Genomic DNA, 57,671 nt, shown 5'->3' on the forward strand with positions numbered 1-57,671 from the left:
GTGCAGCAGGCGTCCTGCCACAGGTGCTAGAAATGGGCCGGGCTCATGCGGGATTCAGGCGACTTGTGCGCTCTTCACAAGCCGATCCGGGCCCCGAATGATAGATTGGGCGCCAAACTCACGATTCCACCTCCGGGAGGCGCCAGATGGACAGCATGGACCGCATCGTCACCATCATTCTGGGCGGAGGGCGCGGCACGCGTCTGATGCCGCTGACCCGCATGCGCAGCAAGCCCGCCGTGCCCTTCGGGGGCAAGTACCGCCTGGTGGACATTCCCATTTCCAACTGCATTCACGCGGGGCTGTACAAGGTCTTCGTGCTGACCCAGTTCAACAGTTTCTCGCTGAACCGGCACGTGAACCTGAGCTACTACATCAAGGATTTTCGTAACAGCTTCGTGGAAATCTTCGCGGCCGAGCAGACCCCCGAGAACATGAACTGGTTCCAGGGCACGGCCGACGCCGTGCGCCAGGTGATGAAACACCTGCGCAACTACGACCCGGACTATGTGCTGATCCTCTCCGGCGACCAGCTGTATACCATGGACCTGCGCGACCTGGTGGAAACCCACATGCGCGACGGTGACCGCGGGATCACGGTGGCCACCACGATGGTCAACCGGGAAACGGCCAGTGCACTGGGGCTGATGCGCGTGGGCGAGAACAACCGGATCACCGAGTTCGTCGAGAAGCCCACCGATCCCGGCGTGCTTGACAGCCTGCAGCAGCCCGACGGGCGCTTCATCGCCAGCATGGGCATCTATGTCTTCGACCGCAAGGTGCTGGACCAGCTGATTGACGGCTACCCCGAGCACACCGACTTCGGCAAGGAGATCATCCCCCACGCCATGCGCTCGGTGACCACCAAGGCCTACGTGCACGACGGCTACTGGGAAGACATTGGAACCATCGGCAGTTTCTACGAGGCCAACCTGCTGCTGACCCGGCCCCAGGCCGAAGTCAAGCTCTTCAACATGGACAAGCCGATCTATACTCACGCGCGCTTCCTGCCCCCCAGCCATCTGGGCAGCGTCACTCTCACCGACAGCCTGCTCTGCGACGGGTGTTACATCGAAGGCGGCGAGATCCGCAACAGCGTGATCGGCATCCGCACGGTCATTGGCGAGAATGTGCTCATCGAGCGCAGCGTGCTGATGGGAGCGGAGAAGTATCACAAGGTGGGCGAGGGAGACGGCCACTGCACGGTGGACGACGGCAGCGTGATCCGCAACGCCATCATCGACCGCGACGTGCGCATCGGTCGACGGGTCCGGCTGGAGAACCGGGACAACCTGCAGGAATACGATGACGGGCTGGTGGAAATCCGCGATGGCGTGATCGTGGTTCCCAAGGGCACCGAGATTCCTGAAGGGTACGTGCTCTAGGGCACGCCGAAGCTGCTCAGGCGTCCAGGCAATTGCGGATCAGCGGATCCAGATTCTGCAGGCTGAACGGTTTGTTGAGGATGATCGCGTCCTCGAGATACCCGGGCGCCACTTCCTCGAGAGTCCGGTTGTAGCCCGTCATCAGAATCGCCGGCAATCCCGGATAGCGGTTGCGCAGGTGCAGGTACAGCTGGAAACCGTTCATGCGCGGCATGTAGATGTCCGAGATCACCAGACTCACCTTGTTCTGCTTCAGCAGCCTCAGCGCTTCTTCGCCGTTCTCCGCCTGCAACACGGTGTAATGGATCAGCCGCAGGTACTGGGCGATCACCGAGCGGAACTCATCGTCATCGTCCACCAGCAGAATCGTGTCGTTGATGTTGCGCAGGCGTTGTTCCAGCTCCTTGCCACGCAGACTGGTGGGAACCACGGAACTCTGCTCAAGCATCGGGCGCGTCGCGGGGGACTTGCCCGTATCCTGGCGCGCCAGACGCAACAGTGCGTACAGGTTCTGCCCCAGCTTGCGAATGCTCTGTTCGTCCTCGGGATAGGAGTACACGGTTCCCACGTAATCCGGTTGCTTGCGCTTCCAGCTTTCCGAAAGATCCGCGGGCACGATGAAGTTGATTCCGCAATGGGGAAAGAGGCGGGACAGGTTGGCCAGAGGCCCCAGAGCGCGGGTGACACCGCGTGGATCAATCAGCACCATGTCCGGGGGGGCGCTCATGAACTCGCCCGAGAGAGCATTGAAGTCGTTGACCACGCGCAGATGGAACTTGTCTCCCTCCAGTGCGGCACAGACGCTTTCGACGCGCTGACGATCGTTGAGAAACAGGATCATTGAAAATGCCTGAGTCTCGTTGCCGTCAGTCTCGCGTTCGACCGGCTGGTCCCGCAGACGCAGCAGTTCGCGAATCATGGCCACCACTGAAGCACCCGAATCCAGACAGCCCATCACTCCAAAGGTTTCCAGATCATCTTTCTGAGCCGTCAGCTCGGCGCTGCCGGCTTGTGAATTGCCGCGTGCCACAGCCACCAACTTTGCCAAGGGTTTTCCGTTGTCCCGGCAGAGCCTGAGCACGTCGTAGAGCTCGGGGCCCATGTTCTTGGTATCCAGGACCAGAATCAGGGGAGCCCCTTCCCAGATTTCGGGCAGCGCGTCCAGCGGCTGGCGGACCGTATGGATTGTTCGGTAGCCCTCCCTGCGCAATTCCTTGTCCAGATCTTCGGCCCAGCGATCGTTGCGGGAGATCACCAGCACCTTTTCTTCTGCGGCCATGCGTATTCCAGTATTGCGATCAACAGTGTGGTCAGCTCGTCCTTGATGCCGTGCCGTCCTTCGGTTATCGTCCGGGAATGGGATCGCTTTGATGCCCCGCGGACCTGACGAACACTCCGGATTCCTACATTCGCCGCGTGTCCCGGATCGATTTCCAGGAGCAAGGAAGATCGTTCCAGCAGTGTGGCCCAGCCTGAAGGAGTATTCCATGCACGCCATCGTCGAATGCGTTCCCAACTTTTCTGACGGCCGGAATCCGGACGTCATGCGTCAGATCTGCGCCGAGATCGAGTCCGTGGCCGGGGTGACCCTGCTGGACGTGGATCCCGGCGCTGCCACCAACCGCACGGTGGTCACCCTTGTCGGTCCTCCGGATCAGGTCTGCGAGGCGGCATTCAGGGCAATCCGCAAGGCTCAGCAGCTGATTGACATGCGCCAGCACCATGGAGAGCACCCGCGCATGGGGGCCACGGATGTCTGCCCCCTGGTGCCGGTTTCCGGCTGCACACTCGAAGACTGTGCCCGCTGGGCCAGCGCACTGGGAAAGCGGGTCGGCGAGGAGCTGGGAATTCCGGTCTACCTCTATGAGCACGCGGCCACCCGCCCCGAGCGACGCAACCTGGCCACCGTGCGCTCCGGCGAGTATGAAGCCCTGGGGCAGAAGCTGCTGGATCCGGAATGGCAGCCCGACTTCGGCCCGGCGCGTTTCGACGAGTCCCAGCAGCGCAGCGGGGCTACCGTGATCGGCGCCCGGGAGTTCCTGATCGCCTGGAACATCAATTTCAACACCACCGACAAGATGCTGGCGCACGAGGTGGCCCTGACCGTGCGCGAGAGCGGGCGTTTTGCCCGCAATGCCGACGGCACCCTCATGCGCGATGCCAATGGCGCCAAGATCCACCAGCCCGGGCTGCTCAAGTCGGTGAAAGCCGTGGGTTGGTACATCGACGAGTACCAGCGCGCCCAGTTGTCCATGAACCTGACCAGTTACCGTGATACGCCCCTGCACCGGGCTTTCGAAGTGGTGGAGCAGGAAGCCGCCAGGCTTGGATTGCGTATCACGGGCAGCGAACTGGTGGGACTGGTGCCGCTGGAATCGCTGCTCGAGGCAGGACGTCATTTTCTCAGGAAGCAGGGGCGCCTCGCGGCCGCCAGTGAGGCGGAGCTGATCCGGGTGGCCGAGATCAGTCTGGGCCTTTCCGAACTGTCACCCTTCAACGCCGACGAGAAGATCGTGGAGTACAGAGTGCGCGGGCGTGCCGGAAGGTTGGTTGGCATGACTGTGTGCGACTTCGGCGACCTGCTGGGCTCCGAGGCACCGGCACCCGGTGGAGGCAGCGTGGCGGCACTCTGCGGTGCGCTGGCTTCCGGCCTGGCCTCCATGGTGGCCGCGCTGACCTTCGGCAAGAAGGACTATCGGATGCACGACGAGGCCATGGACCGGATTGCCGACAAATGCCAGCAGCTGCGTGGTTTCTTCACCCGGATGATCGACGAGGACACCGAAGCCTTCAACCGGGTGATGGCGGCCATCCGGATGCCGCGCGCCAGTGAGGAAGAAAAGGAGGCCCGTGAACGAGCGATCGTGGCCGCCAACCGCGAAGCGACCCTGGTGCCCTTCCGGGTGGTGGAAGCATGCCCCGAGCTGGTGCGTCTGATCGCGGAAGTGGCCGAGAAGGGCAACCGCAATTCTCTCTCCGACGCGGGCGTGGCCGCACTGGCCGTGGGCACCTGCTGCGACGGAGCCGCGATGAACGTGCGGATCAATCTGGCCAGTTGCGAGGATCGCCTCTGGGCCTGCGATCTGGACGACCGCACGACCAACCTGCAACTGCAGGTGCGGTCGCAGCGGGAGCAGATTCTCGAGCGGATCAGGACCGAACTGTCCGTCAAGCCCTGAAGGCCCGCTCCGGACACCATGGGGCCCGGTTCTGCGGGACCGACCACCCCGCACAAACCGTGGACAACTGCCGATGCCCCGAGATCGTGAGACACTGCGGCGGGTGTTCCTCGAGGAATTGCCCGCCTGCAGCCTGGTTCGGGCCGCCTGGTTCGGAGGCAGTGATGCCACGGATCGGACGGACCGCTGGTCCGATGTGGACCTGTACGTGCTGGTGCAGCCCGGCCGGACAGAAGACTACTGTGAGCGGCAGGAGTGCTGGCTGGAACGGGTGGCGCCCGTGCTGCGTCGCTACCGCCTGCCCGAGCCCACGGCTCATGGTGCTCGTCAGGAGTTCATCCAGTTCGAGGGATTGCCCGAAGAACACATGCTGGATGTCTGTGTGCTCGAGTCCTTCGACCCCGGCGCCTGGATCGGGGTCGCCCGGCACGGCACGCCGCAGGTGATCCACGACCCGGAGAGTCTTCTGCTGGAGCCGGCCGTGGACCGTGATGCACTGACCGAGCGGCTGCAGGCCCGTCGGGCGACTCTCGGGACCACCTTCCCGCTGTTCCTGCATCTGGCGCCCAAGGCCGCACGCCGTGGCCTGCCCATCGAGGCCCAGGCGTGTTACCACTCCTTCGTGTTGCGTCCGCTGGTCGAGTTGCTCCGCCTGCGCTACTGCCCGCAGCGGCACGATTATGGCTTGCGCTATCTGGAGCAGGATCTGCCGGCGGAGGCATATGCCGAGTTGCTGGCTCTGGCCTGGCCAACCGGCATCGAAGCGCTGCCCCGGGACTGCGAGCTGGCCTCGGAACTGTTCTGGCGGACGATGGCGCAGCTTGAACGGGATGGCATTCGCTTTCCGGCACCTCCAGCTTGAGATGCGTCAAGCGAATGTTGCCGACTTCTGCCGATCATGACGGGCACGCAAACAGGAGCCCGCATGCATCGATCAGCTCTCACCGTGCTCTGCCTGCTTGCCTGGACCATGCTGGCCAGCGCACGCGCTCTCACCCCGTCCACAGCCGCTTGCCCGGCGCTCCCGGAGCTGCGGGACTCCACGCCGGGGCGGGCCCTCTGTCTTGCTGAGCAGACGACCCCTGAGCTGGCGCATCGGCCCGATCATGATGGACCCGCGGCTGGCATCCTCAGCTGCGACCCCTGTTCGGAGACCGGCGGGACACGAATCCGGTTCCGGGTCGTGCAGGCCGGCCAGGTGACTCTCACGCTGTACTCCGACGACGGCCGTCTGTTGCGAACCCTTGTGAATCGCCCGCTTGCGGAAGGACTGCACGAAGAACTGCTGGGCAGCCAGACCCTGGCCCCCGGCAAGTACTTGCTGGAACTCGCCTGCCGCCACCGCCACCAGCGTTGCCGTCTGCTCCTGGTGAAATGACGCCACCGACGCCCCGTTCGGCGTCTCCCGGCTCCCCCGCACGCAAAACCTGACCCGCCATGCGCCGATACTCCCGGAGCGGAATGGTCGTGCATTCCATCGTTCCGCATTGGCCCGCATCGGCCCGTGTTGGAATCGAACGTCCATGCTGTTGAAGCTGCTCGAACTATTGCTGGGTCCCGAACCGGGATTCACCCTGGAACAACGCCTGCTGAATGGAGCTCTCTTCTGTTCAGCGGGTGCCGCTACCCTGCTCTGTCTGTCCGACATGATGTTGAGATTGGGGCCGGAAGTCTGGTTGTTCTCGCTGTCGTCCAGTCTGACCATTGGAGGCTTGTACCTGCTGGGGCGGATGGGGTTCACGGGGCAGTGGTTGACCTGGGCCTTGTTCAGCAGTCTGGGCGCGGCGGCCATCTACGCCTGGATCGCCGTAGGTGGGCATCAGGGCGCCGCACCCCTGATCCTGGTCTGCATGGCCGCGGTGGTTCCCGCACTGTTTCAGGGCAGCCACCGGATCGCGGCCTGGATGTTCGTGCTGCTGGAAATCCTCGCTCTGTTCGAGTGGCAGCGCCGATTCCCCGATTGGGTTCGCAGCATCCGCAACCACGAACTCCATATCCATGACGTCGAAGTGAGTCTGCTGCTGGTTGGCGCGGGCATTTCGGGCATGGTGAGTCTGGTGGTGTACAACTATCGCCAGCAACGCGTGCGCACCCAGGAGCTGAACGATGCGCTGCGAATCAGCTCACAGGCACTGGAAGAGCGCAATCAGACGCTCAGCCGGGCCCTGGAGGAGATCCGGGCCCTGCGCGGAATCATTCCGATCTGCTCCCACTGCAAGAAGGTTCGCAACGATGATGGGCTCTATGAAGCGGTCGAGAAGTACATCTCACGTCACAGCGATGCGGATTTTTCGCACACGATCTGTCCCGATTGCATCAGTGAGTACTACTCCGAGTACGATGACGACTCGCCCGCTGACAGCCATTGAGCAGGATCCCCCGGTTCTTGAGACGCAGCACCCCGCTCACCGAACCGGTTCGGCAAGGGCACTCAGTGCATCACGCAATCCACTGGAACGCTCCAGGCGCGTGGCCGCCGCATCCAGCAGAGTCCTGCGCGAGGCCAGGACCTGCAGACTCTCCCGGGCCCGGCTGAGCGCCGTGTAGACCAGCTCGCGACAGAGCACGCGCCGTGACTGATCGGGCAGCAGTACCAGCACGCGTGCATACTCCGAGCCCTGGCTCTTGTGAATGGTGATCGCCCAGGCTGGCTTCCAGGGAGGCAGCAGGGCCGCCGGAAGCAGCCGCAGCGAGTGACCTTCCCGGAAGGCCGCCAGCAGTTGGCCGTCCTGCAGCACAAACACACCGCCATCCCCGTTGAACAGTCCGCGCTCCGCGGCGTTTCCCACCACCATCAAGGGCATGCCCGGCGCGCCTGCGCCCAGTGCCAGATCGGCACGCTCGCCAAAGAAGTGCTGTGCCGCGAACCGGTTCACCGCGTCCACGCCCAGCGGCCCCAGATTGAGGGCGCAGAGGATCTGGCGACTTTCCCACAGTGCCAGCAACTGCTCGGCATCCGCGGGAAGCGACCCGGGCGCGGGCAGAAAGCTGGACAGCAGGCCGGGCAGCTCCCGGGCTCCGGGCAGGTCGCGTCGGCTGAGTCCCGACTCATTCTCGTGATCCAGAATCTGCAACAGAGTCTCGCCATCGCCCTGGCGCAGTGCCGTGCTGGCACGCCCGATGGGACTCTCCGCCGCGAATCGGTGACTGTGATCCAGATGCATCCGGTGATCGCGCGTGGGCAGTGCGGGCCCACCTGTGGCACGGGGAAGAGAATGCTCCATTCCGCACCAGCTCTCCAGAAGGTCGGCCAGTTCCGGTGACAGCGAGTCGTCCTCGGGACAGAGATCGGCCAGCACGCTGCCCGCTTCCACGGAGGAGAGCTGGTCCCGGTCGCCCAGCAGGATCAGACGTGCTCCGGCGGGCAGGGCTTCCAGCAGGCGGGCCATCAGCGACAGGTCCACCATGGAGGCCTCATCCACCACCAGCAGATCCAGCTCCAGCGGACGCTCGCGCGTGTACGCGGCCCGTTCGGAGTCGGGGCGCAGCCCCAGCAATCGATGCAGCGTCAGGGGCGCCGCCAGGGGAGCACCGTCCAGGGTGGGGCTGGCCGCCAGAGCCTGCTGCATGCGAGCCGCAGCCTTGCCCGTGGGCGCTGCCAGCACGATGCGTGGCTGACTGCCGGCTCCGGGGGGCGCCAGGCTGGGCCAGAATCGTCTCAGCAGCTCAAGGATCCTGGACATGGTGGTTGTCTTGCCCGTGCCCGGACCGCCGGTGAGCAGCAGCAGACGGCTGTGCAGGGCCAGTGCCGCTGCGGCCCGCTGCCTGCCGGGCACCGGAAAGGCGGCCGCAAGCGCATGTCGCACCTCGTCCGGATCGAGTTCGGGAGGTGCTCCCTGACAGAGGGCAAGCAGGTCGTGTGCCAGCTGACGTTCCTGGACGAACTGGCGCAGCAGGTACAGCCGGTCGGCGTGATCCAGCACCAGAGGGGCCGTGTGTGGAGGCTGCGCACAGAGCCCGCTCTCCAGCAGCAGAGTGCGCCAGTCCGATTGAGCCAGTGTCGCGCACTGCTCGGGGTGCAGATCACTCGCCTGGCGCGTGAGGCCATCCAGGGGCAGGCAGACCTGGCGTTCTCCGGCTGCCCGGCTCAGCAGGGCAAGGGCCAGAGCCAGTACGGGCAACTGTGCCTCAGGCAGGGTGGGCCGGACCCGCTGGAGCAGGACGAGCGCGAAGGCGCGGTCCACCTCCTCGAAACCGTTCTCACCAGTGGATCCCTGCAGCAGGGTGTCGGCCGGATGGCCGGGGCGCAACCAACTCATTGCCGGCCTCCGTGAAGGGTGTCCAGTTCCCGGTCCAGGTCTTCCAGCAGGGCCACGGGCAGCGCCTCGCTCCAGATGCCGTGCTCGCGATCGTCCTGGGCGATTCCCCGCACGAAGAGGTAGTACGCACTGCCCAGGTGCTGACCGGGCGAATAGTCGGGCAGCCGATGGCGCAGCAGGCGGTGCAGGGCCACTCCGTAGAGCAGACTCTGCAGGTAGTAGGAACTGTGTGCCATCGCGCGGTCCAGCCCGGGTCGCCCATAGTCGTCCAGGGCCGGACCCAGACGGTTGGACTTCCAGTCCAGCAGGTGCCAGCGCCCTGCGGCCGTGAAGACCAGGTCGATGAAGCCTTTGAGATGCCCACTGAGGGGCCGGAAGCGCAGGTCGCGCCGCCAGCCCGCGCCTTCGGGGCCCGGCGGCCAGGAATGTGATGCAAGCAGGGCGCGCAGGCGTCCACTGTCGAGCCGCTTGACGGGCAGCAGGAATTCCAGCTCGTGCGCGCAGTCCTCGGGGGCCAGTCCGGCCAGCTGGAATGGGTCCTGCACCGTGCCCAGGGGAGCCCGGGCCGCCGCGACGATGCGCTCGGACAGCAGCGGGGCCAGGCTCGCATCCAGGCCCTGGGATCGCAAGGCCTCGGCGCTGTATGACAGCAGACCTGCGTCGGCAGTCTCGTCCTTGCCTGTCCGCTGGAGAAGAGGCAGGCCGTGCTCGAAGGCCGCGTGCAGGGCCGTGCCCAGTGCGGCAGCCTGTCCGGGCGCCACCTGGAGCGACTCTCCGGGAGCGGGATTCCCGCTGGGGCCCGCCCCGGAGTCCTGGGGCGGGAGTGCGGCGGGCTCTTCGGTCACGCTCTGGTCGTGATCCGGATCCTCGACCACTTCCGGTGCCTCGGGCGGCGTGTCGCCCGTGTCATGGCTCAGGCTGCTGAAGCTGCCGATCCAGGTGCGCTGTTCACGTCCGTCGGGCAGGGGCAGTGCCATCAGGGGGGGCTGATCCACGGGGCTGGCGGGAGCCTGATCCGCAAGCTGCGGAAAGTCGCTCTGGACCTGGATCACATGGCGCTGGTCCTCGGGCAGACCATCGCGCACCATTTCCAGGGCTTGCAGCCACTGGGCGCGAGTCGCGGAGATCTGCCGTGCTTCAAGTTCGGCCACCGCGGATGGCTGGCTGTCGGATCCCAGCACGAGTGCGCCCAGACCATTGACGCGCCTGCCTCTGGACTTCTGGTCGGGGCCCAGAGCGGCAGGCGGTCCGCAGATCAGGCGCACCTGGTGCCGGGCCCGGGTCAGGGCCACGTAACACAGTCGCACCCGCTCGGCCAGGTGCTCCTCGAAGGCCGCTTCCCGGTGCAGGTCCTGCTGGGCACTGCCCAGGTCCAGGCGGCGCGCGCCCGCCTCATCATGGTACTCGACCCCGTACTCCGCAGCCTGCAGCGAGTCGGCCCAGAGGAATGGGGCGAACACCAGCGGATACTCCAGTCCCTTGCTGGCATGGATCGTGACCACCTGCACGAGCGACTCATCGCTTTCGAGCCTCAGCTGGGCCTGTTCACCGCTGCGCTCCGAGGAGCGCAGGAGCTCCTCCCAGGCGGGCAGCAGGTCCGCAGGACTCAGGCCCTGCTCGTGTTCCAGCTGCAGCAGCAGTTCCTGGAGATGGCGCAGGTTGGTCAGTGCACGGGCACCGTCCAGTCGCGCCAGCAAGGCGCCCGGAACCCCCAGTCCATCCAGGCAGGCCCCCAGTGCGGGGGCGATTCCGGAGCGCCGCCACAACTCGGCACAGCGCTGGAACAACGCCGCCACCGGGGCCAGACGTTGCGGTTCTCGCGCACAGGCTTCCAGTGTCGTTCCATCTGTGTCACAAAGTCCGCCGGCGAGGGCGCTGAGCAGCAGGGAGGGGTCGCCGGGAGTGCGCAGCGCCAGCAGGATCGGGCGCAGCCCGCGTGCTTCGGAACTGTCGAACACGGACTCCAGGCTGATCCGCTGGGCCGGAATGCCCGCCTGATTGAGCGAGGCGTGGATCTGGCGGGCCTGGCTGTGGCTGCTGACCAGCAGGGCGATGTCGCCCCCCACGGGTGTGCGCCACTGGCCGGGGCTGGCTTCCAGTTCCAGTTCACCCGCCAGCAGGCGGCTCACCTGACGCGTGCATTCCTCCACCACCCAGTGCGACCGGCGGGACTTCGAGGCGGCCCAGATCTCCTCGGGCTGCAGTTGCAGGCAGAGTGCGGGCGCCGGGCACCCATCGGCCCGGCGGATGCGTGCCGCGGACCGGTGACCTACGTGTGAATAGAGGATGCCTTCCGAGCGGAACAGGCCTGCGGGCCTGGAGAAGAGCCGGTTGAAGGCCGCGAGCAGGGGGGCATCGGAACGATGGCATGTCTCCAGACGTGCGCTCCTGGCCCGGGCTTCGTTCTCGCGGCGGGCTCGCAGATAGGCGTACACATCGCCTCCGCGGAAGGCGTAGATCGCCTGTTTGGGATCGCCCACCAGCACCAGCGGACTGCCCGCCGGAAAGATCTTCGAGAGGATGTCCCACTGAACCGGGTCCGTGTCCTGGAACTCGTCCACCAATGCGGCCCGGTAGCGCTCGCGCAGGGTGGCGGCCAGGGTATCACCACCGGGGCCAAGGAGGGCTTCGCGCAGAATGGTCAACAGATCCTGGAAGGATTGGCGGCCCAGCCCGGAGCGCATCTCCCGCAGAGTGGCCGGCAGAGTTCCAAGCCAATGCGCGACCAGACCTGCCATCCATTGTTGGCAAATCGAGTCCAGAGCCTCCTGGTGATCCATGTAATCCCAGAGCGCAAGCAGCAGAGTGTCGGGCTGGAAGTTCCCATTGCCCCAGCGTTTGTGGACTTCGTCTCTGGTGTAGTACATGGCCAAAGCCTTCAGGGAGGCGCTGTCCGGGGGCACTGACATGTCCAGCAATCGGTTCAGCTTGGTCTGCCAGATCGGCAAGTGGTTGGATCTGGTCAGATTCCTGATGCGCGCTGGATGGTCCTCCAGCCAGCGGTGCCAGGCCTTGCGCGCCGTTGGATCACTCACTTCCGGACGCTCGCGCACCAGGCGCCAGGCGGTTTCGAGTGACACAGCCCGGCGATTGAGTGCCTCGGTGTCCGGCAGAGACGGAGGCAGGTCCAGCACCAGATCCGGCTGCTCGAGCCACTTGTTCAACCTGCTGGACACGGTGGTGGGAGTGCCCAGGTCCAGGCGGGTCGGCAGAAGGGGGTGCAGGGATTCGAGAGTGCGGCGCAGCACGTCGCCGAAGAGCTGGGCGCGCAAGGCCGGGGGATCCTCGCCGCGATCGCGCACGGGAGGCTGCCCCAGCCTGAAGGCCCAGTCGTTGAGCACACGACCGCAGAAGCCATGGATGGTGTACACGGCCGCACCGTCAAAGTCCTCGAGCGCGGCGGCCAGCCGCTGGCGAGCCCTGTCGGCATCATGTCCATCAAGCAAGGAGGCCAGGTCCGGGTCGGCCGGGACGCTGCCGTCAAGCATGCCCAGGGCCTGGGCCAGACGCTGGCGCAGGCGTGAGCGCAGCTCGGCCGTGGCGGCTTCGGTGAAGGTGACCACCAGGATCTGGCGTGGCAGCAGCTCGTGCTCCAGCACCAGCCGCAGGTAGAGCATGGCCAGAGTCCAGGTCTTGCCCGTGCCCGCGCTGGCTTCGATCATCAGGGTGCCATCCAGGGGCAGCAGGTGTGCCGGACGAGGGGCGCTCATGCCAGGTCTCCCTTCGACAGTGCGTGATCCAGCAGGGGAGTCAGGCAGAGTTCGGCCAGCTCGGCGAAACGGGTTTCCAGCTCGGGAGTGGCCAGAAATCCGCCGGTTCCCCAGGCGCAGAGGTTCCAGGGATCTTCCCCTTCGCCGGCCTGCATGTACCCACCCTGCCAGGCGTCGAGGACCTTCTCGCGCGGATCGGCATCGCCGGCCTTCGCAAGAGCCTGGACCCAGGCCATGGCACACGCGGGTGCGAAGGGGGCCGGGCCGTTCCGGGGACCGAGCCAGGGCGCCAGCCAGGGCTCAAGCAGCGCGCTCGCGTCGTCGCGGGTCTGGAAGATGCGCTGGGTTTCCTTGAACAGCACCAGGCTCCAGCCGGTTTTCGTGGACACCAGATCCTCCGGGTCGCAGGCGTTCCAGACCAGATGCTCGAGCCAGTCCTGGACCAGGCGCCTGGCGGAAAGTCTGGATGCATGCAGCACCAGCCGGCCCCCGCCAACCAGCGCGCACTCGATCGTGCCACGCAGACGCAGTCCGTGCACGATGCCGTCCAGCGGGCGGGGCTGGGTCAGGAGGGAGCACCCGGGAAGAAGGTCCGCGATGGTCTCCTTCCAGCCCGATGCCGTGTGTTCCAGTTCGGCAAACAGTTTGTGTCCCAGTCTGCCGCCCGGCAACAGGCCGCGGGCGTGCAGACTCGCTCTCAGGGCTGCCGGGTCCTGTCCGCTCAGCAGAGCGGGCCAGGCCTGCTGGCGCAGGGACCAGCCCTCCAGTGATTCAATGGCGAAACTTTCCCGTTGAGGCAGATCCTCGTCGGCGGGCTGAAGTTTCAGGCGGTAGCGGGACTGCAGCCAGCTCCGTGCGGGGTGGCCCCAGTAACGCACCAGAGTGGACAGGGCCAGTTCGGGACGAGCGTCCTGCCCGCTGCCGCCCGGAGACTCGGGCAGTTCCGGAATGGTCGGCCCACCATATGTATACAGTCCGGTGTCGCCGGTCAGCTGACCCGCTGCTCGGCGGGCCAGCGCAGTGGCCAGATCGTCGCGGTAGCTCCGGCGCGGAGCATTTTCGTGGAACAGGGCCGCGTGAAAGGGTTGAAGCGGGTGCTGGATCACGGGCAGGCTGCGCCCGTCCCCGGCCTGCTGGCAATCCAGCCAGTCCAGCAGGGAGCGCACCGGGCCGCAGGCCGCGCGCTCCGTATTGTGCCGGGCATCGCGCCCGCACCAGGAGAGGTACAGCACCTCACGCGCGCCCAGCAGCGCCTGGCGGAAGAGCAGCCGGTCCTCGCGGCGGGGATCCCGGTCGCCATGCCGCTTTCCTCCCTGCGTCAGATCCAGTTCGCTGGCCGCCGAGATCCGGGGAAACTCGCCATCGTTCAGGCCCAGCAGGCAGATCACGCGGGCGGGCACGCCAGCCAGGGCGGTCATCTCGCCGAAGGTGATCCGCCCGTCGAGGAACTGGCCGGCAAAGGCCCGCGGCTCCAGCCGGGGAGCCAGCATGCCTCTGAAGGCGGCGTGATCCAGCGGCCGTGTCTCGGCTCCGGCGCGGGCTTCCTCTTCCAGCACGCCCAGAGAGGCGAGCAGACGCTGCCCCTCGAGCGCGCGTTCCCCGTCCAGAGTGGCCATCAGCTCGCCGAGCCAACGGGCAACCAGCGCCAGCCAGTCGGCCAGGCTCCGTGGATGTGCCAGGTCTTCCTGCCAGCTGGCCACTTGCCGCAACAGCCCGGCAAGCGCTCCGATCCGGCGCCGGGCGTCGCTTCCGCTGGCGGGCACGGGCTCGGGAGTCCCGTCGGGCAGCCATGACGCAGTCTGCGGCTCCCGTGTGTCCGGAGGCGCGGCCAGCCCGATGAGCAGGCGCTCCAGGCCGACCTCCCAGGACTGGCCATCTTCCGACGGAAGCTCCAGAGCGGACTGTTGTTGCCCATCCAGCCCCCAGCGGATTCCCGCGGCAGCCACCAGATCGCGCAGAGCGCCATGGTCGTCGGCGGTCAATCCCAGACAGGCGGCCAGCAGGGGTTGACGCGCGAGGGTGAGCACGTCTTCGGCACCCAGACGCGCACCGGCCAGGGCCAGCAGACTGTCCAGCAGCTGCTGCCAGGCTTCGGCGGGCGAATTGCGGCGGCTGAGCGTATAGGGCAGTGCCGGGCGCTCGCTGCCCCGGGGAATGCGTCCGAACACCGCCTCGATTGCCGGGGCCCAGCTGGGCAGATCGGCGCAGAGCACGAGGATCTGGTCGGGATGCAGGTCCTCCAACGTGTCGAAGAGCCGCAGCAGCTCGTCCTGAAGCACTTCCAGTTCGCGCCAGAGGCTGTGGCAGGAGTGGAGTGCGAGACTGTGATCCGGCGTGTCGCCTGCCCCGTCCACGGCGGGCAGGACCATGCCCTGCAGGCGGGCCTGCAGTTGCCCCAGCCGCCCGGGCGCGCAGCTGAAGCCGGTCGGATCGGGCCAATGGCGTTCGGCGGGCCAGGCCCCGCACTCCCGCAGTTGCTGGTCCAGCTCCTGCTCCAGGGCATCGCCGTCCAGCCCCGGCAGCAGGGGCCAGGGGGCCGGCAGCAGCGATTGGCGCGCCCGCAGCAGATAGAGGTGGACGGGAATGTGACGGGCCAGGGCCTTGAACAGCTGGAATTGTGAATCCGGCAAGGAGGCCGGCAGAAAGAGATGCAGTCTCTCGGGCAGCCCGGGCGGCGTGATGCCTTCGGCAGTCAGCGCACGCTGAAGGTCCTCAAGCAGGCGCGGACGCAGGGCCGCCGCGGGCAGGGCGCGTGTGACACGGTGCCAGAGCCGGGCCTGCCAGGGGGCATCGGCTTCCGGTGCCGCATCCGCCCAGGCCAGCAGCCAGTCGGGGCGATGGACCTGCAGTTGGTCCAGGCTGTCGGCCAGCAGGCGGGCCAGCTCCAGCTGGCGCTGGGTGACGTGATCACTCTGGAGAAAGGGGGCCAGTTGGGGGAGAGCCTCGTCGCGGGCGAAGGCTGGCAATTCGTTCAGGATGTGGCTGAGCAGCAGCTCGGAACTGACGGGGTGCTGCGCGTGAAAGTCCGGAAGCAGTTGCGCGGCCAGTTCCCAGAGCCAGGTCGAGGCGAAGGGCAGATGCAGCCCGGCGCTCAGCCCCCGCCGACTGGCCAGTTCCTGGCTGAGCCAGCGCCCCAGCCCCTTCGAGGGCACGATGACCGTGCGCCGGGCCAGCACCGACCGGTGGCGGTCCAGGTTGTCGGCCAGCGCCTCGAGCAGCTGCTCGCTGCTCCAGCCAATGATGGGGTCAAACACAGGCACCTCGCGGGGATCTCGGGACGATGGGGCGCAAGTTCCGGCAGGGGTGGGACACTGGCGCGTTTCAATCTGGCGAACGGGGAGGGTTTGCGCAGGCGGGGAATGCCGCTTGACTGTTTCGTGCATTCACGCGTCAAGCGCTGGACGGCTCCACGCTCGAAAGGGCGAAAATCTCTGCTTGATGCAGAACGCCGCGATTGCCAGTTTGAGCGCGCTTGTCCGTGACCCTCTCCCGTCACCCACTCGTCGATGCGAGCTTCCCGATCCATCCGGCCCGGCGTCCCGCCACCGAGCCTTTGTGTCTCAGTGCACCTGCCACTGACTCAACGAAAGGCAATCCGATGAAAGCGCTCACTCGATGGCCGTTCCTGCACTCCAGATCGATGCGACCTGTGCCTCAGGTCCGCCCGGTCAGTATCGTCCTGCTTCTGCTGTGGCTGTGTGCCGTGCCCGCATCTCAAGCCGAACCGTACTCCAGACTGGCCGGCTTCCAGTCCCGCAGCGAGATACGTTTCTTCAACAACACAATGCTGCGGGGCAGCTACCATTTCAATCAGCAGAGTGTCATCGGTAACCACTCGATCTACCGCGACCCCGCAACCTGCCACGGACCTGTGGACGATTCGACCTTCTTTCTGGAAGGGGTCCACGCGTTCCACGATTCGCTGGCCTGGCCACCCCTCTCGCAGATCGAGCAGCTCAAGCAGATGATTCCGGAAGCAGGCATTCTGGAAGGCCAGGACTCCGAGGGCCGCTCGATCACGACCGAGCTGCAGTTCGTACCCGATGGCTTTTGGCTGACCCGCCGCTGGGTCGGGGAAGACGCCCCGCCCGGAGGACAGGTACTCGATTCCCTCGTGTTCCATCCCTATCCCGAATTTCCCGTGCTCTGGGTCAACGGTGTCGCCCGAATGAAGGGCATCGTCGGCCAATCCCTGACCCTGTTGGTGAGTGACAGTCTGTTCATCATGGGTGATCTGATCGTTGCGGGGACGGACACGACATCCTGCCACGAAGAGGCCTTCGGACGGGTGCCGGTCCCTTCGACGATTCAACTGGGACTGATCGGAGAAAGGGATGTGATCATCGCCGCGACGCTGGAAAATGGGGCCTTCAATGGGCAGAGTGCCCCGTGGAACAATCCCTGCTATCTGGACAACCACCCAGTTGTGGAGCGTTGCAATCAGTGGCGCCGCGATGTGATTCTCACGGCCAGCGTCATGGCTCTGGGCAAGGCTTTCATGGCCGAGTACTGGCGTACGGCGGTGACCGTTGGAGACGATCCACCCGCTCCACCTCTGGAATGCCCTTCTGAGGACCCGCCTGCGGACTATGGGTATCCCGGGTGCATCATTGGCTCCACGGGTGCCGACCGTTGGGGCAAACTGTGGTTCTGTGGCTCACTGGCTCTTGACTGTCACGGCGTTTTCGGTCACTCATCTTCAGATCCGCCCGCTTTCATCATCGGGTTCACCGAGAGCACTCTCCGCTATGATGAAAATCTGTACGATCGGACCCCACCCTTCTGGCCCGAGCTGGAATGGATCGATGCGGACCCACCCACGATCACACTGTCGCCGGAAATGGAAGGCCTTTGCGGTGCTGTCATCGACGCCGATCTGCTCCAGCAGTTGCTGGAATCGGGCGACCTGAGTGTTGTCGTACAAGCCAATTCTCAAGCGGAAGGTGGGCGGGAAGAGTTCACACTTTCCACCTGGCTTGATGGGGTGAGAATCGCCCAGAGTGAGGATACCTTGCTGGCCGGACAGACACGGGTTCTTCATCCCGTGTGCGAGTGGCCTGCGGAAGAAATCCACGAGCTGCATTTCACGGTAGCCTGGGATTCGCAAATCTGGAATGTCGGTGGAGAGCTGTGCCACTGGACCCTGGATCTGGGAGATCCCGATCCTCTGGTGATCGAACCGTCTCCCGCCCTTCAGGCGCTCTGTGGTCAGCAGGTTGAGTGGTTCCAGTTCCATCCGCTGTTGAGCAGTGGCCAGATCTACTTGCACGCACAAGCTTCGGTCAATGCACTGGGCGGTTTCGAAGTCCTGCATTTCGAATGCTGGCGCAATGATCTGCTGAGTGACAGCCTGACCGTCGTGCTGGACGCGGGCGAGAGTGTGGACTACCGGCCGCAGATCCACCAGGACCGCGAGGACGAATTGCGCAGCCTGTACCTGAGTGCCCGCTGGGATTACCAATACTGGAACCAGAATGGAGAACTGTGTACTCTGGAGTTCGCGGATCCCGACCCACCCGTGCTGAGCTGGAGCGAAGCTGCCACGGAAGCCTGTGCGACGCCGGTGGCCTGGAGTGAGTTCCGCAGCCTGCTGGACGCCGGCCTGATCTGGCTGGATTTCCAGGCCAGTCCACAGGCGCTGGGGGGTTCCGAATGGGTGCGCGTGGAAACCTGGCTGAATGATCAGCCGGTGGACACCGTGTCCGGCATTCTGGCCGCTGGTGAAAGTGCCCGCTTCAGCCCCAATGTGTCGGCACTGCCCGACGACCTGCAGTCGATGTCCCTGCATGTCCGCTGGGACAACGAGAGCTGGAACACGGACGACAGCCAGTGCCGCTGGACCTTTGATGCAGTGTCACTGCCCGAGAGTACTCCAGTGCCTGCCACATTCACCGTGTCGATCGTCCCCAATCCGGCCAATCCGACATTCACGGTCGTCTATGAATTGCCGGTTGCGGGGGAGACTCTGCTGGAGCTCTACAATCTGCAGGGCCAGAAAGTGCGCACGCTCGCCCAGGGATTCCGGGCGACGGGCAGCCATCGTGAGACGGTGGACCCGGGACCGGGTGCCAGCGGGCTGTACCTGATCCGCATCGAGACACCCTCGGGGCAGGCCGTGCGGAAAGTGCTGGTGTTGAAGTGATTCCGTGACGAGTCGGATGGGTCGCCCATTGCATGGCGCCCATTGCATGGCGCCCCGGATTGCACCGGAACAGCTACCTGTCGTTGAGCCCGTGTATGGCATGTCGGGTCCTGCTGGAAGCTTCGACCTCCGCCTCTGATCCATCCCCTTCCGCAGGGGTGACGCCGGTGGCGGAACCAGTGAGGCGGGGCAGTCGGGCAGGGGACATCGGCCGCCGCGCTTGCTCGCCGGACCGCATCGCGGGCCAAGTTTGCGCGGCGCGGGGCCTGCTGAGCCTTCTTTTGGTCTACCTTTTCTTCGCGAAGAAAAGGTAGAGAGCGCCCCCCGCGCAGGGGAGTGCATTGCCGGCGACCGGCGACAGCATCCGTGACTCGCACACCGTCCGGCGCACAGCAGTTCCGAACGCGAATGAGTTTCGGTGTAACCGCTCGGGATCCTCATTCTGGGCGCCACATGCTGTGCGCCCCTTTCACGGGGATGACACTGATTGTGTCACTTCCGCAGCGGTGAGGCCGGTGGCGGAACCATCGAGACGGAACGGTCGAGCAGGGAATGCGGGCCGCCGCGCTTGGTCCGAAGGACCGCATCGCGGGCCAAGTTTGCGCGGCGCGGGGCCTGCGGAGCCTTCTTTTGGCCACACTTTTCTTCGCGAAGAAAAGGTAGAGAGCGCCCCCCGCGCAAGGGAGTGCATTGCCGGCGACCGGCGACAGCATCCGTGACTCGCACACCGTCCGGCGCACAGCAGTTCCGAACGCGAATGAGTTTCGGTGTAACCGCTCGGGATCCTCATTCTGGGCGCCACATGCTGTGCGCCCCTTTCACGGGGATGACACTGATTGTGTCACTTCCGCAGCGGTGAGGCCGGTGGCGGAACCATCGAGACGGAACGGTCGAGCAGGGAATGCGGGCCGCCGCGCTTGGCCCGAAGGACCGCATCGCGGGCCAAGTTTGCGCGGCGCGGGGCCTGCTGAGCCTTCTTTTGGCCACCCTTTTCTTCGCGAAGAAAAGGTAGAGAGCGCCGCCCGCGCAAGGGCATGGCCCCCGACGGCCGAATATGTAAAGGGCCTCCGTTCCATTGCATGGCGCCCCGATTTCGCGGACGGCCTCCCAACAGGACAAGAATGGCGCGACTTGATCGGGCCCGGCTGGAAGCTACGTTGCTACGTCGCAGGGGATGTCAAGCAGGCTTGCAAGTCCCGGCTTGCCCGTTATATTTGGCGCGATCCGCGCACCCCATGGCGGACTGACCCTTTAAACCGGTCCCGTGAGGCCGGAAAGGACTTCCGATGCACCACCGCGTCCTGCCGCCCGGCACTCGCGCGATCCCTGCAAGCCCCTGCGGTTTCTTTCCGGAACCACCTTTGGCCCATTCCCGGGCATCCTCAGTCATTCAATCCAATGATCCTTCGCTGGCGAACAGCTGCTCCGATGCGCGAACCAGCGCGGCGCTGTCCTGCGTTCCACCTTCTGATGGGAAAGGCACCCCATGACCTTTCGTGACAAATCCCAGCTGGCCGATCCCGGTCAGCTCTCGCGCACCATCGCCCGGTTGGCGCACGAGATCCTCGAGAACAACCGGGAGATCGGCGATCTGGTGCTGGTGGGCATGCAGACACGGGGCGTCTTTCTGGCGCGTCGCCTGCGGGACCTGATCGCCGGGCTGGACCCCGTCACTCCCGGCTACGGCGAGCTGGACGTGACCTTCTACCGCGACGACTGGCGCATGAAGCTCAAGCAGCCGGTCGTGCAGCCCACCCAGATCGATCCGGACATCACGGGCAAGACCATCATCCTGGTCGACGACGTGCTCTACACGGGGCGCACCGTGCGCGCCGCGCTGGACGCGCTGATGGACCTGGGCCGACCTGGCAGGATCCAGCTGGCGGTGCTGGTGGACCGCGGACACCGCGAGCTGCCGATCCGCGCGGACTATGTGGGACGCAACGTGCCCACCGCGGCCAACGAGGAAGTGCGCGTGCGCATGCAGGAATGCGACGGCGAGGACGCGATCTGGCTGGTGGAAAAAATCGACGGGGAGGCCTGAGCCATGGACGGAACCCTCAGCCAGCGTCATCTGCTGGGTCTGCAGCACTACACGGCGGCCGACATCGGCCTGATCCTGGACACCGCCAGCAGCTTCCGCGAAGTGCTGGAGCGACCGATCAAGAAGGTGCCCACCCTGCGCGGCATCACGGTGGTCAATCTGTTCTTCGAGAACAGCACGCGCACCCGGATCAGCTTCGAGATGGCGGAGAAGAGGCTGTCGTGCGACACGGTGAACTTCAGTTCCAGCACCAGCAGCACCCAGAAGGGCGAGACCCTGCGCGACACGGCGGCCAACATCGAGGCGATGAAGATCGACGCGGTCGTGATGCGCCACAGTTGCCCGGGCTCGCCCGGCTTTCTGGCCGACTGCCTAGACAGCATCATCATCAACGCCGGAGACGGCGCACATGAGCACCCGACCCAGGCCCTGCTGGACCTGATGTCGATCCGCAGCAAGCATCCGGGGGGCTTCAAGGATCTGCGGGTGACCCTTGCCGGCGACATCCTGCACAGCCGGGTGGCCCTGTCCAACATCTACGCGCTGCGCACCCTGGGCGCCAAGGTCCAGGTCTGCGGACCCGCGACCCTGATTCCCCGCGCGATCGGCGAACTGGGCGTGACCGTGTTCCACCGCATCGAGGAGGCCATTGAGAACAGCGACGTGCTGAACGTGCTGCGCATCCAGAAGGAACGCCACACGGCCCACCATTTCCCCAGTGTGCGCGAGTACCACGACCGCTACGGGGTGACCCTCGAGCGGCTCAAGACCCACGCTCCGAACGGGATCACGATCATGCACCCGGGACCGATCAACCGCGGTGTCGAGATTTCCAGCGAGGTGGCCGACAGCGAGTACAGCGCGATCCTGGACCAGGTGACCAACGGTGTGGCCGTGCGAATGGCCGTGCTTTACCTGCTGCTGGGAGCCGAAACCGTGAAGGGGGAGAACGCATGATGAAGGAACTCAACCTGCGCGGAAACGCCCTGCTGCTCAAGGGCGCGCGCGTGCTGGATCCCGGGGCCGGCCTGGATGGCGTGATGGACCTGCGGATCTTGGAAGGGCGCATCGCCGAGATCGGCCCCGCGCTGAAGGCCGGGACGGGAGCCGTGATCGACCTGAGCGGGGCCCTGATCACACCGGGGCTGGTGGACCTGCGCGCGCGCTTCGGTGAGCCCGGCCAGGAGGAACGCGAGACCCTGGCCACGGGGCTCAAGGCCGCCGCGGCCGGGGGCTTTGCGGAAGTCTGTGTGCTGCCCGAGACCACCCCGCCCATCGATGACGCCGCCGGCCTGGAGTTCTGGCGCACACGGGCGGCGGGTCACGCCGCCCGCCTGCTGCCGGTGGCCTGTGTCACGCGCGGCGGCAGCGGCGAGATCCTGGCCGATCTGGCCGAGCTGGTGGACGCGGGTGCCGTGGCCTTCAGCGACGGCAACCGTGGTCTGCCCGGGGCCCACGCCCTGCGCGGCAGCCTGCTCTATGCCCGTCAGTTCGGGCGGCCCATCTTCCAGCTCTCCGCCGACGAGAGCCTGCTGGGCGGAGAAGTCCACGAAGGCCGGGCCAGCCTCTTCAGTGGGCTCAAGGGCATTCCGTCCATCGCCGAGGACATTGCCGTCTACCGGGACATCCGCTGCGCCGAGTACGAGAACGCGCCCCTGCACCTGCAGCTGCTCAGCACGCGCGAGAGCGTGCAGCTGCTGCGCGAGGCGCGCGAGCGCGGCGTGCCGGTGAGCGGTGACGTGGGCGTGCATCACATGTGCTTCACCGAGGAGGACTTCCTGGCCAGCGACTATGGCCCCGGCCTGCGTCTGCAGCCACCGCTGCGCACCGAGGAGGACCGCCGCGCGCTGATCGCGGCGCTCAAGGACGGCACGTTGTCGGCGATCGTCAGTGATCATCGGCCCGCGGACTTCGACCGGATGGACCGGGAGTTCAGCTATCGCCCCTTCGGTGCCAGCAGCCTGGAAACCTGCCTCGGAGCCGCGGTGAAGGCATTGGTCGATACCGGCGAACTCAACCTGGCACGCCTGGTGGAATTGTTCAGCGATGGCCCCCGCCGTGTACTGGGACGCCCTGCCGTGCGGATTGCGGCAGGGCAGAAAGTCTGCCTTAGTCTTTTCCGAAGCCAATCCTGGACCTACAGGCGGAACGCTGGCCAGAGCCGGGGTGTCAACAGCCCCTGGGAAGGCCAGGAGTTGCCTATGAGTGGCCTGGGGGTTCTGAATGGCGATCTGGCTTGCCTTGATGAGTCGCTCGCGGAGCTGATCCGGGTCTGACCGGAGCTGAACAGACGCTTGTACAGAAACGGGCAGAAAGCCAGTCTCCCTGAGCGGACCAGCCAGCACGTCAAAGCTGATTCAGCTTGGGAAGCGGACAAACAGGCGCCACGAATTCCGGAACGATTGTTGCGTGATATGTGCGTCAGGGCACAGCTGCCCAGCTCAACGATTTTTCATCAGCCTGAACTGAACTGTCGTCAACAGTGAGCCGACCGCAATACCGGACGGTTCTCCCCTGAACCAAGGTCAAGGAGCAAGAGCATGAGAACAGTTTCCAAGGTCCTGCTGACCCTCGCGGTGGCCGGTGCTTGGCAATCCGCGATGGCCGCGGGTTTTGTCCAGACCGAGTACACGGCTGAGGAACTTCAGCTGAAGGCCGCTGGGTTGGCGGAATCCGCCTCGGATTGGCGTGCCCCGGCGAATGATGACGCGGGTCGCGAGGGCGGCCCCGATGCCAACGGTTATGGCTGGTTGCATTCCAACGATGCGGGCGGCCCCACTTTCGCCTGGGTGGACGCGACGGTCTCCGGCACCGATCTGGCGCTCGTGGCGGACGATGGTTCCAGCTCCCCGATCGCGCTGCCCTGGACTTTCACCTTCTACGGCGTGCCCTACACCAGCTTCACGGTGTGCACCAATGGGTTCTTGAACTTCGGCGCGTCCAGTACCGCCTTCTCCAACACGAACCTGCCGGCCACCGGCCAGCCCAATGCGATCGTCGCGCCCTTCTGGGACGACCTGAGCACCGGCTCCCACGGCTCGATCTGGCACTGGTATGACTCGATCAACGATCAGGTCGTCATCGAGTTCTTCGAAGTGCCCAAGCTGAGCGCCGTCACCTACAACACCTTCGAAGTGATCCTGCGCCCCGATGGCAGCATCCTGATGCAGTATCTGAGCATGCCCGGAGTGCTTACCAGCGCCACCGTGGGAATCGAGAACGCCACCGGTACCATTGGTCTGGCCGCCAATTACAACGGTACGGGTGAACTGATCGCTGACGGAGTGGCCATGCTGTTCAGCCAGGCTCCCGGCGACTGGAATCCCCCGGTCATCGTGCACACCCCGTTGGGCACCCAGAACACCACCACCCCGTCCTATCTGGTGTCCGCCACCGTCACGGACGAAGGCACACTGACCGCCATTGACATGATCTACAACGTCGGTGGCGGAGATGTCACCGTGGCCATGACCAACACGGTAGGCGACACCTGGGAAGCCAGCATTCCCCAGCAGCCCGACCTGACCGCGGTGACATACCGCGTGGTGGCCAGTGATGACTCGGGCAACGGCCCCTTCACTACCACCTCGGGTCCCTACACCTTCAATGTGGTCGGTGATGTCACCAGCTTCCCCTACGAGCAGAATTTCGATCTGTTCGCCACGGGTGCCTTCCCCTTCACTGAGAAATGGGCCAACAGCTCGGGGACTCCCGCCTGGTATGCCGGCAGCACCACGCCCTCCGGCGGTACGGGTGCCACGGCCGACCACACCGGTGGTGGCAAGTTCATCTATTGCGAAACCAGCAACGGCGGCACCGGTCAGGAGTATGTGGTGCTGAGCCCCGTCTTCGACCTGGGTGCCCTCTCCGTGCCCCAGCTCAAGTTCTGGTACCACATGGTCGGCGCCACCATGGGCACCCTGAACGTGGACGTCCAGGATGTGGACATGGGCATCTGGACCGATGGCGTCTTCAGTCTGAGCGGCCAGCAGCAGGCTTTGCAGGCCGATCCCTTCCTGCAGGCCACCGTGGACCTGACGGCCTATGCGGGCATCCGCACCCAGGTCCGTTTCCGCGGCGTGCGCGGCACAAGCTTCACCGGTGACATCTGCGTGGACGACGTGTTCCTGGGCGAAGCCCCGTCCTTTGATGTGGCCCTGGCTCTGGACAGCTTCGCCGACCCTGTCTCGATCAACGGCAGCATGGACGTGATGGCCACCGTCACCAATCTGGGTGCCACCTCCGCCGATGTGGACGTGGAGCTGGACTACGACGGTGTGGCCGGTGCCGATGACACCATCAGCATCATGGCCCTGGGTGCCGGCATGAGCCAGCAGGTGCAATTCACTTCCAACGCTCCCGGTACCGCGGGCAACTATCCGTACTCGGTCACGGCCGTCGTCACCAACGGTGTGGATGGAATCCCCGGCAACAACAGCGCCAGTGGCACCTACGATGCCGTGGACAGTGCCCTGCCGCCCCAGAACGTGTTGGCCAGTGATGACCAGCTCGACCAGATCACCGTCACCTGGACGGCTCCCGACTGGTTCGTCGTTCCCCCGGCTCCCCGTCCCCGTCCCCTGACGGTGAACGATCTGCCCTTCACGGTGCCCGCCGACATGCCCGCCGACAAGATCGCGGACCTTCTGGCCACCTATGAAGCAGCCCATCCCAATTGGCTGGAGGAGAATGCTTCGCGTTCCTTCCTGAACTACAACATCTATCGCGATGGCAACCTGGTCGGCAGCAGTGCCACCACCACCTTCGTGGATGACCTGAACAACGGCGTGGTGATCAACACGGCCTACGACTACAGCGTGACCGCCCTCTGGGACGAAGAAGAATCCAGTGTGTCCGCTGTCGACAGCGGCATGGCCGTGGGCCGTCCCACCTCCGGTGGTCCCGATGCCCTGGGCTACACCTGGGTCAACAGCAACGATCCGAGCACTCCGGCCACCTATGACTGGGTGGAAATCAGCGGCATCGGCACGAATCTGGGTATCGTCGGTGACGATGTCAGCGCAAGCCAGGCGCTGTCGTTCAGTTTCCCCTTCTACACGGCCGCCTACAACAGCGTGTCCGTCAACAGCAATGGTCTCATGGACTTTGCCACCACAAGCACGGCATACAGCAATGTCGCGGTGCCGTCGGCCAGCTTGCCCAATGCAGCGATTTTCCCACTGTGGGACGACCTCACCACCAGCACGACCGGCGCGATCTACTACTACGACGATGTCGCCAACAGCCGGGCGATCTTCGAGTGGAGTGCTGTGCCCAGCCTGAGCGGCGACGGTACGTATACATTCCAGGTCCTGCTCTATGCTGACGGCTCATTCACCGTGCAGTACCAAAGCATCGTGGGCAACAATACCGATGTCACCGTGGGTTGCGAAGATCAGACCGGCACCGTCGGTCTGCAGGTGAACTTCAACGACGCCGGTGGCGCCATCGCGGACGGTGTCGCCATTGAGTTCACACCGGGTGCGGGCGACTTCGTCGCACCGGCCATCGTGCACACGCAGACGATCTTCTCGCTTGAGACCGAATTGGCCGGTGATTACACCATCAGTGCCGACATCACCGACGATTCGGGCGTGGCCAGTGCCACACTGACCTACGACAATGGCGGCGGCGCTGTCATGGTGCCCATGACCAACACCGTGGGTGATACCTATGCTGCCGACATTCCGCATCAGGCCGCCGGTGTGACCGTGACTTACTCGATCGGCGCCGTGGATGCCGGACCCAACAGTGCCGCCGGCAGCACCGGCAACTACAGCTTCACGGTTGTTTCCACTGCCTGGGAAGTGGCCAACGTGGCCGCCACCGATGGGGGTTATGGTGCCACCACCGTGACCTGGACGGCTCCGGTCGCCCCGGGCCCCGCTACCGCCAGCACGGATCCGCTCAACAAGCCCGCCATTCTGGATTCCAAGGCCCAGGACCGGCTGAACGCCGAGCTGCGTCGCAACAACGAAGCGTCCCGTCAGTTCCTGAACTACAATATCTACCGTGATGGCAATCTGGTCGGCAACGCCGCTGCCTCGCCGTTCGTGGACGATGCCGACAACGGTGCCGTGGAAGGCGTGGTCTACACCTACACCGTGACCGCCCTGTACGACAGTGGCGAATCTCCGCAGGGTCTTGGCGATCTGGGTTCCTTCGTGGCACGTCCCACCAGCGGTGGACCGGATGCCTTCGGTTACTCCTGGGTCAACAGCGACGATGCCAACGGTCCGGCCTACACCTTCGTGGACATCTTCAACGATCCCAATGCGGTCAGTGTGTCGCTGACCGATGATGGCGTGACCGCCGCGATCCCGCTGGGCTTCACCTTCCCCTTCTACGGTGTGGACCAGAGCAGCATCTTCATCGGCGCGAATGGTGTGCTGTCATTCGGACCGGCCGTTTCGACCTTCCAGAATCAGGCCATCCCGACCGCCGATTCGTACAACAACATGATCTGCCCCTTCTGGGACGACCTGGATCCCAACTCCGGCGCGGACGGAACCATTCAGTATCTGGCTGATGGTGCCAACAACCGCTTCATCGTGCAGTACACGGATGTTCCCGAATACCCGGGTCCCCCGAACTTCACGCACACTTTCCAGGCAATTCTGAATGCCGATGGCAGCATCCTGTTCAATTACCAGACCATGACCGGCGGCAGCCTCGAGGAAGCCACGGTGGGTATCGAGAACAGCGATGGCAGCGATGCTCTGTCAGTGAACTACAATGACGCCGGCAGCAGCCTGGACGATGGCATCACCATCCGCATCGCCCTGGCCTCGCCGGCTCCCGTACCCGTGCTGAGCATCGTGCACAACGCCAACAACACGGTGACCCTGACCTGGAGTGACGAGGGCTACGCTTCCTACAGTGTGTACGCCGCCAACTCCGGGTACGGCCCCTTCACCCTGCTGGAGACCTTGGTTGGCACCTCCACCACGTATCCTTCGCCCAATGGCAAGACCTACTACTACGTGGTGGGCAACTACTGAGAGTGAGTCCTGCCTGAGGCACCCTGTGCCTCAGGCGGATTGACGGTTCGTGCATCCCCCGTCTCGCGAGAGGCGGGGGATGTTTTCGTTGGCCCGGTTGCGTGACCAGCAGAAACCGGCCCGACACCACGGATTTTTTCTTGGCCCTTCGATTGCCAACTCCGACTTTGATCTCCGTTCAAGCCGACATGCGGCACCCCTCACCGTTCCCAATTCAACCAATTCATCTTCCGGGGCCTCCGGCGCGGAAGTCATGGCCCATGCAGCGGGCCCAGAGTGGAGACTGTCCATGAGCAGAGTGCATTCGAAACTGGCCCTGGTCCTCGTGATCGCGGGTCTGGCGCAAGCGGGTCAGGACGGGATGATGGACGTCCGGATGGGCGGCAGGAAAGATGCCCCCAAGAAGGACGGCAAGGACTATGCCGAGCTGATCAAGGACGCCGACGTCGTGGCGGGGTTGTTCACGCTGTACCACGACAGGGACAAGGAGACGGTCTGGATGGAAATCCTGCCGGCCCAGCTGGATCACGACTTCATCCTCAGCATGACCCAGGAAACGGGCATCGGCGCCCGGGGAGTGCTCTCGGGCATGCCCGCGGGACACGACATCATCCGCTTTCACAAGGTGGGCGAGAGCATTCAGGTGATCCAGCGCAACCTGATGTTCCGGGCGGCCGAGGGCAGCGCGACGGCCCCGATGATCGCGCGCAATTTCAGCGATTCGCCGCTGGCCGCGCTCAAGATCGAATGCCTGCCCCATGAGGAGCGCGGAAGTTGGCTCGTGGATGCATCCGCGCTGTTCCTCAAGGATCTCAGTGGGGTGGGCCATCGTCTGGAACGTCGCCTCGACAGCCGCTACCAGATGGATGATGAGCTGTGCTGGCTGGATCATCTGCAGAGTTTTCCGGCCAACACCGAAATCGGTGCCAGCCTGGCCTTTTCCACCGACAAGCCCAAGCAGGGCTGGAGCACGCTCAACGATCCACGCTCCCTGCAGATCCGCATGCGCTACAGTCTGTCCGAAGTGCCCGAGAGCAGTTACCGCCCCCGCCTGGCTGACCCGCGCGTGGGGTACTTCCAGACCGGCTGGCGCCAGTTTGGCGATGACCGCCCCGGGGACCCGATGATCCGCCTTGCCAATCGCTGGAACCTGGAGAAGAAGGATCCGGATGCGGCAATTTCCGAACCCGTGGAACCCATCGTCTACTGGCTCGAGAACGCGATTCCCGAGGCCTATCGCGACGTGATCCGCGACGGGGCGCTCAGCTGGAACAAGGCCTTCGAGCAGGCCGGCTTCCGCAATGCGCTGGTGGTGAAGCAGATGCCCGACTCGGCGGAATGGGATCCGGCCGACATCCGCTACAACACCATTCGCTGGATCAGCTCCAGCGAGCCCAGTTTTGGCGCCATGGGACCCAGCCAGGTCAACCCGTACACCGGGGAGATTCTCAATGCCGACATCCTGATCGAAGCCGACATGGTCCGCCGGGCGGGCTGGGGCTGGCGCTCGGGTGTCGATCCGCGCGGAGGCATGCTGCCTGACCCAAGTCTGCCGCCCATGGAGGAGGGCCTGCTGCCCGAAGCCAGTGGCACACAGCAGCGCCTGCCGGGCAGCCTGTCACACGCCTCCTGCCAGCACGCCCTGCTGGGCGCCCAGGCCTCCGACTGGGTCAGTCTGAGCCTGTTGTCCGAGGGAGCGATGGAGCCCGGGGGCGAGATCCCCTGGGAGTATGTGAGCCAGTACCTGTACTCGATGACGGCCCACGAAGTGGGGCATACCCTGGGCCTGCGTCACAATTTCCGCGGCAGCCGACTGCTGCCCTTCGACGCTCTGCACGACAAGGCGGCCACCGCCGATGGTCTGGTCAATTCGGTGATGGAGTACGACCCACCCAATGTGGCGCTGAGTTCGGCCGGACAGGGTGACTACTTCACCAGCACCCTGGGGCCCTACGACCTCTGGGCCATCCGCTGGGGTTACACTCCCACGGGCGCCACGGATCTGGAATCCGACCGGGCCGGCATGGAAGCCATCGCCAGCGAGTCCACTGATCCGAGTCTGATCTACGGAACCGACGAGGATGCCTACGATGTTTACGGCTGGGGCAGTGCGGTCGATCCGCAGTGCCGGATCTTCGACCTTTCCAGCAATGAACTGGCCTGGACGCGTCATCAGCTGGCCCTGGCGGGCAAGTTGATGGCGGCCGATCCTGCGCGCCTGCTGGCCCCCGACGATGATTATCTGGTGTATCGCAGCGCATTCCAGCGCAGTTTCGGGCTCTACTGGAACTCGGCCCAGGGCCTGGTGCGCTACGCGGGTGCCATGCGCACCCGGCGCGAACCGGCATCCAAGGGTCTGGCACCCCTGGATCCGTACACGGGGCAGGAGCAGCGCGAGGCCCTGCAATTGCTGGTGAGTGCACTGCTGGATCCAAGTCCCTGGCAGATTCCCGCGCGTCGGTTGAATCAGCTGGGGCAGGGCTACCGCTGGAGTTTCGATGGCAGCACGGAGGTGGAGCGTGTGGACATGCCCCTGCACGATCTGCTGGCGATCAACCGTGAGCGCATTCTTCAGGATCTGTTCGCGCCCAGGCGTCTCGACCGTGTCAGCGAGTTGTCCGCCCGGCCGGGCGCCGAGGATGCCCTCGGCCTGGATGAACTGTTCGCGATGTTCTCGGACCCGATCTGGGCCGAAACGGCCCGGGATCTTGACGGCCGCGCGCTCCAGAATGCCCATGCCAGCGTGATGATTGACCTGCTGACCAATGAGAAACTGGCTGCGGGCCGTGATGCCCGTCTGCTGGCACGGGCCGAGCTGGAACGGATCGCTCGCAGTGTGGGCCAGTGGCAGGCACAGCGCGGTTCCGACCGCCTGACCCAGGCGCACCTCTCGGATCTTGCGGCCCGCGTGGATGCGGCACTGAAGCTGGAACGTGACCGTCTTTAGTTCTGGTGCAAAGACACGAACCGAATGCAGCGCGGGGGCCGATTGGCCCCCGCGTCATGTTCAGGGATGCTCAGGCCTGGCACACCGAACGGAGTGCGTGACACCGTCGACTCAGCTTTCCTTGTTCACGACTTTCACGGTCAGGGGATCGCTGGCACTGCCCGCATAGAGTGATACATGCGGGAAGGGAATCTCGATGCCTTCGGCGTCGAAGCGTGTCTTGACCGCTTCAATCAAGGCGGTGCGGGCCTCCCACCAGTCGTCGCGCGTGACCCAGCACCAGAGCAGCAGATCGATCGAGCTGGAACCGAAGGCCTGGATGTGAACCTGAGGCTCGGGGCTCTCGAGGATCCAGCTGGATTCGCGCACGATCTCCAGCAGCAACTGGCGTACGCGGGGCAACTCTTCACGGTAGGCCACGCCGACGGGAAGGTCGAGACGCACGATCGGGAAACGGGTCAGGTTGGTCAGGGTTTCCTTGATCAGGGTCTCGTTGGGAATGCGCACGAAGCGGTTGTCCCGGGTGCGCAGTTTCACCGAGAGCATGTCAATGGACAGCACGAATCCCGTGGTGTTGCCCACGGTCACCAGATCGCCCAGGGCGAAGGGTTCTTCGGCGATCAGGAACCAGCCACTGATGATGTTGGAAATGCTGGTCTGCGAGGCGAAACCCACCGCGATGCCGATGATGCCGGCCGTGCCCATCAGGGTGGTCAGCTGGAATCCCAGTTCGCGCAGCACGCTGGCCAGCAGCAGGGCCGCTCCACCATAGAACAGGATCTTGCCGGCCACCAGACCGCGCTGGGGCGTGAAGCGGGCACCGGCCGTGCGACGCACCCAGCGGCTGAGCAGGATCACGGCGGGCAGGCCGACAACCAGCCAGATGGAGGCACGGACAAGCGATTCCAGGCGTTCGGGGCTCATGCGGCTCCTCCTGTTCCACCGCCCACGTGGCCGCGGCGCGTCTTGAACACCTCGGGAAACTCCCGCAACGAGAGCATCGCCCGACCCAGCAGGCTGCCGCCGGCCACCTGGCGGGGCGGACTGATCAGGCGGGCCTCACGGACTTCCGCCGGAGCGCCTCCGCCCAGAACCTGCTCACAATCGCCGCTGCTGCCCAGCGACCCCAGAACCAGTTCGTCGGTCCAGAGCTGGTCGTGATGTCGGTAGAGCCCCAGCAGGGGCGCCTGCAGCAGAATCCGTTCGAGGCGCAGCTCGGTCTCGGTGGAATTGCTGATTCTAACCGGGCAGAGGGCCAGATAGGGGCGGGCCGGATCCGGTTCGGGCCGCGTGCGCGCACTGGTATGGATGGCGTAACACAGCTCGCCCGCGGTGAAGGACCCGTACCAGGATCGACGCAGGGTGGTCGTGGGCAGTTCGGTCAGCGCCGAGCTCTCGTCGCTGGCCAGTCGCACCGAGACCCAGAGCGGAAGCCTGACATACAGGGTCAGCTCACTGTGGGGGCGCAGCTGGATCACCGATTCACAGCGTGCCACGAATGCTCGGGCCGGCAGGACCGGATGCATCTGCAGGCCCTGCTCGGCACCCTGGACGCTGAAACGCTCCCAGCCGATGGCCCGGGGAAGAGTGTCGTCCGACGCTGCGCCGGTCAGCAGTCGGCTCCCCAGCCGGATCTCCGCGCCTTCCCGCAGGCACCACAGGCCGAGATCGCCCGCGCGCCATTCCACCGGCTCACCGTCGCCCGGTTGAAAAGGCCCCCAGGGCCATGGTGTCAAGTGTGGGGCCGTGCTCAAACGTCCTCCTGATTCCTGGGCGGGGTGGCCGGCGCTCATGTCCCGCCATCCAGAAGAGTGCGCACAGTGCGCAACAGTGTCTCACGCAGGAAGGGTTTGGTGATCACCGTGGTGCCGGGCCCCTTCAGCAATCGCCGGTCCGGTTCCTCGGCGTGTCCGGTCATGAACAGCAGTTTCAGTTCCGGCCTGCTCTGGGTCAGTTGCCGCGCCAGTTCGGCACCGCCCATCCGGGGCATCACCATGTCGGTCAGTACCAGCTGGACCTCGCGTTCGCGATCCAGCACCTGCAGCGCTTCCAGCCCATTGCCTGCTTCCAGGACGCGGTATCCTTTGTCCTTGAGCACGCGCGCCGCCAGTTCACGCACCATCGGCTCATCCTCGACCAGCAGCAGGGTTTCACTGCCGCCCTGATCGTTGCGGGCAGCGCTCGTCCGTGGGGCAACCGCCGTGTGCTGGCGCGAGATGGGCCGCAGATAGATCCGGGTCCGGGCGCCCTGCCCGGGGGAGCTGTCCACCCAGATGTAGCCCCCGACCTGCTTGACGATGCCGTACACGGTGGCCAGCCCCAGTCCCGTGCCCTTGCCTTTGGGTTTGGTGGTGAAAAAAGGTTCGAAGAGTCGCTGGCGTGTCTCTTCGCTCATGCCCTGACCGGTATCCTGTACTTCCAGCAGACAGTAGCGGCCGGGCAGCATGGGAGGATGGCCGTGGCAGAAGCGCGCATCCACGTCCGCCAGCCGGGTCGAGATCGTCAGACTGCCACCGGCGGGCATGGCATCCCGCGAATTCACCACCAGGTTCACCACCACCTGTTCCAGCTGGCCCTGATCGGCCAGAACGCAGGGCAGGCCCGGTTCCAGATCGGTCAGCAGCAGCACGTCGGCGCCGATCAGACGCTCGAGCATCCGGTGCATGTCTCCCACGATGCGGTTCAGTTCCACGGGGGCCAGCTGCAGAACCTGACGCCGACTGAAAGCCAGCAACTGGCGGGTGAGCCGGGCGGCCCGGTCACCGGCCCGACCGATCTGGTCCGCCGCGTCACGCACGGGAGTTCCGGCGGGAAACTGTGCCGCCAGCAGCTCGGCGTGTCCGTTGATCACGGTCAGCAGATTGTTGAAATCGTGTGCCACACCACCGGCGAGCCGGCCGATGGATTCCATCTTCTGCGACTGGTGAAACTGCTGCTGCAGTTCCTTGTGTGTGCTGATGTCGAAGAGGAACCCGCGGATGCCGGTGAGCAGGCCCTTGTCGTCAACACTTCCCAGCAGGTTGACGATGGTATACAGAAGTTCGCCGTCCTGGCTTCGGAAGGTCTGCTCGCGGTACTCCAGCTTGCCGGTCCGGGTCAGCTCCTCGAGCATGTCCTCGTGCATGCGCGCATCGGGAAAGAGCACCGAGACATTGCTGGCCAGGGCCTCCTCCCGCGATGGGAAGCCGAACAGGCGCACGAAGGCGGGATTGCAGTCCAGCAGCACGCCCGCGGGTGTGGAGATGAAATCGGCGGTCAGATCGTTTTCAAAGAATTCGCGGTAGTGCGCTTCGCTGGCCCGCAGGGCTTCTTCGCTTTCGCGGCGTTTTTCCTCGGACTCGAGAGCCCGGGCCAGCAGGGTCAGCACACTCAGTTTCGAGGGCCGCAGCTCGACGGGGCGCCGGTAGTGCAGGCAGAGCGTTCCGATGCGTGTGCCCCGACCGTCGTGGATCACGTGCCCCAGCCAGGTCCGACTGCCCAGACTGCGCACCACGGAGTCGGTCTGGGCCCAGCGGCTCTGCTGCAGGTCCGGCAGCACCAGGAAGTCGCTCTCCTGCAGGTCCAGCAGATGTGCACAGAGAGTGCCTTCCAGCTGCTTGTCGGGAATCGGACCCGCCAGCTGGCCCCAGTGGCCGATGGCATGCAGGGTCTGATCGCTGACCCGGAAATGGATCACCTGGTCGCAGTCGAGCAGGGCGCCCGTCAGTTCGATGATCTGCTTCACGTTGGCCGTATAGTCGCCGCCCTGGTTCGCCAGCACGGAGGAGAGCAGGCGCAGGTCGTTCTCGGAGTCCCCGAGAGCCTGCTCGGCCTTGCGCCGGTCGCTGATGTTGCGACCGATGATCACCAGACCACGCCGGCTGCCGTCGGGATTGAACAGTGGAACCTTGATCACGTCAAAGGTCAGCAGCTCGTCGCCCACGGGGATCCGTTCTTCGCCACGGGACATGCTGCCGTGGTTCCAGGCCCTTTCGTCCGAGAGGACGCAGGCATGGTACACGGGGGCCAGTTCCGGCTGCTCGCGGGCCAGCTCCATGTCGGTCCTGCCCTTGAAGGCGCCAGTCGTCAGGCGGAACAGGTCCATGCCGAAGGCATTGGTCTCGAGCCAGCGACCGGCCCCATCCTTGTAACACAGGAATTCGGGCATCGTGTCCAGCATCAGGCGCATCTGTTCGGCCGCCCCCCCACCGGCCCTGCCCTGCCCATGCCAGGCCAGCAGGTGATCCGCGCGATCAGGCAGCTGGTCAAGTTCCTCGCTCAGCAGGAGATCAACCACTCCCGCACGCAGGCAGCGCCGGGAAAGCTCGAAGTCCCGCTGTGCCAGCACGGCCAGCACAGGTGGCCCGGGCTGATGCGCTTGCAGGGCGTCCAGCGTGTCTTCCAGCTCCGCCGGATCCAGGGTCCGCAGGATCAGGGATCCGGCATGCCGTTCCGGCCACTCCTCGGGATTGGCGCCGAGAGGCTCCAGCAGAGGGCGCGTGCCCAGAATCGCCCGCAGGCGTTCCTGCAGCGGACCGGGATCGCTTCCGGCGGGCGACAGCAGCAGGATCAGGGCTGTGGAACCGGGCATGAATCCTCTGGACTGTCATGGACGCCCCGGTCGTGGGCGTCAGTAGTTGAGGGCGAAGAGCACACGCCGCGATGACGGTTGCTGACTGAACACGCAGCGCCCTTCTTCGGGCTGGCTGTCATCGGGAATGCAGCGGATCGTGGCCTTGGTGGCTTCCTTGATCGCCAGCTCGGTGGCCGTGCTGCCATCCCAGTGGGCGCGCACCCACTTGCCCGCCGCGATGGCCTCCTGGAACTCCTGCCAGCTGTCGGCCTGCACCGTACGGCTTTCGCGCAATGCCAGCGCACGCTGGAAGAGTTCGGCCTGCATGGATTCCAGCAGAGCGTCGATGCCGCTCTCCAGGTCAGCCAATGACAGGAAGTGCTTCTTGCGGTCATGACGGGTCACGAGGCAGACCGTGCCCTGGGTGGCATCTCGAATGCCGATTTCCAGCCTGAAGGGCACACCTTTCTGGGCCCAGTGGAAGAAGCGGTCTGCGGGGCGGTCGTCGTGGCGGGAATCGAGCACCACGTTGAGCTTGCCCAGTCTGCCACGAAGGATCGCCAGGGCCTGATCGGCAAAGGGCTCCACCACGGCGCGCTCCTCGTCGTTCTTCCAGAGAGGAATCACCACACCCTTGGTGGGGGCCATTCTGGGCGGCAGCACCAGACCATCGTCGTCGCTGTGCACCATGATCAGCGCTCCGATCAGGCGAGTGCTCACCCCCCAGGAGGTGGTCCAGGCGAAGGCCAGCTGGTTGTCGCGGCCCGAGAACTGGATTTCAAAGGCCTTGGCGAAGTTCTGCCCCAGGTTGTGACTGGTGCCCATCTGAAGCGCCTTGCCGTCCTGCATCATGCCTTCGATGCAGTACGTGGCCACGGCCCCGGGAAATTTCTCCTGCTCGGTCTTGCGTCCGGTGACCACGGGAATCGCCAGATAGTCCTGGGCGAAGTCCCGGTAGACCTCGAGCATGCGCTGGGTTTCCTCCTGGGCCTCCTCGGCCGTTTCGTGGGCCGTGTGGCCTTCCTGCCAGAGGAATTCCGCCGTGCGCAGGAACAGTCGGGTGCGCAGCTCCCAGCGCATCACATTGGCCCACTGATTGATCAGGATCGGCAGGTCGCGCCAGCTGGTGAGCCACTTGGAGTACATGTGCCCGAAGATCGTCTCCGAGGTCGGGCGAATCATCAGGGGTTCTTCAAGTTTCTTGCCGCCGCCGTGGGTCACCACCGCGCATTCGGGGGCAAAGCCTTCGACGTGTTCGGCTTCCTTGGTCATGAAGCTCTCGGGAATCAGCAGCGGGAAATAGGCGTTGACGTGTCCCGTTTCCTTGAAGCGCCGGTCCAGGTCCTGCTGGATGCTTTCCCAGAGGGCGTAGCCCGTGGGGCGAATGACCATGCAGCCCTTCACGGGGGCGTGATCCGCCAGTTCACCGGCCTTGATCACATCCAGATACCACTGGGGATAGTCCTTGTCACGGGGAGTGATATTGCGCGCCACGTCGTCCTCTGCAGATGGGCCACGTGCCCCCATGGGAGGCACGCAGGAATCCGGCCTGGCCGGCCGGGGTATGTGGGGTTCGGGTGACCCTCTTCCTGATTCGGGGCATCAATATAGAAAGTTGATGCTCCGCCCGCAGCGTACGCCGGGAGGCGCCGAAACCAGAATCCAGGCCCCGCGTGATGGACCCGGAGGTCCGGGAACGAGGCAGGAACCCTGAGTTCAGGGCAGGCAAGGCCCAGCGGTGCGGGGGCCCGGGCGATCATTGGAAGGCTGGACTTGCTTGCTTACATTGCCGCCCGGTGATCTCAGGGCCATTACCCCATGCAGGTAACGGTCCTTTTTATTCCAGCAAGGAGAATCATGGGCACCCATTACATCACGCGCAAGGGCTATGAGCGACTGCACGAACAGTTGGCCGAACTGCGCGCCGAGCAGCCACTGGTCCGCGACCGGATCGCCGTGGCGCGCGAATTGGGCGACCTTTCCGAGAACGCCGAGTATCACGCGGCGCGCGAGGAAATGACCATGTTGATGTACAAGATCGACTCGCTGGAAGCCAAGATCAATTCCTGCCGCATCGTCGAGGAGGAGGAGATCGACATCAGCAGCGTGCGCTTCTTCACCAAGGTCACCCTGATGGACCTCAAGCAGAAGAAGGAAAAGGTGTTCAAGCTGGTCTCCGCCGAGGACATGGACATCGCCAGCGGGCGCATCTCCATCCAGAGCCCGCTGGCCAAGGGCCTGATCGGCAAGAAGGTTGGCGGAAGACCAAGATCACCGTACCCGCAGGCGAGCTCGAGTTCGAGATCCTGAAAATCGAGAAGTACTTCGACCAGCAGGACTGAGCGTCACTCCCCGGTTCGTCCACCAGAACCGGGGCACTCCCGGCCGACCGGACTCCAAGGACATCCCGTGGCCTCACCCTCCGTTTCCCCTCCACGTCCCTGGCTTGCCGGGCGCCTGCAGTTACCCGGTGACAAATCTCTTGGACATCGACTGATTCTGCTGGCCGCACTCAAGACCGGCTCGCTCGTGCTGCGCGGACTTCCCGCCAGCCACGACCTGCAGGCCAGCCTGCGTCTGGTGCAGGCACTGGGTGTGCGCGTGGACGCCCAACCGGGCAGGATCGAACTGCACAGCCCCGGATGGCGTGGGTTGCGGGCGCCCGATTCTCCCATTGATTGCGCCAACAGCGGCACCACTGCCCGACTGGGCCTGGGCCTGCTGGCGGGACTGGGTCTGCCCGCGGTACTCGACGGTGACCCCAGCCTGCGCGCCCGACCGATGGAGCGAGTCTGCCTTCCGTTGCGTTCCATGGGGGCGCGGATCACGGGCGGCCCCGGCCTCCCGCTCCGGCTGGAAGGCGGGCCCTGCATGCCATTCACTACACCCTGCCCGTGGCCAGCGCCAGCTCAAGAGCGCGATCCTGCTGGCCGGTCTGTTCGCCCAGGGCGGACCCGCGTGACGGAATTACACCCCCTCGCGCGATCACACCGAACGCCTGCTGGATCTGGAATCGGTCTCTCCACGGACGCCCCAGGTCGCTGCCTGTGTGTGACACGCGCCAATCTGGACACGCTCTGCGCGCGGCTGCCGGAGGGATCGAGGTGCCCGGAGATCCCAGCAGCGCCTGTTTCATGGTCGCGGCAGCCCTGGGTCTGCCCGATTCCCTGCTGGAAATCCGCGGTCTGCTGCTCAATCCCGGACGGGCTGCGGCTCTCGACTGGCTGCGGAGCGCGGGGCGCGCATGATGAGCCAGATCCAGGAAGAGCGCCTGGGCGAACCGGTGGGCGATCTGATCGTCAGCTACACCCCGCGCCTCAAGGACGCCCGCATCGGGGGCTCTGGTGCCGCAACTGATTGACGGATCCGGCACTGTCCGCCCTGGCCATGCTGCGCGCGGAAGAGCTGTTCGTGGAGGATGCCGCCGAACTGCGGGTCAAGGAAAGTGACCGCATCGCCGAAATCGCCCGGGTCTGCCAGGCCTTCGGCGCCCGGGTGGAGCAGTGGCCCGCCGGGTTCCACCTTGTACCGCCACCGCGCCCGCGGGCCGCCACTCTGGAGTGCGGCCCGGATCACCCCATCGCGATGATGGCCAGCTGATCGCCCTTGGGGCCGATGGCCCCTGCGAGCTGCAGGGGGCGCGACGTGGCCGCGGTGAGCTTTCCGGCCTTCGAGTTCGTGCTGGGAAGTCTGCTGCGGCGTCATCCGGCTCCTGGCAGACTCACCCGCACCATGAGCGATCTCTCCTGCAACTGGGCCTGCTGGGCGCGGGCATCGCACAGCCTGTCGCCCTGGATTCATGGGCAGGCCGCCTTGCGTGCGGGGTGAACCTTGAGTATCACCTGCTTGAAACCACGCCCGAACAACTGCCCGAACGTCTGAAGCAGCTGCGTCACGCGGGATTCGCGGGCCTCAACCTGACCCGGCCGCTCAAGTCGGCCGTGCTGCTCTTGCTGGAGGACCTCACGCCCCTGGCCTCACGGGCCGGCAGCGTGAACCTGCTGGTGCCGGACAGCGCGGCTGGCGCGGCACCAGCAGCGATGGCGCGGGTTTTCTCGAGCCTGCTGCGCGTCCGGGGGCTGGAACCGACACGGGTCCGACTGCTGGGTGCAGGCGGGGCCGCCCGCGCGGTGGCACACGCCCTGCGCGCACGCTGGCCGCAGGTCGAACTGGAACTGTCGGCGCGAAATCCTCGGGCCGCCCGGGAGCTGGCCCAGAGTCTCCGGACCCGCCGTGTGCCATGTGTCGCACGATCAGCTGCCAGGACGGCCCTGGATCTGCTGGTGAATGCCACGCCTGTTGGCATGGCAGGGGGAGGCTGCGCAGGAAGTGCCCTTTCCCTGGCCGGGCTGCGGGATGTGCGCTGCGTTCACGAGCTGGTGTCCGTGCCCTGGAACACACCCTTGATCAAGGCCGCGCGCAAGGCCGGTTGTACAGTGATCGGGGGCGTGGAGATGCTGGTGGCCCAAGCGGCTCCCGCATTTTCGCTCTGGACCGGCAGCGATTTCCCTCTGGCCGCGCTCACCCGCCTGGCCCGCTTGAGGGTGGCGCTGGCCGGGAAGCTCGCGCGACCCGTGGTGCTGGTGGGACTGATGGGCAGCGGCAAGAGCACTCTCGCGCCATTGCTGGGCTCCGCTCTGGGCCTGGAGTGGCTGGATACCGACACGGTACTCGAGCAGCGCCTGGGTGCCCCGATCGCCGAGCTTTTCACCCGTCTGGGCGAGGCGCGTTTCAGGGAGGAAGAACGCCGCGCATTCGTGGAATGCCTGCACCCGGATGGACCCGCCATCATCGCTACCGGCGGGGGCCTGGCCGCCCAACCCGGATTCCTTGGGGAATTCGCCGCCCGGGCCTACTTTGCGCACCTGCATGGGGAACCAGAACTGCTCTGGCAGCGTGCAGGACTGCAGCCCCTGTCCCGTCGTCCGCTGCTGGCGGCCGGAGGATTCGCCGCGCTGGACGCACTGTACGGGCAACGCTTGCCCCACTACCTTGACGCCGAATTCCAGCTTGAGCTGCGGGCCGGTGAGGCTGTGCCGGAGACCATGGATCGCCTGCTGGACGTGCTGGAAACCCCCTTGCTGGAGAGCGTGTGCTGAACCATCGTCCCGCACCCTACTGTCTGCTGGACTACCGTGTGCGCCGCACGGACGACGTACGACTGCCCGTGACGAGCGAAGCCGTGCTCTACGGCGACAGCCTGTTCTCGACACTCTCGGTGCTCGAAGGCGTGCCCGTGTTTCTGGATGCTCACATCCGGCGACTGAACTTCAGTGCCCGGGAGCTGGGCTATCGCACGCGCCTGGATCCCAACCGGATGCGGATGGCGCTGGACAACCTCATCGCCGGGGACCGGGCCGACCAGGCCCATCTGCGGATCACGCTGTTCAATCCCGGCGAGAATGAACCGGGCGTTCCCGAACACCTGGTGCTGCTGTTTCCCGGAGTGGCCGACCAGATCAATGCCGCCGAACTCTTTCCCGTGAACCGCCGCAATCTCGACGATCTCAGTCGGCACAAGTCGGGCAACTACCTGCTCAACCGGCGGATTTCCCGCCAGCTGACACGCGGCACCGAGGCCCTGTTTCTGGATGAGAAGGGCAACCTGCTGGAGGGCACGCGCAGCAATCTCTTTCTGGCCATCGAGAATCGCCTGCTGACACCCTCGCGCGAGCAGGGGATTCTGCCCGGGATCTGCCGCGGCTGCCTGCTGGGTGACCTGCAACTGGGTGCACACGCCACCAATCTGGACCTGGAAGCCCTGGAAATGGCCAGTGAAGCCTTCGTCTGCAATTCCGTGCTGGGAATCCAGCCACTCAACCGCATCGGTCAGTTCAGTTTCGGCGAAGCCCCCGGCCCGCTCACTCGCCGGGCGATGGCCTCCCTGGAAACCCAGATCCTGAGCGACATTTCCCGCTGGTTCTGATCGACAGTGTGTCACGCCAGCTGACATCGTTCGTCCCGCGGGACACAATCCGGATGACAACCATGAGCACTCTTCCCCCCTTTCTGCCCGACGCACTGGAACTTGCCGCCCGTCAGGCCCACGCCGAAGGATCCAGCGTGGTGGGTGCCGTACACCTGCTGAACGCCCTGCTGCAGTCCGGAGCCGTGAAACGGGACAAGGGGCTGCGTCGCGCCAGCGTGGAAGCTCTGGCCGCATTGGGGCGTGAACCGGCGAAGGCCCCCGAGGCCGAGCCCGGCGAAGACGTGGAACTGGAACTGGAACCTCGGCTGCAGTCGCTGCTTCAGGAGTGGAGCCGGGGTGCCGACGCTCTGGATCCGCGCAGCCTCCAGCGTCAGTTGCTGGCCCACTGGGACCAGCTGCTCGAAGGCGGGGTGCGGGCCGACAGCGAAGAGGATCAGTCCAGCGAGATGGAGCAGGCCTGGCTCGAGAGTCTGTTCTCGCCCGAACTGGACCTGAACCTGCGCTATGGTCGCACACCCATGGCGGGCCTGCTGGAGTACGAAGAATACCTGCCCGCATTGATGGAGGTGCTGATCCGGCGCTATCGGCAGAACCTGCTGCTCTATGGTCCCAAGGGCAGTGGCCGGCATTCTGTGCTGCGCCGCCTGATCGAGAATTCGGCCGCCGGTCGGGTGCCGACAATCTTCCGCGGACGGCGTTTCGTCGAGTTTTCCGCCGAAGTCTTCCTCAGTGGAGTGGAGGAGCCGGGGGATCTGGTGCGCCGTTTCGAGTTGCTGTCCGAGTACCTCGACCGTCATCCAAACACCGTGCTGGTGACCGACAAGCTGCAGTCCTGGCTGGGCAACGAGAATCCGCTGCTGAATGATTTCGTCCAGCGCCTCTTCGGCATGATGGACACGCGCAGCCACCACATGGTCGTGCTAGAGGACCTTGCGTTCTACAATGCGGTCTACCGCCCCAATCCTGCGCTGGAAGATCTGCTGGCGCCGGTGTACATCGCACCGATGCGCCGCGAGGATGTGATCCAGGTGCTGCGCGAAGTCCGTTCGCGCGTGGAGGACCACTACCAGATTCCCGTGGCCGATGACATTCTGGCCCGGGTGGTCGAACAGGCCGACGAACTGCTGCCCTCTCTGCACTTTCCCCGCAAGGCGCTGGTGCTGCTGGATACCACGCTGGCAATCCTGGCACTCAAGGAACCCACCGACCGCGACTGGGAGAAGGCGCTCTCGCTGGCCCTGGTACGCATCACGGGCCAGGCCCGCAGACACTATCCCGACCTGGAACAGCGTCTGGCCGCGCTGGAGCCCCTGCTGCTGGATCGGGTCATCGGGCAGGAACACGCGATTCACGAGATCTGCCGCAGTCTGCGCTTCCAGAAGAGCGATCTGGATCTCGAACCCGAGCGCCCGGACGGTGTGTATCTGCTGGTGGGCCCCGTGGGTGTGGGCAAGCAGGTGCTGGTCAACGAACTCTCGCTGCAACTGTACGGCCGCAAGCCCTTCGTGATTGACCTGATGGATTTCCAGGAGCCGGAGAGCCTGCTGCGCCTCACCAGCTCGCCCGAGGGCCAGGGGGCCAGTCTGGCGATGGCCCTGCACAACATGCCGCGCAGCGTGCTGCTCTTCAAGAACCTGGAATACGCCGCCGAAGAAGTGCTGCACTTTCTGCTGCAGTGCATCACCACCGGCCGCGTGCGCGATGCGCGCGGCACCGATTCGCCGATCAGCGAGCTGACCGTGGTGCTGCTCTCCGATCTGGTGGGGCTCAGCGAGCACCGCGGTACCATGGGCTTCGTGGATCCTGAACAGCGTGATCCATTCTCCGAGCTGGCCCTGCGTGAATACTTCAGTCCGGAACTGCTGCGGGCCGTGGACAAGACCGTGGTGTTCCTTCCCCTGGCCGAAGAAGTGCTGATGGAGATCCTCCGGCGCAAGTTGCTGCCCGAACTGGAACAGCGGCTCAAGCGCATCGGCCACCGCCTGGTGGTCTGCGAGGATGTGATCCAGCACATCGCCGAAACCGGCATCGCCGAGGGCCGCAATGCCCAGACCCTGAACAGCGACTTCCGTCGCCTGTTGGCCATGCCGGTCAACGAAGCCCTGCTGGCCAGTCCCGGCCAGCCCCTGTACCTCACGACCCGCATTGAGAACGACCAGATCGTGGTGGACGCCTTGCCCCTTGCTGAGAAGTCCTGATCGTCACAACAGCGTCTCCGCGATGCTTGCGCCATCGGCGTCACCGCTGTGGAAGAAGATTGATCAAAGACAGAGCCGTAGCTTCCAGCCGGGCCCGGATGAAGCCCCACATACCTGATCTCGTCATCTGACTTTCCGGCGAAATCCGGGGACATGAGGTTGTGCCCGCATCGAAGTCTTCGATCCCTCAATCTTCCCCTTCCACCGGCATCCTGCCACTGACGGTGGCCCGTGATGCCTTCCTCGGCCCGGGTATGCCTGCCGTGATGCATCGTTTTCCACCTTTCATTGGACGGGTCCAAAGCAAGGTGGAGCCAAAGAAAGACCCTCTTCGCAGGCCCCGCGCCGCGCAAACTTGGCCCGCTTCGCGGTCCGGCGAGCAAGCGCGGCGGCCTACGCTCCCTGCCCGACCGTTCCGTCTCGATGGTTCCGCCACCGGCGTCACCGCTGTGGAAGGGGATGGATCAGAGGTGTGTGGCATCGGTCCCAATCCTTCATCCATGCGAAGCAGATCACCCAGAGTGGCGCCCCCCAAGCATGTCATTCCCGCGCAAGCGGGAATCCCGAACGGTTACACCGGCCATTCCATGCCCCCATCCCATCCCGCCTTTCGGCGGGCCTTCCCCCGCTGCGCGAGGGAAGGTGACCACGGCTTCGCCTTGGCACACATGCGCTGTCTGCCAAGCCCCGAATGGGGCATCACACATCATAGCCCGTGGGGAATCCACGGGCGGAAGCGTGGGTGCGCCGCCATATCACCCACCGCGAGACGCCGTAGCTTCCAGCCGGGCCCGATGAAGCCCCACATACGTAATCTTCTCATCTGACTTTCCGGCGAAATCCGGGGAAAGTGGGCGTCAGTCGCACCGGAATCCTCGAACCCTCAATCTACCATCCTCTTCCACTGGTATCTGTCACTGACTGGGGCTCGTGATACCTTCCTCGGCCCTGCATTGCCTCCCGTGACGCATCGTTTTCCACCTTTCTTTGGACGGGTCCAAAGAAAGGTGGAGCCAAAGAAAGACCCTCTTCGCAGGCCTCGCGCCGCGCAAACTTGGCCCGCGATGCGGTCCTTCGGGCCAAGCGCGGCGACCCACGCTCCCTGCTCGACCGTTCCGTCTCGATGGTTCCGCCACCGGCGTCACCGCCGTGGAAGGGGATGGATCAGAGGCGTGTGGCATCGGTCCCAATCCGTCATCCATGCGAAACAGGTCACCCAGGGTGGCGCCCCCCAAGCATGTCATTCCCGCGCAAGCGGGAATCCCGAACGGTTACACCGGCCATCCCATGCCCCCATCCCATCCCGCCTGTCGGCGGGCCTTCCCCCGCTGCGCGAGGGAAGGAATCATGGCTTCGCCTTGGCACACATGCGCTGCCTGACAAGCCCCGAATGGGGCATCACACATCATAGCCCGTGGGGAATCCACGGGCGGACGAATGGGCCTCGCACATGTAGGGATCGTGCTGCGGGGAATGGGGGCACTTTGCGGGGCAAGACATCTTTGGTGCATCCGTCCACCCCATGCCCCCATCCCATCCCGCCTGTCGGCGGGCCTTCCCCCGCTGCGCGAGGGAAGGGATCATGGCTTCGCCTTGGCACACATGCGCTGCCTGACAAGCCCCGAATGGGGCATCACACATCATGGCCCGTGGGGAATCCACGGGCGGACGAACGGGCCTCGCACGTGCAGGGATCGTGCTGCGGGGGATGGGGGCACTTTGCGAGGCTCAACACTTCTCGTTCATTCGGACACGAATGGCCCCCATCCCATCCCGCCTGTCGGCGGGCCTTCCCCCGCTGCGCGAGGGAAGGAATCATGGCTTCGCCTTGGCACACATGCGCTGCCTGACAAGCCCCGAATGGGGCATCACACATCATAGCCCGTGGGGAATCCACGGGCGGACGAATGGGCCTCGCACATGTAGGGATCGTGCTGCGGGGAATGGGGGCACTTTGCGGGGCAAGACATCTTTGGTGCATCCGTCCACCCCATGCCCCCATCCCATCCCGCCTGTCGGCGGGCCTTCCCCCGCTGCGCGAGGGAAGGAATCATGGCGACACCTCGGCACACATGCGCTGCCTGACAAGCCCCGAATGGGGCATCACACATCATGGCCCGTGGTGAATCCACGGGTGGACGAATGGGCCTCGCACGTGCAGGGATCGTGCTGCGGGGGATGGCGGCAATCACGCGAGGCAAGACATTTTTGGTTCATCCGGCGACGCATCGGCCCCCATCCCATCCCGCCGGTCGGCGGGCCTTCCCCCGCTGCGCGAGGGAAGGTGACTTTGGCTTCGCCTTGGCGCACAAACGCGGCTTGCCAAGCCCCGAATGGGGCATGACACATCATAGCCCGTGGGGAATCCACGGGCGGACGCGATGGCCTCGCTGCAGACTCACCCAAGCGAGATACCGTCCCCCGGATGAGGCCTCCGTTTCCGCGCCGCGACGTGGCCCGCTGCGGCGCACTCCGGGTCTCGCGCGGACCGAGCTTGGTCTCGCCGGAATGCCGCGTCTCGGTGGTCCCGCCTTCGGTCTCGACGCTGCCGGGCCAGGATATTCCTTGCCGCCCACCCGGAACTTTCTCCCTGCCGGAGATGCAAACGACCGCCATTCGGGAAGGCTGTTTCAAGGCTAAGACCTTGAAATACAAGGGTCGAACTTCCGGACTTGCGGAGTTCGCACTTCCGGCCCGGATTTTGCCGAAAGCCTCCCGTCAGGATCGCCCCCGGATGAACCGGGTGTGGATCGGTCCGGCACGAACCGGGAAGGCACCATGGCCGAAGAGTTCCAGGAAAAGACAGAAGAACCAACCGCCAAGCGGCGTGAAGACGCGCGCATGGAGGGACAGGTCGCCCGCAGCCAGGAGCTGAATTCAGCTGCCGTGCTGATGGGGGCCAGCCTGGTGTTTTTCCTGGGCGGGCGCAAGTTGCTGGAAGGTCTGGCCGGACTGATGCGCGACGCGATGATCCAGGCCCCCGTGCGTAGCCTTGAAGTGGCCGACGCCACCCGCATGCTCAATGAGAGTGCGCTGGAGGTCGTCTGGTTGAGCATGCCCTTCCTGCTGGGAGTGGGTGTGCTGGCGTTTCTGGCGTCGGTGGCCCAGGTGGGCTGGGTCGTGAGTGCCAAGGCCCTCGAACCCAAGTTGGACAAGCTGAACCCCATCAAGGGTTTTGCCCAGATGTTCAGCGCGCGTTCGCTCGGGGAGCTGATCAAGAGCGTGGCCAAGATCGCGTTGATCGGCTGGATCTGCTGGTTGCTGCTCCAGAAGGAGCTGCAGGGGCTGCTGCCCATGGTGTACTCCACGCCCATGATGATCCTGTCACACGTGGGCAGCATCGTGTTGCGCCTGCTGGCCACGGCGCTGGCGATGCAGCTGGTGCTGGGCAGCGCGGATCTCGTGTTCCAGAAGTGGGACACCAACCGCAAGATGAGGATGAGCCTGCAGGAGATAAAGGACGAGCGCAAGCAGAGCGAAGGCGATCCCCAGGTGCGCGCGCGCATCCGCGGGCTGCAGCACGACGCCGCCTACAACCGCATGCTTCAGGAAGTCACCAGGGCTGATGTGGTGGTCACCAACCCGACCCACCTGGCGGTGGCCATTCGCTACGACTCCGAGCGGATGAACGCCCCCACGGTGGTGGCCAAGGGCGCACGCCTGGTGGCCCAGCGCATTCGCGAACTGGCCCGCGAGAACGGTGTGCCCGTGATCGAGAACAAACCCATGGCGCGCGCCCTGTTCAAGGCCTGCGAGGTGGGCATGGAAATTCCCGGTGACTTCTACCGGGCCGTGGCCGAACTGCTGGCCTTCGTCTACCGGCTGGGCGGGAGGAAAGCCTCGTGAAACACGGCCGCCCCGACATCCTGCTGGCCTTCGGCATCGTCGGCATCCTGATCATGATGGTGATCCCGGTGCCCGCGATGCTGCTGGATCTGATGCTGGCGCTGAACATCATGCTGGGGCTGGTGATCCTGCTGGTCTCGCTGTATACGCTGGAGCCGCTCCAGTTCAGCATTTTCCCGGGGATGCTGCTGATCCTGACCCTGTTCAGGCTCTCGATGAACGTGGCCTCCACCCGGCTGATTCTGGGCACCGGCTACGCGGGCAAGGTGATCAGTGCCTTCGGCGAGTTCGTGGTGGGCGGCAACATCGTGGTTGGCTTCATCGTGTTCCTGATCCTGGTGCTGATCAACTTCATCGTGATCACCAAGGGCTCGGGCCGTGTGGCCGAAGTGGCCGCACGCTTCACCCTGGACGCCATGCCCGGCAAGCAGATGGCGATTGACGCCGACCTGAACAATGGCGTGATCACCGAGAAGGAAGCCCGCGAGCGCCGTGAGAAGATCTCGCGCGAAGCGGATTTCTATGGCGCGATGGACGGTGCCAGCAAGTTCGTGCGCGGCGACGCCATCGCCGGCCTGCTGATCACTCTGGTCAACCTGGTGGGCGGCATGGCCGTGGGCATGCTGCAGCTCAAGATGAGCGCGGCCGACGCGGCCCGGTCCTTCAGCCTGATGACCATCGGCGATGGTTTGGTGAACCAGATTCCTTCGCTGATCATCTCCGTGGCCGCGGGCATAATCGTGACCCGTGCGGGCAGCCGCAGCCACTTCGGCACGGACATGCAGAACCAGTTGCTGAACCAGGTGCGCCCGCTGGCCATCGCCAGCCTGGTCCTGTTCTTCTTCGCGCTGATGCCCGGCCTGCCCACGATTCCCTTCCTCGTGCTGGCCGTGCTCTCCGGGGTGCTGGCCCTGCGCCGCCGCAAGGAACTGGCACTCGAAGCCGCGGAAGAAGAAGCCGCCACCGCCGAGCCCACGGGCCCCGCCAAGGAGCGCATCGAAGACTACCTGAACCTGGACAGCATGGAAATCGAGCTGGGGTACGGTCTGATCGCGCTGGTCGATCGCGAAGCCGGCGGCGACCTGCTGACCCGTATCACCAGCCTGCGGCGTCAGGTGGCCCAGGAGCTGGGCATCATCGTGCCCCCGATCCGGATCCGTGACGACCTGAGCCTGCGACCCGACGAGTACCGGATCCGCATCCGGGGCAATGTGGTGGGCGCTTCCGAACTGCGCACAGGGTGCATCCTGGCACTCACGGGACCGGAAGAACTGCCGGGACTGAACGGCATTCCCACCACGGACCCGACCTTCGGCCTGCCCGCGCTCTGGATCCGCGAGAGCGAGCGTCGCAACGTGGAATCCCGCGGAGTGGCGGTGGTGGAGCCCTCGGCCGTGCTGGCGACCCATCTGGAAACCGTGGTGCGCCGTCATGCCTGGCGCCTGCTGAGCCTGCAGGACACCAAGAAGCTGCTCGAGAATCTCAAGGGCGAACACCAGGCCCTGGTCGAGGAACTGACTCCCGGCATTCTCAGTCTGGCCGCCGTGCACAAGGTGCTCCAGCGCCTGCTGAAGGAATCGGTGCCCGTGCGCGATCTCTGCACCGTGCTCGAGACCCTGGCGGACACCGGTTCACAGACCAAGGACACCGACATCCTGGTGGAGTACGCGCGCTTCGCCCTGAGCGGCTCGATCACGGCCCAGCTCAAGGGCGAGGATGGCCGGATCCGGGTGGTGACTCTGCGTCCCGAGCTGGAAGGCCGGCTGCAGCAGGAACAGGAAGGCAATCGCAACGGGGGCTTCAGCCCCGATGAATTCGCCGCCGTCGTGGCGGAACTGGCCGGCTGGCGGGATCGCCTGCAGGCCGAGGGCCGTGTGCCCGTGATCGTGACCCGTCCGGAAATCCGTTCCTACCTGCGGCGATTGCTGGAAGGCCCCCTGCCCGAGATGCAGGTGGTGTCCTACAGCGAACTGCAGCTGGATGTGGAGCTGGAATCCGTGGCGTCCATCGCCGCGCCGGAACCGAACGGCGCACGGCGTCCGCGAGTGGCGGCCGAGCCGCAACCCGCCTGAGTCGACAGTCAAACCCGCAGGGGAGGTTCTCATGTCCGCAGCCACTGTCCGCACCTTCAAGGGACGCAGCATGAATGATGTGTTGCGCCAGGTGAAGGCCGAGTTCGGTGACGATGCCATCATCGTGTCCAGCCGCCAACCCCAGGGACTGGCCGGCAGCCTGCTGGGCGAGAAGATCGTGGAAGTCACGGCCGCCCGTGCGCCCTCCGCGCGCCCGGGCATGGCCGCTCGCCACACGGCGGTGCCCGCACCCCCGGCGGCCGTCACGGCTTCGCCGGCAGCACGCAGCGAGCATCGGACTCACAGCCAGACCATGACCCTGACCGCCGGCGGAGACGAGGCCGTCGAGGAGCTGGAACTCTACCGGATCAAGCAGGACCTGCGCGAGATGAAGTTCGCCCTGCGCGATGTGTCACGCACCCTGAAGTATGGTGGCGGACACCTGCAGGGCGAAGCCGCCGAAGGTTTCGCGCGGCTCTGTGCCTCCGGCATGGGCGGTGAACTGGCCGAACAGTTGCTGAGCGAGGCCGCCGATTCGCTGGACCAGGCAGGCGGCAAACTGTCGCGCAGCCTGCTGGCCCAGGTCGCTCGACGCCTGCCCTGTGGCGGCAGGCCCGAGAATCACCGGGCCGGGCGCCCGCTGGTTCTGGCGCTCGTGGGTGCCACCGGTTCGGGCAAGACCAGCAGTCTGGCCAAGCTGCTCACCTCCCGCGAAGGGTTCGCCGGACGCCGGATGGGCATTCTGAGTCTGGATACCCGCAAGATGGCCGCCGTGGACCAGTTGCGTTCGCTGGCCCGCCTGCTCTCGATTCCGCTTGAAGTGGTCTGGAAGGCGCCGGAGATCCCGGCGGCCATGCAGCGCCTGGCGGGCTGCGAGGTGGTGCTCGTGGATACTCCCGGTGCTGGACCGGCGCGCCGGGTCGAACTGGAAGCTCTCAAGGTGAGACTGGATGCGGTGGAAGCCCAGGAGATTCACCTGGTGATGCACGCCGGTCTGCGCGAACCGGACCAATTGGCTCTGCTGGAAACCTATCGCGGACTGGGAGCGTCCCGTCTGCTGCTGACGCGCATGGACGAGTGCAGCCAAACCGGTGGCATTCTGGAACTGGCCGAACGGGCTCACATGCCCCTGAGCTGGCTGGGTACCGGCCCCGAGATCCCCGAGGATCTCAATCTGGCGCGCCCCGACCGCCTGGCCTCGTGGGTCCTGGGTGACGCCGCCAGCCTGGAGGTGCGGGCATGAGCGGACGCAGAATCCTGCTCACGGGCTTGCCCAGCGGGGTGGGCTGCAGCCGTCTGGCCATCGAGTTGGCACACGCCCTGGCCGACCTTGGACGTTCGACGGCGGTGGCCGGAGCCCTGAAGGACATGCCGCGCAGTTTTGCATCGCGCCCGGCGGGCAAGTCGCCCCATGGAGTGGTCTTCGGACTGGGCGGAGGCAATGCCTGGATTCCCCTCGAGCTGCTGCAGCCGGCCGGGCGTCAGGAAAGTCTGGCCGCGTTGGCCCCCGATTGCGAGTTCCTGCTGCTGGATCGTTTCACGGGACTGGCCATCGCCGATTCCGACTGGTACCGTCAGGCAACGGAAGTTATTGTTATTATTGACGGCCAGCCGGAAAGCGAAAGCAAGGCGCTGCACCTGCTGGGACGGATTGACAAGGCCTGGCCGACCTTGCCGGTGTATCTGGTTTTCAACCGGGTGGCAAGCTGGCCCGACTGGCAGGTGCTGGGGCGTGATTTCAACCAGAAAAGTGAGAAAGTCTGCCGGCGGCGCTTTCCTGCGCTTGGTGGAATGCCGATAACGGCAGAGATGGCTCGTTGCCGCCAGGAGGGAAGGTCCCTGCTGGATCTGTACCCGAATCATCCATGTTCCCGGAATCTCAAGCTGATGGCGCGGCAGTTGCTGCACCTGGAAGTGATCTGGGCCCATGATCCCAAGGTGCTGGTACATTCCCCCAACCGGTCTTCCCAGGATGCCCGGCATGACACGAAGAGGAGCGTGATCCATGCCCAAGCGCACTGAGCAGGTTCTGCTCACCAATGGCGATCTCATCGTGTCCAAGCTTGGCCTGCTGGTGTTCCTGGGAGTGTTCCTGCTGGGACTGGGCGCCGGTCAGGCCCTCTGGACCGCCAGTTACCGGGCCTTCTTCGTCTGGCTGGCCTTCAGCCTGCTGGCAGGTGGCGCGCGGGTGGCCTGGAAGTACAATGACTACCAGCGCCGCGAGCGCGAACTGCTGGAAGCCATCGAGCGCTCGAAACAGCAGTTGATGGCGCGCGAAGAAGAGACCCGCAAGCGGCAGCAGCAACTCAATACCCTGTTCGAAGCCACGAGGCGGGTACCGGACGAACAGGAGGAGAACGCCGACGAGACCGAGGACGAGCCTCGGCGCCCGGTGATTCCCGGCAGCCGGCATCACTGATGCCCCACGTCGTCCGGTGCGACACACCGGATGACCACACGAACCGACAGCAAGCAACAGGAAGCCTCGCGCGCGCGGGCGGGGCAGTACAGGGCAAGAGCAGCGAGGAACGACCATGGCAATCAAAGCCGATCACTTGTGGGACGCCTGGGCGAAGAACCGCAACGAGGAAGGCAAGAAGAACCTGCTGGTGGCCTACATGCCCCTGGTCAAGCAGGTGGCCAGCCGCATGAAGATGTCGCTGCCTCATTCCGTTCATCTGGATGATCTGATCGGATCGGGCATCATGGGCCTGATCAATTCGGTCGAGAACTTCAATCCCGAGCTGGGCTTCAAGTTCGAAACCTATGCGGTGCCGCGAATCCGGGGCGCGATCCTCGACGGTCTGCGCGACTACGACTGGGTGCCGCGCTCGATCCGGGCCAAGGAAAAGCTGCTTGAGTCCACGGTGGTCAAGATGGAAGCCGAGTTGGGGCGCATCCCCACCGACGACGAGATCGCCGGCAAACTGGATATCAGTGTCAGCGAGTACTACAAGTTGCTGGATGACGTGAGCGCCACCACCCTGCTGTCCTTCGACCGTCCCTTCACCGGGGATCAGGGTCAGGCGTCCAGCCTCTACGATCTGGTGGAGGACATGCACAATGACTCGCCCCTCGACCTGATCGAGCGCAAGGAGATCAAGAAGACCCTGATCCAGCTGATCAACAAGCTGCCCGAGCAGGAGAAACTGGTGATCGCGCTGTATTACTACGAGGAACTGACGCTCAAGGAGATCGGCAAGGTGCTGGACATCTCGGAAAGCCGGGTCAGCCAGATCCATACCAAGATCATCCTCAGCATGAAGAACCGCATCCGCCAGATGCTGACGGTGTAGGAGACCGCCCGGGTGCGCCCCCTGGAACCCGGCAGCCCCGCACGACGCGTCCGGGCGCTGGATCCGACTCATGGTACCGGGCTCAAAGGCCGGCGTGCGGGCGACGATGCATTCCGTGACCTGCTGGACGATGCACTGGACCGCGATGCGCCTCAACCCGACACCCCCGAGGAACCCGGACAACCCGAGGACCCGGTGGAGCTGGGACCCGTGGAAGCCAGCGAGAGCGATGGGCTGGATCGGGTCGAGATCCGCAGCCGCGAACTCACCCGGGTCACCGGAGAGCCAATGGCGGATGCCGCACCCGGAAACGCCCGGACGGACAGGGAAGAGGACACTCCCGCGACGACGCCCCCACCCGAGGGGGGACCACATCGCCTGGATCTGAAGGCCTGATGAGCATTCCCGAAACCGAAAAGCGCATCCAGACCATCATCCAGGGCATCCTCGAGCTGCCCTCGCTTCCGACTGTGGTGGCGAAGATCGTCGAGCTGGTGGACAACCCCAAGACCAACGCGCGCACCCTGGCGCGCCTGATTTCCTCGGACCCCGCCCTCACCGCACGGATTCTCAAGCTGGCCAACAGTGCCTACTACGGCTTTCCCCGCCGCATCGGCACGATCAATCTGGCCATCGTCGTGCTGGGCTTCAATTCGGTGCGCGACCTGGCCGTAAGCGCCAGCATCGTCGATCGACTGAATCTTGATCCAACCAGTCAACGCTTCGACATGTCGCGCTTCTGGGACCACAGCCTGGGTGTGGCGATCGCGGCCCGCATGCTGCTCAAGCTGGGCAGCGCACGCGTGGTGGGCGAAGCTTTCGTGGCGGGCTTGCTGCATGACATCGGGCGTCTGGTGATCGTGCGCTACATGCCCCGGGAATTCGGCGAGATCTCGGCCCTGGTCGAGAGCGAAGGCCTTGAACTCTGGGAAGCCGAACGCCAGGTACTGAAGATGGATCACGCCCAGATCGGTGGACTGCTGTGTCGCTACTGGCACCTGCCCGAGAACCTCTGCGAAGCGATCAACTGGCATCACAATCCGATGGGTCAGGAGAAACCCGAACTGCTGACAGCCCTGGTGCACGTGGCCGACCAGCTGGTGCGTCACTGCGAAGGCCCCGACAATCCGGAAGGCGGCAGCCAGATCCTGTTGGATGACCTCACCAACATGCTGGGCATGCGCCGCAACGAGGACGGCGAAGTGGATCTGGACTGGTATGCGGAACGCTACCAGGAAGAATCCCAGAAGGCCGAAACCTTCAGGGGGCTGGTCCAGGGCCGCGAGATTCCCGGGGAAGACGAATGAACGCACCCGACGACGGACTGCGCAAACTGGACCGCCAGCATCTTGAAGAGCTGGTCAACGAACTGCGCGGCACGCGCCTCGAACTGCTGAGCAGCCTCGAGGAACTGCGTGAAATCCAGAGCCTGGCCCGCACCATTCGCAGCACCAGTGATCTCTCGCAGATCCTCGCGGGACTCAGGCTGATCGTCAGCCGGGTGCTGCCGGTGCCCGAACTGGGGCTTTACCTCTCCAGCAGCCAGATGGCCAGCCAGGATGTCTTTCCCAATCCTCCGGCTCTGGACGAGGTCTATGCCAGCCTGGTGGAAGAGGGCATCGTCGACTGGGTCATCGACGAAGGCCGGGCCACGGTGATCCCCGACCCGGAAGACCAGAATCCCGACCTGAGCGACGTGCTGGTGCCCCTGCTGGTGATGGGTCAGGAACTGGGCATGATGCTTGTGCAGAGCCCCATCGAAAAGGAGCAGGTCACCGCCCAGATGCTGGACCTGCTCAGTTTCGCCGCCGGCCAGGCGGCCACGGCCATCGAGAACTTCCGTCTGCTCGAGGAAGTGCGCCAGGGGCGCAAGTATCTGCAGGTCATGCTGGACACCGCCGCCGAACTGATTCTGGTGATCAATGCGGACGGCCGCATCAGCTACGCCAACGAGCGCCTCGCCAGATACGGCCTGACCCGCAGCAAGGTTCTGGGGCGTCGCCTGCAGACCCTTGTGCGCAACCCGGAGGACCGCCAGGCTCTGGACCAGCGTCTGCACGAATCGCGCGCCGGCATGCTGGAGCTGCGCCTGGGAGTGGCCGGCCCCGATCGCCCGCGCCGCCTGGTGCAATTGAACCTGAGTCCCATGCCGTCGATGGGCGGAGGGTCCCCGCGGGACTGGATGGTGCTGGTTCATGACGAAACCGAGCGCCGGGAACTGGAAGCGCGGGTCCGTGAAGCCGAAAAGTATCAAGCGGTCATGCACGCCGCGGTGGCGGTGAATCATGAGATCAACAATCCACTGACGGCCGTGCTGGGCAATCTGTTCATGTTGCGCCGGGACCTGGGGCCCGATGCGGCTCCAGCGCAGCTGAACCGGATCGCGGTGGCCGAGGAGAATTGCCGACGGATCCAGGACGTCACGAGCCGTCTCGAGAAACTGAGTGAGATCAAGCTGGTGACCTACCTGGGCAACACGGAGATGCTGGACCTTGGAGCTGCGGCGCAGCCCGGGAACGCGTCTTCACCCATGGGGCCGGATACGGGACGGGAGAGCAGGGCACGAAACCTGCCGCCCGACAAGAAAGGAGTCCGCGGATGATCACCAAGCGGCTGATGCCCCTGGTGTTCCTGGCGCTGATGGCAGCCCAGGCATGCGGAGCCACGCTCACGGGTCTGCGTTGGTTCGACCATTCGGACTATGTGCGAGTGGTCTTCGACGTCAGCAGTCAGGTGGCCTTCCGAACCTCGGAACGCCCGGACAATGGCTACGTGGACCTGATCCTCGAAGGCGAGCTCGCTCAGGGCATGCGCCCCCGCATCGAGATCGCCAGTGGCCCGGTCCTGTACGCCGAGCAGAAACAGAAGACCAGCTCGACCCTGACCTGGCGCGTCCACACGGGGCCGTCGGGGGGGATCCGCAGTTTTTCACTGGGCGAGAGGCCCTTCAAGATCGTGATCGATGTCTATCGCCCGGGCATTGCACCCGGTTCGGTCGGGGAAGTGGCCCCGCCCCAGACAGCGCCTGCTCCCGAAAAGGAATCGCCCGCCTCCCTGACCGCCCCGGAGCCCGAGGACAGAACTGAACGGGCGTTGCCCGGCCACGCCCTGGCCGGTGGATCCCAGGGCAGACTGGCGACTCAGCAGTGGCAGCAACCGGAGCCGTCGGGCGAGAGAGGGCAGGTTCAGGTTCCGGAGAACAATCCCGTCGTGGATCTCGTGCAGCCCCGGCCCGAGCCCGTGCGGACCAGCAAACCCGCCGTCGCCGCGAAGCGCACCGATCCCGACACGCCGGTGGAGCCATGGGCGGACCTGAAGGGGGCCGCACGTCTGCACACCGAAGTGGGCTCACTGCTGCTCAGCCTTGGCGAGGTGCGACCCGCGCTCGATCATCTGGAGGCGGCCGATTCGATCAGCAGCAATCAGGCGGGCGTGCAGTTGCTGAGCGGCATCGCCTGGTCGCAGCTGGGTGACGAGTACCGCTGCCGACTGAACCTGGAAAAGGCACGGCGTGACGAACGATATCGCGCGCGCGCCGACGAGATTCTTGCCCGCATGCAGGCCCCCGACCTCAAAGGGCTGGTTCCCGGAGGAGAGATCCGCACCGAGGACCTCGAGTACTACCTGAACATTCTCAGACGTGGCAATCGACTGGACTATGCCGATCTGAACGCTCCGGTCATGGTGGAGCCGCAGGGCAATCCCGGCTTCGGGCTGGGACTGACTCTGGGTGTGCTGCTGGCAGGGTTGGGTGGACTGGCGGGTTACCTGATCCAGCGCAGGAAGGATGCGGATCAGCGCCGTCGCCAGATCCTCAAGGCCAGCCAGAAAACTCCGGCCCAGGCCATGAAACCGGTGATCGCGGCGCCCACGGGACGGGAAGATGAAGCCGCCGGGCCCGCACGGGAGCCCCGGCAGACTGCGCCCGCGGCTGCGCCTCCCGTGACCGACGCACCGCGTCCGGTCCCTGCGGCCAAGGTCATGCGTGACGAGGAAGACAACGAAGTCTACCAGCAGGTTCAGGCCGAGCTCGAGCGCCACCTGGAGAAGCACACCGCACCCCTGACGCCTGAAAGTCTGGCGGGCTTTGACGATGCGCCTGCGACCACGACCGAACCGGCACCCGCGCGCCAGACCCGCAGCGCTCCCGCCCAGGCAGCCGCCCAGCCCGACCCTGAGCCCGTGGTCGATGTACTCGAGGAGCCGGACCTGAACGAGCAGGTGTACCAGATGGCCGATGCCAACCGTCCCATCGTGGAGATCGCCGAGGAACTGGAACTGGGTGAAGACGAAGTGAAACTGATTCTGGACCTGCGTCCCCAATTGCCCGATGCCTGAAAGCCGAGCCATGCATTTCGAGGAGTCCATCCAGCAGGCTGCGGACCGCTTCCTGCCCATTCTAGGCCCGGAAGTCGCCCTGCCGCGCGGAATCGTGGCCATCGGCACGGTGGGCAACGTCAGCGACATGTTGATTCACAACGTGCGCAATCTGCTCTCCGTGATCAGCATGCAATCCCAGCTGATCCAGGGCACCTGCTCCCCGGGCGAGAATGCCAGCCGCCGCCTCAACGAGATCGTGCAGCAGGTGGAAGCCATCGATGCCCAGCTGGGCGCTCTGTTGCGCCTCTCGGGTCTGCAGCCCCGCTATCGCGATGAGTGGGAAGGTTTCCGCAAGGAAATCAATGAGATCGCCAGTCAGATCTATTCAGGACTTGAGATCCTGATCGAGTGGCAGGGAGAGCCGGCTCGGCCCTTGCACGACGGGGAACGCGCGCTCCTGCATCACCTGCTGTTCCAGGTCCTGCATTTTCTGGTTCACCACGATCCGGGCAAACACCCGCTCGCCCTGACTCTTGGATTTTCTCCAGCGACCGATATGGGGGAGGACACGTTTCCCCTTCACCTGGCCTGGCGGCTCGGGTGTGCCCTGCCGGAAACCCTGTTCCAGTCCGGACTGGGAGTGATCGGCAACCAGCGTGGCAAGGCCGCGCTGAGTCTGGACCTGGCGGACAGCCTTGCCCGGGGCCTGGGAGGCGACCTGCGATGGCGACTTGGCGAGGAATCGGTCCTCGTGGAAACCACCGTCCGGCTGACCGGCAGCGAAAGGCCCC

Annotated in this window: 37 protein-coding genes (1 of these 37 running past the window's edge); 29 read left to right on the forward strand and 8 right to left on the reverse strand. The window is 65.0% G+C overall.

All coding sequences use genetic code 11. The features are described 5' to 3' along the window. The first annotated feature begins 146 nt into the window (after positions 1 to 146). On the forward strand, positions 147 to 1,385 hold the full coding sequence (locus H6678_14535; protein ID MCB9475014.1) for an NTP transferase domain-containing protein: 1,239 nt from the start codon (positions 147 to 149) through the stop codon (positions 1,383 to 1,385). Between the two features lie 16 nt (positions 1,386 to 1,401). On the opposite strand, the gene H6678_14540 is transcribed toward H6678_14535, so the two are convergent. After that, the gene (locus H6678_14540) at positions 1,402 to 2,664 is read right to left on the reverse strand and encodes a response regulator (GenBank protein ID MCB9475015.1); all 1,263 of its coding nucleotides are present in this window, start codon (positions 2,662 to 2,664) and stop codon (positions 1,402 to 1,404) included. Positions 2,665 to 2,872: 208 nt separating this feature from the next. Here H6678_14540 and ftcD point away from each other — a divergent pair, with 208 nt between their 5' ends. From ftcD to H6678_14560, 4 genes are all read left to right on the forward strand, one after another. After that, entirely contained in the window at positions 2,873 to 4,564 is a 1,692-nt protein-coding gene (gene ftcD / locus H6678_14545) for a glutamate formimidoyltransferase (protein ID MCB9475016.1), read from the forward strand. 73 nt (positions 4,565 to 4,637) lie between these two features. Then, on the forward strand, positions 4,638 to 5,426 hold the full coding sequence (locus tag H6678_14550) for a hypothetical protein (GenBank protein ID MCB9475017.1): 789 nt from the start codon (positions 4,638 to 4,640) through the stop codon (positions 5,424 to 5,426). A gap of 63 nt (positions 5,427 to 5,489) precedes the next feature. Next, positions 5,490 to 5,942 carry a hypothetical protein gene (locus H6678_14555; protein MCB9475018.1) on the forward strand — a complete coding sequence of 151 codons (453 nt, stop codon included), beginning with the start codon at positions 5,490 to 5,492 and terminating at the stop codon, positions 5,940 to 5,942. A 145-nt stretch (positions 5,943 to 6,087) separates the two neighbouring features. Further along, positions 6,088 to 6,933, forward strand: a complete 846-nt coding sequence (locus H6678_14560; GenBank protein MCB9475019.1) for a hypothetical protein — start codon at positions 6,088 to 6,090, stop codon at positions 6,931 to 6,933. A gap of 36 nt (positions 6,934 to 6,969) precedes the next feature. Here H6678_14560 and recD read toward each other — a convergent pair whose 3' ends face one another. Genes recD through H6678_14575 form a run of 3 tightly spaced genes read right to left on the reverse strand, consistent with a single transcriptional unit; the run spans position 6,970 to position 15,787 of the window. Next, entirely contained in the window at positions 6,970 to 8,823 is a 1,854-nt protein-coding gene (recD, locus tag H6678_14565; GenBank protein ID MCB9475020.1) for an exodeoxyribonuclease V subunit alpha, read from the reverse strand. Continuing rightward, positions 8,820 to 12,533 (reverse strand): UvrD-helicase domain-containing protein, encoded by a 3,714-nt coding sequence (locus H6678_14570; protein ID MCB9475021.1) that lies wholly within the window; start codon positions 12,531 to 12,533, stop codon positions 8,820 to 8,822. Before H6678_14570 ends, recD begins: the two co-directional genes overlap by 4 nt. Beyond that, positions 12,530 to 15,787 (reverse strand): exodeoxyribonuclease V subunit gamma, encoded by a 3,258-nt coding sequence (locus H6678_14575; protein MCB9475022.1) that lies wholly within the window; start codon positions 15,785 to 15,787, stop codon positions 12,530 to 12,532. Before H6678_14575 ends, H6678_14570 begins: the two co-directional genes overlap by 4 nt. Positions 15,788 to 16,236: 449 nt before the next feature. On the opposite strand from H6678_14575, the gene H6678_14580 reads away from it, so the two are divergent. From H6678_14580 to H6678_14605, 6 genes are all read left to right on the forward strand, one after another. Next, positions 16,237 to 18,675 carry a T9SS type A sorting domain-containing protein gene (locus tag H6678_14580; GenBank protein ID MCB9475023.1) on the forward strand — a complete coding sequence of 813 codons (2,439 nt, stop codon included), beginning with the start codon at positions 16,237 to 16,239 and terminating at the stop codon, positions 18,673 to 18,675. 1,486 nt (positions 18,676 to 20,161) lie between these two features. After that, on the forward strand, positions 20,162 to 20,719 hold the full coding sequence (gene pyrR / locus H6678_14585) for a bifunctional pyr operon transcriptional regulator/uracil phosphoribosyltransferase PyrR (protein ID MCB9475024.1): 558 nt from the start codon (positions 20,162 to 20,164) through the stop codon (positions 20,717 to 20,719). 3 nt (positions 20,720 to 20,722) lie between these two features. Continuing rightward, complete coding sequence (locus H6678_14590) at positions 20,723 to 21,676, forward strand: aspartate carbamoyltransferase catalytic subunit (GenBank protein ID MCB9475025.1); 954 nt, start codon at positions 20,723 to 20,725, stop codon at positions 21,674 to 21,676. Next, positions 21,673 to 22,995 carry a dihydroorotase gene (locus H6678_14595; GenBank protein MCB9475026.1) on the forward strand — a complete coding sequence of 441 codons (1,323 nt, stop codon included), beginning with the start codon at positions 21,673 to 21,675 and terminating at the stop codon, positions 22,993 to 22,995. Before H6678_14590 ends, H6678_14595 begins: the two co-directional genes overlap by 4 nt. 264 nt (positions 22,996 to 23,259) lie before the next feature. Beyond that, entirely contained in the window at positions 23,260 to 27,720 is a 4,461-nt protein-coding gene (locus H6678_14600; GenBank protein ID MCB9475027.1) for a hypothetical protein, read from the forward strand. Between the two features lie 289 nt (positions 27,721 to 28,009). Then, positions 28,010 to 30,667 (forward strand): zinc-dependent metalloprotease, encoded by a 2,658-nt coding sequence (locus tag H6678_14605; GenBank protein MCB9475028.1) that lies wholly within the window; start codon positions 28,010 to 28,012, stop codon positions 30,665 to 30,667. A 111-nt stretch (positions 30,668 to 30,778) separates the two neighbouring features. On the opposite strand, the gene H6678_14610 is transcribed toward H6678_14605, so the two are convergent. Genes H6678_14610 through H6678_14625 form a run of 4 tightly spaced genes read right to left on the reverse strand, consistent with a single transcriptional unit; the run spans position 30,779 to position 36,713 of the window. Continuing rightward, on the reverse strand, positions 30,779 to 31,591 hold the full coding sequence (locus H6678_14610) for a mechanosensitive ion channel family protein (GenBank protein ID MCB9475029.1): 813 nt from the start codon (positions 31,589 to 31,591) through the stop codon (positions 30,779 to 30,781). Continuing rightward, the gene (locus H6678_14615; GenBank protein ID MCB9475030.1) at positions 31,588 to 32,421 is read right to left on the reverse strand and encodes a DUF432 domain-containing protein; all 834 of its coding nucleotides are present in this window, start codon (positions 32,419 to 32,421) and stop codon (positions 31,588 to 31,590) included. Before H6678_14615 ends, H6678_14610 begins: the two co-directional genes overlap by 4 nt. 35 nt (positions 32,422 to 32,456) lie before the next feature. Then, a complete protein-coding gene (locus tag H6678_14620; protein MCB9475031.1) occupies positions 32,457 to 35,237 on the reverse strand; it encodes a response regulator in 2,781 nt (926 codons plus the stop codon). Positions 35,238 to 35,276: 39 nt separating this feature from the next. Continuing rightward, positions 35,277 to 36,713, reverse strand: coding sequence for a proline--tRNA ligase (locus H6678_14625; GenBank protein ID MCB9475032.1), 1,437 nt, complete (start codon positions 36,711 to 36,713; stop codon positions 35,277 to 35,279). 363 nt (positions 36,714 to 37,076) lie between these two features. On the opposite strand from H6678_14625, the gene H6678_14630 reads away from it, so the two are divergent. From H6678_14630 to H6678_14715, 18 genes are all read left to right on the forward strand, one after another. Then, on the forward strand, positions 37,077 to 37,529 hold the full coding sequence (locus tag H6678_14630) for a transcription elongation factor GreA (GenBank protein MCB9475033.1): 453 nt from the start codon (positions 37,077 to 37,079) through the stop codon (positions 37,527 to 37,529). A 99-nt stretch (positions 37,530 to 37,628) separates the two neighbouring features. Then, a complete protein-coding gene (locus H6678_14635) occupies positions 37,629 to 38,576 on the forward strand; it encodes a hypothetical protein (GenBank protein ID MCB9475034.1) in 948 nt (315 codons plus the stop codon). Further along, the gene (locus H6678_14640; GenBank protein MCB9475035.1) at positions 38,577 to 38,819 is read left to right on the forward strand and encodes a hypothetical protein; all 243 of its coding nucleotides are present in this window, start codon (positions 38,577 to 38,579) and stop codon (positions 38,817 to 38,819) included. A gap of 45 nt (positions 38,820 to 38,864) precedes the next feature. Beyond that, positions 38,865 to 39,047 (forward strand): hypothetical protein, encoded by a 183-nt coding sequence (locus tag H6678_14645; GenBank protein ID MCB9475036.1) that lies wholly within the window; start codon positions 38,865 to 38,867, stop codon positions 39,045 to 39,047. Then, positions 39,044 to 40,318, forward strand: coding sequence for a hypothetical protein (locus tag H6678_14650; protein ID MCB9475037.1), 1,275 nt, complete (start codon positions 39,044 to 39,046; stop codon positions 40,316 to 40,318). The genes H6678_14645 and H6678_14650 overlap by 4 nt, the downstream gene beginning before the upstream one ends. Beyond that, positions 40,312 to 41,145 carry an aminotransferase class IV gene (locus H6678_14655; GenBank protein ID MCB9475038.1) on the forward strand — a complete coding sequence of 278 codons (834 nt, stop codon included), beginning with the start codon at positions 40,312 to 40,314 and terminating at the stop codon, positions 41,143 to 41,145. Before H6678_14650 ends, H6678_14655 begins: the two co-directional genes overlap by 7 nt. 62 nt (positions 41,146 to 41,207) lie before the next feature. After that, a complete protein-coding gene (locus H6678_14660; protein MCB9475039.1) occupies positions 41,208 to 43,346 on the forward strand; it encodes an ATP-dependent Clp protease ATP-binding subunit in 2,139 nt (712 codons plus the stop codon). A gap of 2,778 nt (positions 43,347 to 46,124) precedes the next feature. Beyond that, the gene (gene flhB / locus H6678_14665; protein MCB9475040.1) at positions 46,125 to 47,192 is read left to right on the forward strand and encodes a flagellar biosynthesis protein FlhB; all 1,068 of its coding nucleotides are present in this window, start codon (positions 46,125 to 46,127) and stop codon (positions 47,190 to 47,192) included. Then, the gene (gene flhA / locus H6678_14670) at positions 47,189 to 49,264 is read left to right on the forward strand and encodes a flagellar biosynthesis protein FlhA (GenBank protein MCB9475041.1); all 2,076 of its coding nucleotides are present in this window, start codon (positions 47,189 to 47,191) and stop codon (positions 49,262 to 49,264) included. Before flhB ends, flhA begins: the two co-directional genes overlap by 4 nt. A 31-nt stretch (positions 49,265 to 49,295) precedes the next feature. Further along, entirely contained in the window at positions 49,296 to 50,507 is a 1,212-nt protein-coding gene (locus tag H6678_14675) for a hypothetical protein (protein MCB9475042.1), read from the forward strand. Beyond that, positions 50,504 to 51,286 (forward strand): hypothetical protein, encoded by a 783-nt coding sequence (locus tag H6678_14680; protein MCB9475043.1) that lies wholly within the window; start codon positions 50,504 to 50,506, stop codon positions 51,284 to 51,286. Before H6678_14675 ends, H6678_14680 begins: the two co-directional genes overlap by 4 nt. Continuing rightward, on the forward strand, positions 51,270 to 51,683 hold the full coding sequence (locus H6678_14685; protein ID MCB9475044.1) for a hypothetical protein: 414 nt from the start codon (positions 51,270 to 51,272) through the stop codon (positions 51,681 to 51,683). The genes H6678_14680 and H6678_14685 overlap by 17 nt, the downstream gene beginning before the upstream one ends. Positions 51,684 to 51,798: 115 nt before the next feature. After that, entirely contained in the window at positions 51,799 to 52,560 is a 762-nt protein-coding gene (locus H6678_14690) for a FliA/WhiG family RNA polymerase sigma factor (GenBank protein MCB9475045.1), read from the forward strand. Positions 52,561 to 52,572: 12 nt separating this feature from the next. Beyond that, positions 52,573 to 52,956 (forward strand): hypothetical protein, encoded by a 384-nt coding sequence (locus H6678_14695; GenBank protein MCB9475046.1) that lies wholly within the window; start codon positions 52,573 to 52,575, stop codon positions 52,954 to 52,956. Continuing rightward, positions 52,956 to 53,867, forward strand: a complete 912-nt coding sequence (locus H6678_14700) for an HDOD domain-containing protein (protein MCB9475047.1) — start codon at positions 52,956 to 52,958, stop codon at positions 53,865 to 53,867. Before H6678_14695 ends, H6678_14700 begins: the two co-directional genes overlap by 1 nt. Then, entirely contained in the window at positions 53,864 to 55,162 is a 1,299-nt protein-coding gene (locus H6678_14705; GenBank protein MCB9475048.1) for a PAS domain-containing protein, read from the forward strand. The genes H6678_14700 and H6678_14705 overlap by 4 nt, the downstream gene beginning before the upstream one ends. Continuing rightward, positions 55,159 to 56,898 carry a hypothetical protein gene (locus H6678_14710; GenBank protein MCB9475049.1) on the forward strand — a complete coding sequence of 580 codons (1,740 nt, stop codon included), beginning with the start codon at positions 55,159 to 55,161 and terminating at the stop codon, positions 56,896 to 56,898. The genes H6678_14705 and H6678_14710 overlap by 4 nt, the downstream gene beginning before the upstream one ends. 10 nt (positions 56,899 to 56,908) lie before the next feature. Beyond that, on the forward strand, positions 56,909 to 57,671 hold the 5' portion of the coding sequence (locus tag H6678_14715; GenBank protein MCB9475050.1) for a hypothetical protein. 41 nt of this gene lie beyond the right edge of the window; the window shows 763 of its 804 coding nt (coding positions 1-763); its start codon is at positions 56,909 to 56,911; its stop codon lies beyond the right edge, outside the window.

It is taken from the genome of Candidatus Delongbacteria bacterium (assembly GCA_020634015.1).
In the GTDB taxonomy this organism is placed as follows: domain Bacteria; phylum CAIWAD01; class CAIWAD01; order CAIWAD01; family CAIWAD01; genus JACKCN01.

Bases quoted from the DNA above. Each gene is read 5' to 3' on its own strand.
- H6678_14535 (MCB9475014.1), top strand. From the start codon at position 147: ATGGACAGCATGGACCGCATCGTCACCATCATTCTGGGCGGAGGGCGC.
- H6678_14540 (MCB9475015.1), bottom strand. From the start codon at position 2,664: ATGGCCGCAGAAGAAAAGGTGCTGGTGATCTCCCGCAACGATCGCTGG.
- ftcD (MCB9475016.1), top strand. From the start codon at position 2,873: ATGCACGCCATCGTCGAATGCGTTCCCAACTTTTCTGACGGCCGGAAT.
- H6678_14550 (MCB9475017.1), top strand. From the start codon at position 4,638: ATGCCCCGAGATCGTGAGACACTGCGGCGGGTGTTCCTCGAGGAATTG.
- H6678_14555 (MCB9475018.1), top strand. From the start codon at position 5,490: ATGCATCGATCAGCTCTCACCGTGCTCTGCCTGCTTGCCTGGACCATG.
- H6678_14560 (MCB9475019.1), top strand. From the start codon at position 6,088: ATGCTGTTGAAGCTGCTCGAACTATTGCTGGGTCCCGAACCGGGATTC.
- recD (MCB9475020.1), bottom strand. From the start codon at position 8,823: ATGAGTTGGTTGCGCCCCGGCCATCCGGCCGACACCCTGCTGCAGGGA.
- H6678_14570 (MCB9475021.1), bottom strand. From the start codon at position 12,533: ATGAGCGCCCCTCGTCCGGCACACCTGCTGCCCCTGGATGGCACCCTG.
- pyrR (MCB9475024.1), top strand. From the start codon at position 20,162: ATGACCTTTCGTGACAAATCCCAGCTGGCCGATCCCGGTCAGCTCTCG.
- H6678_14590 (MCB9475025.1), top strand. From the start codon at position 20,723: ATGGACGGAACCCTCAGCCAGCGTCATCTGCTGGGTCTGCAGCACTAC.
- H6678_14595 (MCB9475026.1), top strand. From the start codon at position 21,673: ATGATGAAGGAACTCAACCTGCGCGGAAACGCCCTGCTGCTCAAGGGC.
- H6678_14600 (MCB9475027.1), top strand. From the start codon at position 23,260: ATGAGAACAGTTTCCAAGGTCCTGCTGACCCTCGCGGTGGCCGGTGCT.
- H6678_14605 (MCB9475028.1), top strand. From the start codon at position 28,010: ATGAGCAGAGTGCATTCGAAACTGGCCCTGGTCCTCGTGATCGCGGGT.
- H6678_14610 (MCB9475029.1), bottom strand. From the start codon at position 31,591: ATGAGCCCCGAACGCCTGGAATCGCTTGTCCGTGCCTCCATCTGGCTG.
- H6678_14620 (MCB9475031.1), bottom strand. From the start codon at position 35,237: ATGCCCGGTTCCACAGCCCTGATCCTGCTGCTGTCGCCCGCCGGAAGC.
- H6678_14630 (MCB9475033.1), top strand. From the start codon at position 37,077: ATGGGCACCCATTACATCACGCGCAAGGGCTATGAGCGACTGCACGAA.
- H6678_14660 (MCB9475039.1), top strand. From the start codon at position 41,208: ATGAGCACTCTTCCCCCCTTTCTGCCCGACGCACTGGAACTTGCCGCC.
- flhB (MCB9475040.1), top strand. From the start codon at position 46,125: ATGGCCGAAGAGTTCCAGGAAAAGACAGAAGAACCAACCGCCAAGCGG.
- H6678_14675 (MCB9475042.1), top strand. From the start codon at position 49,296: ATGTCCGCAGCCACTGTCCGCACCTTCAAGGGACGCAGCATGAATGAT.
- H6678_14680 (MCB9475043.1), top strand. From the start codon at position 50,504: ATGAGCGGACGCAGAATCCTGCTCACGGGCTTGCCCAGCGGGGTGGGC.
- H6678_14685 (MCB9475044.1), top strand. From the start codon at position 51,270: ATGCCCAAGCGCACTGAGCAGGTTCTGCTCACCAATGGCGATCTCATC.
- H6678_14690 (MCB9475045.1), top strand. From the start codon at position 51,799: ATGGCAATCAAAGCCGATCACTTGTGGGACGCCTGGGCGAAGAACCGC.
- H6678_14700 (MCB9475047.1), top strand. From the start codon at position 52,956: ATGAGCATTCCCGAAACCGAAAAGCGCATCCAGACCATCATCCAGGGC.
- H6678_14705 (MCB9475048.1), top strand. From the start codon at position 53,864: ATGAACGCACCCGACGACGGACTGCGCAAACTGGACCGCCAGCATCTT.
- H6678_14710 (MCB9475049.1), top strand. From the start codon at position 55,159: ATGATCACCAAGCGGCTGATGCCCCTGGTGTTCCTGGCGCTGATGGCA.